General features: G+C 44.9%; 71 protein-coding genes and 1 pseudogene (2 of these 72 running past the window's edge). 67 read left to right on the plus strand and 5 right to left on the minus strand.

Annotation, left to right across the window (positions count from 1 at the left end):
- The 47 genes and pseudogenes from tilS to C7R56_RS02025 form a co-directional block, all read left to right on the plus strand.
- Positions 1 to 553, plus strand: the 3' portion of a protein-coding gene (gene tilS, locus C7R56_RS01800; RefSeq protein ID WP_107994913.1) for a tRNA lysidine(34) synthetase TilS. It extends 845 nt beyond the left edge of the window; 553 of the gene's 1,398 nt are visible here — the last part of the coding sequence; its start codon lies off the left edge, out of view; the stop codon is at positions 551 to 553.
- Positions 554 to 571: 18 nt separating this feature from the next.
- Complete coding sequence (hpt, locus tag C7R56_RS01805) at positions 572 to 1,111, plus strand: hypoxanthine phosphoribosyltransferase (RefSeq protein WP_107994914.1); 540 nt, start codon at positions 572 to 574, stop codon at positions 1,109 to 1,111.
- Between the two features lie 122 nt (positions 1,112 to 1,233).
- A complete protein-coding gene (gene ftsH, locus C7R56_RS01810) occupies positions 1,234 to 3,369 on the plus strand; it encodes an ATP-dependent zinc metalloprotease FtsH (RefSeq protein WP_107994915.1) in 2,136 nt (711 codons plus the stop codon).
- Between the two features lie 160 nt (positions 3,370 to 3,529).
- Positions 3,530 to 4,432: an Hsp33 family molecular chaperone HslO gene (gene hslO, locus C7R56_RS01815; RefSeq protein WP_107994916.1), complete on the plus strand. Its 903-nt coding sequence runs from the start codon at positions 3,530 to 3,532 to the stop codon at positions 4,430 to 4,432.
- Positions 4,433 to 4,541: 109 nt separating this feature from the next.
- Complete coding sequence (cysK, locus tag C7R56_RS01820; RefSeq protein ID WP_107994917.1) at positions 4,542 to 5,468, plus strand: cysteine synthase A; 927 nt, start codon at positions 4,542 to 4,544, stop codon at positions 5,466 to 5,468.
- A gap of 188 nt (positions 5,469 to 5,656) precedes the next feature.
- Positions 5,657 to 6,685 (plus strand): tRNA dihydrouridine synthase DusB, encoded by a 1,029-nt coding sequence (gene dusB, locus C7R56_RS01825; protein WP_107994918.1) that lies wholly within the window; start codon positions 5,657 to 5,659, stop codon positions 6,683 to 6,685.
- A gap of 107 nt (positions 6,686 to 6,792) precedes the next feature.
- Positions 6,793 to 8,271: a lysine--tRNA ligase gene (lysS, locus tag C7R56_RS01830; RefSeq protein ID WP_107995077.1), complete on the plus strand. Its 1,479-nt coding sequence runs from the start codon at positions 6,793 to 6,795 to the stop codon at positions 8,269 to 8,271.
- A 345-nt stretch (positions 8,272 to 8,616) separates the two neighbouring features.
- Entirely contained in the window at positions 8,617 to 9,033 is a 417-nt protein-coding gene (gene rpsL / locus C7R56_RS01835) for a 30S ribosomal protein S12 (protein ID WP_107994919.1), read from the plus strand.
- A gap of 46 nt (positions 9,034 to 9,079) precedes the next feature.
- Positions 9,080 to 9,550 carry a 30S ribosomal protein S7 gene (gene rpsG / locus C7R56_RS01840; RefSeq protein ID WP_086626904.1) on the plus strand — a complete coding sequence of 157 codons (471 nt, stop codon included), beginning with the start codon at positions 9,080 to 9,082 and terminating at the stop codon, positions 9,548 to 9,550.
- 117 nt (positions 9,551 to 9,667) lie between these two features.
- Positions 9,668 to 11,758 (plus strand): elongation factor G, encoded by a 2,091-nt coding sequence (gene fusA, locus C7R56_RS01845; protein WP_086987667.1) that lies wholly within the window; start codon positions 9,668 to 9,670, stop codon positions 11,756 to 11,758.
- Positions 11,759 to 11,878: 120 nt separating this feature from the next.
- Positions 11,879 to 13,066 carry an elongation factor Tu gene (tuf, locus tag C7R56_RS01850; protein ID WP_086987318.1) on the plus strand — a complete coding sequence of 396 codons (1,188 nt, stop codon included), beginning with the start codon at positions 11,879 to 11,881 and terminating at the stop codon, positions 13,064 to 13,066.
- A 569-nt stretch (positions 13,067 to 13,635) separates the two neighbouring features.
- Positions 13,636 to 14,838 (plus strand): annotated as a pseudogene (locus C7R56_RS01855) (ammonium transporter); the annotation flags it as partial.
- 168 nt (positions 14,839 to 15,006) lie between these two features.
- Entirely contained in the window at positions 15,007 to 15,420 is a 414-nt protein-coding gene (locus tag C7R56_RS09065; RefSeq protein ID WP_268811284.1) for a P-II family nitrogen regulator, read from the plus strand.
- A 405-nt stretch (positions 15,421 to 15,825) separates the two neighbouring features.
- Positions 15,826 to 16,134: a 30S ribosomal protein S10 gene (rpsJ, locus tag C7R56_RS01860; RefSeq protein WP_068558995.1), complete on the plus strand. Its 309-nt coding sequence runs from the start codon at positions 15,826 to 15,828 to the stop codon at positions 16,132 to 16,134.
- 38 nt (positions 16,135 to 16,172) lie between these two features.
- Positions 16,173 to 16,811 carry a 50S ribosomal protein L3 gene (gene rplC, locus C7R56_RS01865; RefSeq protein ID WP_068558993.1) on the plus strand — a complete coding sequence of 213 codons (639 nt, stop codon included), beginning with the start codon at positions 16,173 to 16,175 and terminating at the stop codon, positions 16,809 to 16,811.
- 26 nt (positions 16,812 to 16,837) lie between these two features.
- Positions 16,838 to 17,461 (plus strand): 50S ribosomal protein L4, encoded by a 624-nt coding sequence (gene rplD, locus C7R56_RS01870; RefSeq protein ID WP_068558991.1) that lies wholly within the window; start codon positions 16,838 to 16,840, stop codon positions 17,459 to 17,461.
- Complete coding sequence (gene rplW / locus C7R56_RS01875) at positions 17,461 to 17,745, plus strand: 50S ribosomal protein L23 (protein ID WP_068558989.1); 285 nt, start codon at positions 17,461 to 17,463, stop codon at positions 17,743 to 17,745. Before rplD ends, rplW begins: the two co-directional genes overlap by 1 nt.
- Before the next feature lie 34 nt (positions 17,746 to 17,779).
- Entirely contained in the window at positions 17,780 to 18,610 is an 831-nt protein-coding gene (gene rplB, locus C7R56_RS01880) for a 50S ribosomal protein L2 (RefSeq protein ID WP_106448940.1), read from the plus strand.
- 53 nt (positions 18,611 to 18,663) lie between these two features.
- Entirely contained in the window at positions 18,664 to 18,945 is a 282-nt protein-coding gene (rpsS, locus tag C7R56_RS01885; protein WP_068558985.1) for a 30S ribosomal protein S19, read from the plus strand.
- A 20-nt stretch (positions 18,946 to 18,965) separates the two neighbouring features.
- Entirely contained in the window at positions 18,966 to 19,322 is a 357-nt protein-coding gene (rplV, locus tag C7R56_RS01890) for a 50S ribosomal protein L22 (RefSeq protein WP_107994920.1), read from the plus strand.
- Positions 19,323 to 19,325: 3 nt separating this feature from the next.
- Positions 19,326 to 19,982: a 30S ribosomal protein S3 gene (gene rpsC, locus C7R56_RS01895; protein WP_086987320.1), complete on the plus strand. Its 657-nt coding sequence runs from the start codon at positions 19,326 to 19,328 to the stop codon at positions 19,980 to 19,982.
- Between the two features lie 3 nt (positions 19,983 to 19,985).
- Positions 19,986 to 20,420 carry a 50S ribosomal protein L16 gene (rplP, locus tag C7R56_RS01900; RefSeq protein ID WP_068558979.1) on the plus strand — a complete coding sequence of 145 codons (435 nt, stop codon included), beginning with the start codon at positions 19,986 to 19,988 and terminating at the stop codon, positions 20,418 to 20,420.
- Complete coding sequence (rpmC, locus tag C7R56_RS01905; RefSeq protein WP_068558977.1) at positions 20,410 to 20,604, plus strand: 50S ribosomal protein L29; 195 nt, start codon at positions 20,410 to 20,412, stop codon at positions 20,602 to 20,604. Before rplP ends, rpmC begins: the two co-directional genes overlap by 11 nt.
- A 27-nt stretch (positions 20,605 to 20,631) precedes the next feature.
- Positions 20,632 to 20,898, plus strand: a complete 267-nt coding sequence (gene rpsQ / locus C7R56_RS01910; protein WP_086987321.1) for a 30S ribosomal protein S17 — start codon at positions 20,632 to 20,634, stop codon at positions 20,896 to 20,898.
- A 42-nt stretch (positions 20,899 to 20,940) separates the two neighbouring features.
- Positions 20,941 to 21,309, plus strand: a complete 369-nt coding sequence (gene rplN, locus C7R56_RS01915) for a 50S ribosomal protein L14 (RefSeq protein ID WP_068558973.1) — start codon at positions 20,941 to 20,943, stop codon at positions 21,307 to 21,309.
- Positions 21,310 to 21,343: 34 nt separating this feature from the next.
- Entirely contained in the window at positions 21,344 to 21,652 is a 309-nt protein-coding gene (gene rplX, locus C7R56_RS01920) for a 50S ribosomal protein L24 (protein WP_068558971.1), read from the plus strand.
- Between the two features lie 26 nt (positions 21,653 to 21,678).
- Positions 21,679 to 22,218, plus strand: a complete 540-nt coding sequence (gene rplE / locus C7R56_RS01925; protein WP_107994921.1) for a 50S ribosomal protein L5 — start codon at positions 21,679 to 21,681, stop codon at positions 22,216 to 22,218.
- A gap of 20 nt (positions 22,219 to 22,238) precedes the next feature.
- Complete coding sequence (locus C7R56_RS01930) at positions 22,239 to 22,424, plus strand: type Z 30S ribosomal protein S14 (protein WP_072763659.1); 186 nt, start codon at positions 22,239 to 22,241, stop codon at positions 22,422 to 22,424.
- Positions 22,425 to 22,458: 34 nt separating this feature from the next.
- The gene (rpsH, locus tag C7R56_RS01935) at positions 22,459 to 22,857 is read left to right on the plus strand and encodes a 30S ribosomal protein S8 (protein ID WP_086626913.1); all 399 of its coding nucleotides are present in this window, start codon (positions 22,459 to 22,461) and stop codon (positions 22,855 to 22,857) included.
- Positions 22,858 to 22,897: 40 nt separating this feature from the next.
- Positions 22,898 to 23,434, plus strand: a complete 537-nt coding sequence (gene rplF, locus C7R56_RS01940; RefSeq protein ID WP_086987323.1) for a 50S ribosomal protein L6 — start codon at positions 22,898 to 22,900, stop codon at positions 23,432 to 23,434.
- A gap of 64 nt (positions 23,435 to 23,498) precedes the next feature.
- Complete coding sequence (rplR, locus tag C7R56_RS01945; RefSeq protein WP_107994922.1) at positions 23,499 to 23,855, plus strand: 50S ribosomal protein L18; 357 nt, start codon at positions 23,499 to 23,501, stop codon at positions 23,853 to 23,855.
- Positions 23,856 to 23,875: 20 nt separating this feature from the next.
- Positions 23,876 to 24,376, plus strand: a complete 501-nt coding sequence (rpsE, locus tag C7R56_RS01950) for a 30S ribosomal protein S5 (RefSeq protein ID WP_086987325.1) — start codon at positions 23,876 to 23,878, stop codon at positions 24,374 to 24,376.
- 13 nt (positions 24,377 to 24,389) lie between these two features.
- Complete coding sequence (rpmD, locus tag C7R56_RS01955; protein WP_086987326.1) at positions 24,390 to 24,572, plus strand: 50S ribosomal protein L30; 183 nt, start codon at positions 24,390 to 24,392, stop codon at positions 24,570 to 24,572.
- Between the two features lie 33 nt (positions 24,573 to 24,605).
- Complete coding sequence (gene rplO / locus C7R56_RS01960) at positions 24,606 to 25,046, plus strand: 50S ribosomal protein L15 (RefSeq protein WP_086626918.1); 441 nt, start codon at positions 24,606 to 24,608, stop codon at positions 25,044 to 25,046.
- The gene (secY, locus tag C7R56_RS01965) at positions 25,046 to 26,338 is read left to right on the plus strand and encodes a preprotein translocase subunit SecY (RefSeq protein WP_107994923.1); all 1,293 of its coding nucleotides are present in this window, start codon (positions 25,046 to 25,048) and stop codon (positions 26,336 to 26,338) included. The genes rplO and secY overlap by 1 nt, the downstream gene beginning before the upstream one ends.
- Positions 26,339 to 26,405: 67 nt before the next feature.
- Entirely contained in the window at positions 26,406 to 27,050 is a 645-nt protein-coding gene (locus tag C7R56_RS01970) for an adenylate kinase (protein ID WP_107995078.1), read from the plus strand.
- Positions 27,051 to 27,185: 135 nt separating this feature from the next.
- Positions 27,186 to 27,404, plus strand: coding sequence for a translation initiation factor IF-1 (gene infA / locus C7R56_RS01975; RefSeq protein WP_068558953.1), 219 nt, complete (start codon positions 27,186 to 27,188; stop codon positions 27,402 to 27,404).
- 33 nt (positions 27,405 to 27,437) lie between these two features.
- A complete protein-coding gene (rpmJ, locus tag C7R56_RS01980; protein ID WP_062470716.1) occupies positions 27,438 to 27,551 on the plus strand; it encodes a 50S ribosomal protein L36 in 114 nt (37 codons plus the stop codon).
- Positions 27,552 to 27,571: 20 nt separating this feature from the next.
- Positions 27,572 to 27,937: a 30S ribosomal protein S13 gene (gene rpsM, locus C7R56_RS01985; RefSeq protein ID WP_086626920.1), complete on the plus strand. Its 366-nt coding sequence runs from the start codon at positions 27,572 to 27,574 to the stop codon at positions 27,935 to 27,937.
- A gap of 27 nt (positions 27,938 to 27,964) precedes the next feature.
- Positions 27,965 to 28,351: a 30S ribosomal protein S11 gene (gene rpsK, locus C7R56_RS01990; RefSeq protein WP_068623076.1), complete on the plus strand. Its 387-nt coding sequence runs from the start codon at positions 27,965 to 27,967 to the stop codon at positions 28,349 to 28,351.
- Positions 28,352 to 28,432: 81 nt separating this feature from the next.
- Positions 28,433 to 29,377 (plus strand): DNA-directed RNA polymerase subunit alpha, encoded by a 945-nt coding sequence (locus C7R56_RS01995; protein ID WP_068558946.1) that lies wholly within the window; start codon positions 28,433 to 28,435, stop codon positions 29,375 to 29,377.
- A 26-nt stretch (positions 29,378 to 29,403) separates the two neighbouring features.
- Entirely contained in the window at positions 29,404 to 29,784 is a 381-nt protein-coding gene (gene rplQ, locus C7R56_RS02000; RefSeq protein ID WP_086626921.1) for a 50S ribosomal protein L17, read from the plus strand.
- Between the two features lie 396 nt (positions 29,785 to 30,180).
- Positions 30,181 to 31,020: an energy-coupling factor ABC transporter ATP-binding protein gene (locus tag C7R56_RS02005; RefSeq protein WP_107994924.1), complete on the plus strand. Its 840-nt coding sequence runs from the start codon at positions 30,181 to 30,183 to the stop codon at positions 31,018 to 31,020.
- Positions 30,996 to 31,907, plus strand: coding sequence for an energy-coupling factor ABC transporter ATP-binding protein (locus C7R56_RS02010; protein ID WP_107994925.1), 912 nt, complete (start codon positions 30,996 to 30,998; stop codon positions 31,905 to 31,907). The genes C7R56_RS02005 and C7R56_RS02010 overlap by 25 nt, the downstream gene beginning before the upstream one ends.
- Positions 31,897 to 32,694, plus strand: a complete 798-nt coding sequence (locus C7R56_RS02015) for an energy-coupling factor transporter transmembrane component T family protein (RefSeq protein WP_107994926.1) — start codon at positions 31,897 to 31,899, stop codon at positions 32,692 to 32,694. The genes C7R56_RS02010 and C7R56_RS02015 overlap by 11 nt, the downstream gene beginning before the upstream one ends.
- 155 nt (positions 32,695 to 32,849) lie before the next feature.
- Positions 32,850 to 33,623: a tRNA pseudouridine(38-40) synthase TruA gene (gene truA, locus C7R56_RS02020; RefSeq protein WP_107994927.1), complete on the plus strand. Its 774-nt coding sequence runs from the start codon at positions 32,850 to 32,852 to the stop codon at positions 33,621 to 33,623.
- Positions 33,624 to 33,634: 11 nt separating this feature from the next.
- Positions 33,635 to 33,901, plus strand: coding sequence for a chorismate mutase (locus C7R56_RS02025; protein WP_107994928.1), 267 nt, complete (start codon positions 33,635 to 33,637; stop codon positions 33,899 to 33,901).
- A gap of 315 nt (positions 33,902 to 34,216) precedes the next feature.
- On the opposite strand, the gene C7R56_RS02030 is transcribed toward C7R56_RS02025, so the two are convergent.
- The gene (locus tag C7R56_RS02030; RefSeq protein ID WP_199902960.1) at positions 34,217 to 35,332 is read right to left on the minus strand and encodes a PLP-dependent transferase; all 1,116 of its coding nucleotides are present in this window, start codon (positions 35,330 to 35,332) and stop codon (positions 34,217 to 34,219) included.
- 242 nt (positions 35,333 to 35,574) lie between these two features.
- On the opposite strand from C7R56_RS02030, the gene C7R56_RS02035 reads away from it, so the two are divergent.
- The 9 genes from C7R56_RS02035 (at position 35,575) to C7R56_RS02075 (ending at position 41,156) form a co-directional block, all read left to right on the plus strand.
- A complete protein-coding gene (locus C7R56_RS02035; RefSeq protein ID WP_107994930.1) occupies positions 35,575 to 35,928 on the plus strand; it encodes a hypothetical protein in 354 nt (117 codons plus the stop codon).
- Positions 35,929 to 36,125: 197 nt separating this feature from the next.
- Positions 36,126 to 36,569, plus strand: a complete 444-nt coding sequence (rplM, locus tag C7R56_RS02040; protein WP_086627527.1) for a 50S ribosomal protein L13 — start codon at positions 36,126 to 36,128, stop codon at positions 36,567 to 36,569.
- Positions 36,570 to 36,582: 13 nt separating this feature from the next.
- Positions 36,583 to 36,975, plus strand: coding sequence for a 30S ribosomal protein S9 (gene rpsI, locus C7R56_RS02045; protein ID WP_086626929.1), 393 nt, complete (start codon positions 36,583 to 36,585; stop codon positions 36,973 to 36,975).
- A gap of 573 nt (positions 36,976 to 37,548) precedes the next feature.
- Positions 37,549 to 37,905 carry a Lin0368 family putative glycerol transporter subunit gene (locus C7R56_RS02050; protein ID WP_107994931.1) on the plus strand — a complete coding sequence of 119 codons (357 nt, stop codon included), beginning with the start codon at positions 37,549 to 37,551 and terminating at the stop codon, positions 37,903 to 37,905.
- Positions 37,898 to 38,236, plus strand: coding sequence for a Lin0368 family putative glycerol transporter subunit (locus C7R56_RS02055; RefSeq protein WP_234402544.1), 339 nt, complete (start codon positions 37,898 to 37,900; stop codon positions 38,234 to 38,236). Before C7R56_RS02050 ends, C7R56_RS02055 begins: the two co-directional genes overlap by 8 nt.
- A 358-nt stretch (positions 38,237 to 38,594) precedes the next feature.
- The gene (locus tag C7R56_RS02060) at positions 38,595 to 39,008 is read left to right on the plus strand and encodes a MarR family winged helix-turn-helix transcriptional regulator (protein WP_107994932.1); all 414 of its coding nucleotides are present in this window, start codon (positions 38,595 to 38,597) and stop codon (positions 39,006 to 39,008) included.
- 19 nt (positions 39,009 to 39,027) lie between these two features.
- Positions 39,028 to 39,666: a nitroreductase family protein gene (locus tag C7R56_RS02065; protein ID WP_107994933.1), complete on the plus strand. Its 639-nt coding sequence runs from the start codon at positions 39,028 to 39,030 to the stop codon at positions 39,664 to 39,666.
- An 8-nt stretch (positions 39,667 to 39,674) separates the two neighbouring features.
- Positions 39,675 to 39,962: a putative quinol monooxygenase gene (locus C7R56_RS02070; RefSeq protein ID WP_107994934.1), complete on the plus strand. Its 288-nt coding sequence runs from the start codon at positions 39,675 to 39,677 to the stop codon at positions 39,960 to 39,962.
- 300 nt (positions 39,963 to 40,262) lie between these two features.
- Positions 40,263 to 41,156 (plus strand): SDR family oxidoreductase, encoded by an 894-nt coding sequence (locus C7R56_RS02075; RefSeq protein WP_107994935.1) that lies wholly within the window; start codon positions 40,263 to 40,265, stop codon positions 41,154 to 41,156.
- A gap of 99 nt (positions 41,157 to 41,255) precedes the next feature.
- Here the strand turns inward: C7R56_RS02075 and C7R56_RS09000 are convergent, their stop codons facing one another.
- Complete coding sequence (locus C7R56_RS09000) at positions 41,256 to 41,447, minus strand: hypothetical protein (protein WP_159072125.1); 192 nt, start codon at positions 41,445 to 41,447, stop codon at positions 41,256 to 41,258.
- Between the two features lie 312 nt (positions 41,448 to 41,759).
- Here C7R56_RS09000 and C7R56_RS02080 point away from each other — a divergent pair, with 312 nt between their 5' ends.
- The 3 genes from C7R56_RS02080 to C7R56_RS02090 all read left to right on the plus strand — a co-directional run bounded on the left by C7R56_RS02080 (position 41,760) and on the right by C7R56_RS02090 (position 45,040).
- Positions 41,760 to 43,211: an MFS transporter gene (locus C7R56_RS02080; protein WP_199902961.1), complete on the plus strand. Its 1,452-nt coding sequence runs from the start codon at positions 41,760 to 41,762 to the stop codon at positions 43,209 to 43,211.
- 403 nt (positions 43,212 to 43,614) lie between these two features.
- Complete coding sequence (locus C7R56_RS02085; RefSeq protein WP_107994936.1) at positions 43,615 to 44,283, plus strand: PI-PLC domain-containing protein; 669 nt, start codon at positions 43,615 to 43,617, stop codon at positions 44,281 to 44,283.
- Positions 44,284 to 44,629: 346 nt separating this feature from the next.
- Positions 44,630 to 45,040 (plus strand): zinc finger domain-containing protein, encoded by a 411-nt coding sequence (locus C7R56_RS02090; RefSeq protein WP_107994937.1) that lies wholly within the window; start codon positions 44,630 to 44,632, stop codon positions 45,038 to 45,040.
- Between the two features lie 211 nt (positions 45,041 to 45,251).
- On the opposite strand, the gene C7R56_RS02095 is transcribed toward C7R56_RS02090, so the two are convergent.
- Entirely contained in the window at positions 45,252 to 46,469 is a 1,218-nt protein-coding gene (locus C7R56_RS02095) for an HAD family hydrolase (protein ID WP_107994938.1), read from the minus strand.
- Positions 46,470 to 46,939: 470 nt separating this feature from the next.
- Between C7R56_RS02095 and C7R56_RS02100 the strand changes: the two genes are divergently transcribed.
- Genes C7R56_RS02100 through C7R56_RS02115 form a run of 4 tightly spaced genes read left to right on the plus strand, consistent with a single transcriptional unit; the run spans position 46,940 to position 49,914 of the window.
- The gene (locus C7R56_RS02100) at positions 46,940 to 47,662 is read left to right on the plus strand and encodes an amino acid ABC transporter ATP-binding protein (protein ID WP_107995081.1); all 723 of its coding nucleotides are present in this window, start codon (positions 46,940 to 46,942) and stop codon (positions 47,660 to 47,662) included.
- A 40-nt stretch (positions 47,663 to 47,702) separates the two neighbouring features.
- Complete coding sequence (locus C7R56_RS02105) at positions 47,703 to 48,536, plus strand: transporter substrate-binding domain-containing protein (protein ID WP_107994939.1); 834 nt, start codon at positions 47,703 to 47,705, stop codon at positions 48,534 to 48,536.
- Positions 48,536 to 49,258, plus strand: coding sequence for an amino acid ABC transporter permease (locus C7R56_RS02110; RefSeq protein ID WP_107994940.1), 723 nt, complete (start codon positions 48,536 to 48,538; stop codon positions 49,256 to 49,258). The genes C7R56_RS02105 and C7R56_RS02110 overlap by 1 nt, the downstream gene beginning before the upstream one ends.
- The gene (locus C7R56_RS02115; RefSeq protein ID WP_107994941.1) at positions 49,255 to 49,914 is read left to right on the plus strand and encodes an amino acid ABC transporter permease; all 660 of its coding nucleotides are present in this window, start codon (positions 49,255 to 49,257) and stop codon (positions 49,912 to 49,914) included. Before C7R56_RS02110 ends, C7R56_RS02115 begins: the two co-directional genes overlap by 4 nt.
- A gap of 68 nt (positions 49,915 to 49,982) precedes the next feature.
- Here the strand turns inward: C7R56_RS02115 and C7R56_RS02120 are convergent, their stop codons facing one another.
- Positions 49,983 to 50,870, minus strand: a complete 888-nt coding sequence (locus C7R56_RS02120; protein WP_107994942.1) for a fructose bisphosphate aldolase — start codon at positions 50,868 to 50,870, stop codon at positions 49,983 to 49,985.
- Between the two features lie 271 nt (positions 50,871 to 51,141).
- Here C7R56_RS02120 and C7R56_RS02125 point away from each other — a divergent pair, with 271 nt between their 5' ends.
- Positions 51,142 to 51,354, plus strand: a complete 213-nt coding sequence (locus tag C7R56_RS02125; protein ID WP_086626957.1) for a hypothetical protein — start codon at positions 51,142 to 51,144, stop codon at positions 51,352 to 51,354.
- 332 nt (positions 51,355 to 51,686) lie between these two features.
- Here C7R56_RS02125 and C7R56_RS02130 read toward each other — a convergent pair whose 3' ends face one another.
- Complete coding sequence (locus C7R56_RS02130; protein ID WP_107994943.1) at positions 51,687 to 52,706, minus strand: NAD(P)/FAD-dependent oxidoreductase; 1,020 nt, start codon at positions 52,704 to 52,706, stop codon at positions 51,687 to 51,689.
- Between the two features lie 167 nt (positions 52,707 to 52,873).
- On the opposite strand from C7R56_RS02130, the gene C7R56_RS02135 reads away from it, so the two are divergent.
- The 3 genes in view from C7R56_RS02135 to C7R56_RS02145 are tightly spaced (at most 15 nt apart) and all read left to right on the plus strand, a layout consistent with a single transcriptional unit that may run on beyond the window.
- Positions 52,874 to 53,668, plus strand: a complete 795-nt coding sequence (locus C7R56_RS02135) for an ABC transporter ATP-binding protein (RefSeq protein WP_107994944.1) — start codon at positions 52,874 to 52,876, stop codon at positions 53,666 to 53,668.
- A gap of 2 nt (positions 53,669 to 53,670) precedes the next feature.
- Entirely contained in the window at positions 53,671 to 54,600 is a 930-nt protein-coding gene (locus tag C7R56_RS02140; RefSeq protein WP_107994945.1) for an ABC transporter substrate-binding protein, read from the plus strand.
- A 15-nt stretch (positions 54,601 to 54,615) separates the two neighbouring features.
- Positions 54,616 to 55,595, plus strand: partial view of a FecCD family ABC transporter permease gene (locus tag C7R56_RS02145; protein WP_107994946.1) — the 5' portion only. Its footprint extends 22 nt past the window's final position; 980 of the gene's 1,002 nt are visible here — the first part of the coding sequence; it begins with the start codon at positions 54,616 to 54,618; its stop codon lies off the right edge, out of view.

Raw genomic sequence — 55,595 nt, forward strand, 5'->3', positions numbered from 1 at the left:
GGCAGGATATGACTTCCGGAGGAGCCAACTGACTGCCATCATGGATCTTATCGAAAACCAATCTCCCCAAAAGCAAATATCTTTGGCAGGAGGGTGGCAGGCCAGAAAAAGGTATGATAAACTTACTTTCTTATCCCCTGATTCCGTCAGGATCGCTTTTTCCGATTTTTCTGAAGTATTGGAGCTAAATAAATGGGTAACCTTGCCTTCTCATGGTAGAATAGGATTATTTCATGGCGATAATGCGTTTTCAAAAGAAATGCCGAAGGATGCTCAGGTCGTTGGAATCAAGGACGATTTGGCACGGATGCCTTTTACGGTGCGTTCCCGGCATACGGGCGACAAGATAGTTTTGAACAAAAATCAGCCATTCACAAAAAAAGTGAGCCGGCTTTTTGTGGATAAGAAAATTCCGGATGAAGAAAGACGAAAAGCCTGTATCGTCACTGATGGCGAGGGACGTATTCTATGGGTGCCGGGCTATGCCCAGTCCGTCTGGTTGTCCGAGAATGACAAGGAACAAACGTGTTATAGATTGATTTACATTAAATAAAATTTTGAGGTGAAAGAAATGTTACATCCTGATATCAAGGAAGTATTATATAGTGAAGAAGAAATCAGCGCAGTAGTCAAAGACTTGGGCGCGCAATTGACGAAAGAATATGAAGGGAAAAATCCGTTGGTGATTGGCGTTCTGAAAGGTGCCGTCATGTTCATGACCGACTTATCTCGTGCGATGGCATGCGATCTGGAGTTGGATTTCATGGACGTTTCCAGTTACGGAGCCGGAATGGAATCAAGCGGAGACGTGAAGATTCTGAAAGATTTAGATACGACAGTGGACGGACGCGACCTGTTGATCGTGGAAGATATCATCGACACCGGACGAACGTTAAGTTACCTGATCGAAATCTTCAAATACCGTAAAGCGAAATCCATCAAAGTGGTCACTTTGATGGACAAAAAAGAACGCCGCGTCGTGGACTTGGAAGCGGATTACATTGGGATCAATGTCCCGAACGAGTTCGTAGTCGGATACGGATTGGACTTCAATGAAAAGTACCGGAACCTCCCTTATATCGGGATTTTAAAAACCGAAGTTTATGAGTAAAATCATTCGTTAAAATTGGTCAGATATGATATGATTAGTGAGATACCAGTATATTGAACAAACAAAAAAGATGAGACGTAAGATAAAGTCTGCGAAGAACGATATCTGACGAGGAGGTTCTAATGAAAAAAAATAATTTTCTTAAAAGCAGCGGCTTTTATGTGTTGATCTTCCTTGCGATCATTGCCGTGGTTTCAATGATTACAGGCGGTATGGAGACAGAAACGAGCCAAGAAATTTCAGCAAGCGAATTTATGGATGCCTTGAACTCGGAAGAGGTGGATAGTTTTACGATCCAACCGGGTGCAGGCGTTTATGAAATCAGCGGTGAATACCGCACCGAACAAGAACTGGAAGTTGCTGATTCATCCAGCGATCTACTGTTGTTTGATGATACGACCAGTACAACAACGAAGAATTTCACAACCAGGGTCTTACCGAATGATGAAACTCTGAAACAGATTACAGACATCGCCGAAACGACGGATACACAGATGGTGCCGTTGGAGGAAGATCAGTCCGGCGCATGGATCAGCATCCTGTTCAGTGTATTGCCGATCGTCATCTTCATCTTCTTCATGTACATGATGATGGGACAAGCTGGAGGAGGACAGGGCGGTAACCGCAATGTCATGAACTTCGGCAAAACGAAGTCAGAGGATGCCACCAAAAAACCCATGAAAGTGCGTTTTTCTGACGTCGCTGGTGCAGAGGAAGAAAAACAAGAGCTTGTTGAAGTTGTGGAATTCCTGAAGGATCCACGTCGTTTCACTGCACTTGGCGCAAGAATTCCGGCCGGTGTTTTGCTGGAAGGACCTCCAGGTACAGGTAAGACCTTATTGGCTAAAGCTGTTGCTGGTGAGGCCGGTGTGCCTTTCTTCTCGATTTCCGGTTCGGAATTCGTGGAAATGTTCGTCGGTGTCGGTGCCAGCCGTGTGCGTGATTTGTTCGAGCAAGCCAAAAAAGCCGCTCCTGCAATCATCTTCATTGATGAAATCGATGCTGTCGGACGTCAACGTGGCGCCGGTATGGGTGGCGGGCATGATGAACGCGAACAGACACTGAACCAATTGTTGGTTGAGATGGATGGTTTTTCCGGTAATGAAGGCATCATCGTAATTGCTGCTACCAACCGTTCGGACGTACTCGATCCGGCGTTGCTTCGTCCAGGCCGTTTTGACCGTCAAATTTTGGTGGGTAGACCGGATGTAAAAGGTCGTGAAGCCATACTGAAAGTACATTCCCGCAATAAACCGTTGGCAAGCAATGTCGATCTGAAAGTTGTCGCGCAACAGACACCTGGCTTCTCTGGAGCAGATCTGGAAAACCTGTTGAACGAAGCAGCCTTGGTCGCGGCAAGACGGAATAAAACAAAAATCGATGCACTTGATGTTGACGAAGCCCATGACCGTGTCATTGCCGGTCCAGCCAAGAGAGATCGTGTCATCAGCAAGCGTGAACGTGAAATGGTTGCTTTCCATGAAGCCGGTCATACAATAGTCGGTATGGTCCTGAGCGATGCGCGCATTGTCCACAAAGTTACGATCGTTCCACGCGGTCGCGCTGGAGGATACGCAATCATGCTTCCGAAAGAGGATCGATTCCTTATGACGAAGGATGAATTGTTGGAACAAGTGGTTGGCTTGCTTGGTGGACGTGTTGCGGAGGAAGTTGTCTTCAACGTCCAAACTACAGGCGCCAGCAACGACTTCGAACAAGCGACTGGCTTGATCAGAAGCATGGTTACCGAGTACGGTATGAGTGAGAAGTTGGGCACTGTGCAGTATGAAGGGAATCATCAAGTATTCGTCGGACGTGACTATGGCCAAACCAAAGCTTACTCTGAAGATATTGCTTACCAAATCGACTCGGAAGTCCGTCGTATGATGAGCGAAGCGCATGTCAGAGCGCGTCAGATCATCGAAGAACACCGTGAACAACTGAATTTGATCGCTGCAAAATTGTTGGAATTGGAAACATTAGACGAGAAAACAATCCGAAGCTTGTTCGAAACCGGCCAAATGCCTGCGGACTCGAGTTCAGAAGAATATCCAAGCGAAAAAGCGCAGTCTTTTGAAGAAGCCAAACGGGCCCTCGAAAAGAAAGAGGCTGAAAAAGTTCGTGAAGAAGAGCAGGCCCTTGCTGCTGACGAACCCGAAGATTCATCTGAAGTTTCATTGCCGTCTGCAGATACTGAAGCGGACAAAAATTCAGAAAAAGAATCGGAAAATGAAGCCACCGATACAGAAGAAAAATAAAAAAAATAGCGTTTAACAAAAAGTCTGGGATGAAAATCCCGGACTTTTTGTCATCAATCAACAACTTTGTAAAAGTAAGTAAGCAAAGTATGGTTGCTTTCGTTCCGACCTATAGTAGAATGATAGAGAAACAATTTAAGAATGTGATGGAGGATTATACATGAGTGACTATTTAATTAAAGCATTAGCTTATGAAGGACAATTCCGTGCGTATGCAATCGACGCAACAGCAGCGGTTGCGGAGGCCCAAAGAAGGCATGATACATGGAGCGCTTCTTCTGCAGCATTAGGCCGCACGATGGTAGGAACGTTATTGCTGGCTGCTGCTGGCTTGAAGAATGAGGAAAAAATGACTGTCATCGTGAATGGTGATGGCTTGGGAGGCCGCATACTCGCAGATGCGAACGGCAAGGGTGATATCAAAGCCTATATTGCAAACCCGAACGTCAATCTTGCATTGAACGACGCTGGGAAACTGGATGTGCGTGCAGTTGTGGGGACGGAAGGCAGCTTAACCGTCATAAAAGATTTAGGGATGAAAGAACCGTTTACAGGCCAAGTTTCTCTTGTCAGCGGTGAATTGGGCGAGGATTTCACCTACTACATGGCAAATTCTGAGCAAATACCTTCAGCCATCGGTTTGAGCGTGCTGGTGGACACCGATGATTCGATCAAAGCTGCTGGTGGCTTCATGATCCAAGTAATGCCTGACGCCAGCGATGAAGCCATCACAAAAGTGGAAAAGAACATCGCAGCCATTCCGTTGGTTTCCAGATTGATGGAAAACGGTGAAACGCCTGAACAGATTTTGACGCGCATATTGGGCGAAGAAAATGTGGAAGTGTTGGAGAAGATGCCTGTGCGTTTCCACTGCGATTGTTCCAGAGATCGGTTCAGCGAAGGGTTGAGTTCGATCGGCAAGACCGAGTTGCAGGAAATGATCGAAGAGGATCATGGCGCTGAGGTTGTCTGCCATTTCTGTGGCGAAAAATACCACTATTCGGAAGCGGATCTTCAGGAACTGGTAATGGCCATTGATGAAAAGCGCGCTGCCAACATCTGATGTCGCCGGCGTTTCGCTTGTAATGCGGTTTCACGTAACCTACAATGAAAGTAATCTATCCGTTTGACGGAACTGATCAGTAAAATTTATCTGAGCTGGAGGAATCGACATGGTAAAAGTAGTCTCTTCAATTGCGAGTTTGATCGGGGAAACTCCGATAATCAAACTGAATAAAGTGGTACCCGCGGGTGTAGCTGATGTTTACGTTAAGCTGGAAGCGTTCAACGCGGGCGGAAGTGTGAAAGACCGCATCGCGCTGAATATGATCGAAGTGGCGGAGGAAGAAGGCCTACTGAAACCCGGGTACACAATCGTTGAACCGACCAGTGGGAATACAGGCGTCGGCTTAGCTATGCTGGCTGCCGCAAAAGGCTACAAATCAATTTTTGTCATGCCCGATACGATGAGCATGGAAAGACGCTTATTGTTGGCAGCTTATGGCGCTGAACTGGTTTTGACTCCGGGAGCTGAAGGCATGAACGGTTCGATTGCGAAAGCAAGGGAAATCGCAGCGCAACCGGATCATTTTATGCCGATGCAATTCGATAATCCAGCCAATCCGGCTGTGCATGAAGCCATCACCGGTCCGGAAATCATTGAAGCGTTTGAAGGCAAGACGCCGGACGCCTTTATTGCCGGAGTCGGAACGGGCGGAACCGTGACGGGAGTCGGCAAAGCTTTGCGCAAAGTCAATCCCAATGTTGAAATATATGCACTGGAGCCGACCGATTCGGCTGTATTGAGCGGAAAACCGAAAGGACCGCACAAAATCCAGGGTATCGGGGCGGGCTTTATCCCGTCAGTCTTGGACACGACACTTTACAACGGTATCGTCCAAGTCTCCAATGAACAAGCCTTCGAAATGGCTCGCCGTGTCGCACAGGAAGAAGGCATTCTGGTGGGGATTTCAGGCGGGGCTGCCATCGCCGGTGCGATCGAAGTGGCCATCCGTTTAGGCAAAGGCAAGTCCGTCTTGACTGTGGCGCCGGATAACGGAGAACGCTACCTGTCCACGCCTCTGTTCAGCGTACAATAATAAATGGATAAGAAGGACAGGCCGATTGGATGGCTTGTCCTTTTTCTTATTTGTGATGCGTCATCTGCAATCAGGCAAGATATTTTTCTTTTCTTACTGATTGTAAGATGATAGAATGGTCCAAGAGTTTTTCGAGCATCCAGAAAATGGATGAGATCACCATAAATAAATAAAAAAGGAAGTAAAAAATGTATAAAATTGGCAATATTGAAATCAATAATCCGGTCGCAGTCGCACCTATGGCCGGAATCAGCAACGCTGCCTTCCGTGTCACCGTCAAAGAGATGGGTGCAGGCTTGGTCGTCTGCGAGATGATCAGCGATAAGGGCATCCAATTCCGCAATGAGAAGACTTTGCGGATGCTGCACATCGAGCCGAATGAGTATCCGTTGAGCGTGCAGATCATGGGCGGCAACAAGGATACGCTGGTTGAAGCAGCAAAATATGTGGCGGAAAACACGGAAGCAGCCATCATCGACATCAACATGGGTTGCCCCGTCAGCAAAGTCATCAAGGCGGAAGCGGGAGCCAAGTGGTTGTTGGATCCGGGCAAAGTCTATGAAATGGTATCCGCTGTCGTGGATGCCGTTGATAAGCCTGTAACCGTGAAAATGCGGACCGGTTGGGATTCCGATCATCTGTTTGCCGTGGAGAATGCCTTGGCTGCAGAACGCGCTGGTGCAGCCGCTGTTGCGATGCACGGCCGCACACGCGTACAGATGTATGAAGGCAAAGCCGACTGGAACATTTTCAAGGAAGTCAAGCAAGCTTTGACGCGCATCCCATTGTTGGGGAACGGGGATGTGAAGACGCCTGAAGATGCGAAGCGGATGATGGACGAAACAGGCGTGGATGGTGTCATGATCGGGCGGGCTGCCTTGAGCAACCCTTGGATGATAAAACAAACAGTCCACTATCTGGAAACGGGAGAGATGTTGCCGCATTCCACCCCGCGTGAGAAGTTGGAAATCGCAAAACTGCACTTGGACCGATTGACCGATCTTAAGGGCGAAACAGTTGCTGTCAAAGAGTTCCGCAGCATCGCGGGTTATTACCTGAAAGGCATTCCGCGGGCTTCAAAAACAAAAGCTGCAGTCACATCTGCATCCAGACAACAAGAAGTTGTCGACTTGTTGGATCGGTTCATTTTTGAAATAGAAGAACGCGAAGCCACAAAAGAAGCGCCTACATCCGAAAAAATCGAAATAAATAGCTAAGACGGCTTGATTTTTCACTCTTTTATTGGCAATATTAAGAAGATTATGAAACAAGTAGATTTAAGAACGGAGTGACCTCATTGAGTCAAGAAAAACATTCAGAAGAAATGAATGACCAATTACTGATTCGCCGTGAAAAAATGCAGACTTTACGCGAAGAAGGAATTGAACCCTTTCAAAATGGTTTTGTAAGAACACATTTATCCGCAACTATCCATCAAGATTTCGATGCTTTTACGAAAGAGGAAATCGAAGCAAAAGATGAGACCATCGTTTCCGTAGCTGGCAGAATCATGACAAAACGCGGCAAAGGCAAGGTTGGCTTTGCGCATTTACAGGACAGCAAAGGCCAAATCCAGATTTACGTGCGCAAAGATGCTGTCGGGGAAGAGAATTATGCGATCTTTAAACAGGCCGATCTAGGGGACATCATTGGCGTTACTGGACCGATCATGAAAACCGATGCCGGTGAAGTTACCATAAAACCGACGCAGCTTGTGCATTTGACGAAAGCGTTGCGTCCGTTGCCTGACAAATATCATGGGTTGACGAACGTTGAACAAAAATATCGTCAACGCTATCTTGACTTGATCAGCAACAAAGAGAGCTTCAATAAGTTCGTGCAACGCAGCCAGATCATCAGCGAAATCAGAACGTACCTGAACGGCCTCGGCTACCTGGAAGTAGAAACGCCGACTTTGCACAACATGGCAGGCGGGGCTACCGCAAGACCTTTCATCACGCACCACAATGCATTGGATATGGAATTGTACATGCGCATCGCCTTGGAGTTGCACCTGAAACGCCTTGTGATCGGCGGTATGGAAAAGGTTTATGAAATCGGTCGCGTATTCCGTAATGAAGGAATCGATACCACCCACAATCCAGAATTCACGATGTTGGAAATGTATACAGCTTATACCGACTTCCACGATGTGATGGAAGTGGTCGAAGGCATCTTCGAAACGGTTACAACGAAGGTCAAAGGCTCCTCAACAGTGGTCTATGACGGTACCGAAATCAATTTGGCCGGACCATACCCGCGCATCCACATGGTTGACGCAGTCAAAGCCGTTACGGATGTCGATTTCTGGGCACCGATGACGGACGCAGAAGCACAAGCTTTGGCGGAAAAACATAATGTGCCGTTCACGAAGAACATGACGGTAGGACACATCATCAATGAATTTTTCGAGGCATTTGTGGAAGACACGCTGGTTCAGCCGACATTCATCTACGGTCATCCGCTGGCGATTTCGCCATTGGCACGTAAAAATGAAGAAGATCCGCGCTTTACGGACCGTTTTGAAATCTTTATCATGGGTAAGGAATACGGTAACGCCTTTACCGAGCTAACGGATCCAATCGATCAAAGAGAACGTTTCGAAGCGCAAGCTACGGAAAAAGAGCAAGGCAATGACGAAGCGCATGGCGTTGATGAAGACTTCATCGAAGCTTTGGAATACGGTATGCCTCCGACAGGCGGATTGGGCATCGGCATCGACAGATTCGTGATGATGTTGACCGACAGTCAATCCATCAGGGACGTCCTGCTGTTCCCGACGATGAGAAATCTAGAGATTTAACTTAAATGTGAGGGGTTGCCGCGATTTCGCGGTAACCTTTTTATATATTTAGGAAATAGTGTGCTCCAGGCGCTTCCGGAATCGGATGAATGAAATGAAAAAAAATAAAAAAACTTCCAAATAAAACAAGACAAACGGTTGACGGTCAGAAATATACATGTTATGATTCATAAGGTGATTTTATACACAGATTCCTGAACAATATCTTTCAGTCGTGCTGACTGGTGTATGATTGTCACAGAAAGAATAGTAAGTCGAAATATTCGATTTATTTATTTTTTTAACTAAAAAGGAACCACCTGGATGTGTGGACCTAGTTATCCCATCGAGGAAGGAGGAAAATCAATGCCTACAATCAATCAATTAGTGCGTAAACCTCGCAAATCTGCTATTGAAAAATCAACTGCTCCTGCTTTAGGAAAAGGTTACAATAGCTTCAAGAAATCTCAAACAAATACAAACTCACCTCAAAAACGTGGTGTTTGTACTCGTGTGGGTACAATGACTCCGAAAAAACCTAACTCAGCGTTACGTAAGTACGCTCGTGTACGTTTGTCTAACTTATTAGAAGTTACAGCTTACATTCCTGGTATCGGACATAACCTACAAGAACATAGCGTGGTGCTAATCCGTGGCGGACGAGTAAAAGACTTGCCAGGGGTACGTTATCATGTCATTCGTGGCGCTCTTGATACAGCTGGTGTAACCAACCGTATGCAAAGCCGTTCTAAATACGGAGCTAAGAGACCTAAGAAAAAATAATTAAACAATAAACGAAAAAACAAAAGTTAAGGAAGGAGGAATTTGAATGCCTCGTAAAGGTCCAGTAACAAAACGTGAAGTAATGCCAGATCCGATTTACAATTCAAAATTGGTGACTCGTTTAATCAACCGTATCATGGTTGATGGAAAACGTGGTAAAGCTGCTACAATTTTATATAACGCATTTGAAATGATCAAAGAATCTACAGGAAACGACCCGTTGGAAGTTTTCGAACAAGCTATGAAAAACATCATGCCTGTTTTAGAAGTAAAAGCACGTCGTGTAGGGGGTTCTAACTACCAAGTTCCTATCGAAGTACGTCCAGATCGTCGTATGGCTTTAGGATTACGTTGGTTGGTAAGCTACTCTCGTCTACGCGGTGAAGATACTATGGAAGAGCGTCTAGCTAAAGAAATTATGGATGCTGCTAACAACTCTGGTGCTTCAGTTAAGAAACGTGAAGATACACATAAAATGGCAGAAGCTAACAAAGCTTTCGCTCATTACCGTTGGTAAAATTTTCTTGCAAGAATTTTTTCTTGCAAGAAATTTGCTTTATGGTTGTATAAGTCACCATTTTTCCAATAAAATGGACTTGCAATTACTTTTACAAGAGAGAGGTGTTTGAAGAAGATGGCACAAAGAGAATTTTCTCTACATAATACGAGAAATATCGGTATCATGGCTCATATTGACGCTGGTAAAACAACGGCAACTGAACGTATTTTGTACTATACCGGTAAAATCCATAAGATCGGTGAAACCCATGAGGGTGCTTCACAAATGGACTGGATGGAACAAGAACAAGAACGTGGTATTACCATCACTTCAGCTGCTACTACTGCACAATGGAAAGGGTATCGCGTAAACATCATCGATACTCCTGGACACGTGGACTTCACTATTGAAGTTGAACGTTCCCTACGTGTATTGGATGGCGCTGTCGCTTTACTTGATGCACAATCAGGCGTAGAACCTCAAACTGAAACAGTTTGGCGTCAAGCTACAACTTATGGTGTTCCTCGTATTATATTCGCTAACAAAATGGATAAAATGGGTGCAGATTTCCTGTACTCTTTAGACACTCTCCATGACCGTCTGAATGCTAATGCGCATCCGATTCAATTGCCGATTGGTTCTGAAGATACATTCAAAGGTATCATCGATTTAGTCGAAATGAAGGCTGAAATCTATGACAACGACGAAGGTACTGAATACCATGAAGAAGATATCCCTGCGGAATATCTTGAAGCAGCTGAAGAATGGCATACTAAATTAGTTGAAGCTGTTGCTGAAACTGATGAAGCTTTGATGGAAAAATATCTTGATGGTGAAGAAATTACGAAAGAAGAATTGAAACAAGGTATCCGTACTGCTACATGTAATGTAGAATTTTTCCCGATGCTTTGCGGTTCTGCTTTCAAAAATAAAGGCGTTCAATTGTTGCTTGATGCAGTTATTGACTACCTTCCATCACCATTGGATGTCGCTGCCATCACAGGTACTGACGTAGATACTGAAGAACAAGTTGCTGTTCCTGCAAGCGACGAAGCGCCATTTGCAGCCTTAGCATTTAAAGTTATGACTGACCCGTTTGTAGGTCGTCTGACATTCTTCCGCGTATATGCTGGTACTCTTCAAAGCGGTTCTTACGTTCAGAATGCCACTAAAGGCAAACGTGAACGTGTAGGCCGTATCCTACAGATGCATGCTAACCACCGTAACGAAATCCCAGAAGTATTTGCTGGAGATATCGCTGCTGCAGTTGGTTTGAAAGATACGACTACAGGAGACACTTTGTGTGATGAAAAGAAACAAGTAATCCTTGAATCTATGAATTTCCCGGAACCAGTTATCGAAGTTGCTATTGAACCTAAATCAAAAGCTGACCAAGATAAAATGGGTATCGCGCTGCAGAAACTTTCTGAAGAAGATCCTACTTTCCGTGCTTCCACTAACCCAGAGACTGGTCAAACGATCATTGCTGGTATGGGTGAGTTGCATTTGGACATCATCGTTGACCGTATGAGACGTGAGTTCAAAGTTGAAGCTACAGTAGGTGCTCCTCAAGTATCTTACCGTGAAACATTCCGTCAATCAGTTCAATCTGAAGGTAAATTCGTTCGTCAATCAGGTGGTAAAGGTCAATTCGGTCACGTATGGGTTGAGTTTACTCCTAATGAAGAAGGAAAAGGCTTTGAGTTCGAAAATGCTATCGTCGGTGGGGTTGTTCCTCGTGAATATATCCCTGCAGTTGAAGCAGGTTTGAGAGACGCTATGGAAAACGGTGTGTTGGCTGGTTATCCTTTAGTTGACGTTAAAGCTAAATTGTATGATGGTTCTTACCATGATGTCGATTCATCTGAAACAGCATTTAAAGTTGCTGCTTCACTTGCTTTGCGTAACGCAGCTAAAAAAGCTGACCCTGCAATCCTTGAACCAATGATGGCTGTAGAAATTACAGTTCCTGATGACTATTTGGGAGATGTAATGGGTCATGTAAGTTCTCGTCGTGGACGTATCGAAGGTACTGAAGCACGCGGTAACGCACAAATCGTTAAGAGCAGCATTCCATTATCAGAAATGTTTGGATATGCTACAACTTTACGTTCTTCTACACAAGGCCGCGGAACTTTCTCAATGACATTCGATCATTACGAAGCTGTTCCTAAATCTGTTCAAGAAGAAATCATCAAGAAGAGCGGAAAAAACAGCGAAGAGTAATCTCGCTGTTGCTTAGCTTGTATATTGCTTTTTCGAGCACAAATCGGTATACTTTATACGATAGACGATTAAAGTCTAGACAAATTATAAGCACTCAATATGAGGAGGAAATGATTTAAAATGGCAAAAGTAAAATTCGACCGTTCAAAGCCCCATGTAAACGTTGGTACAATCGGACACGTTGACCATGGTAAAACAACATTAACTGCAGCTATCACAACAGTTTTAGCTAAAAAAGGGTTCGCTGAGGCATCTAACTATGCTGCAATCGACAACGCTCCAGAAGAAAGAGAACGTGGTATCACAATCAACACTTCTCACGTTGAATACTCAACTGAAACTCGTCACTACGCTCACGTAGACTGCCCAGGCCATGCTGACTATGTTAAAAACATGATCACTGGTGCTGCACAAATGGACGGAGCTATCTTAGTAGTTTCTGCTGCTGATGGCCCAATGCCACAAACTCGCGAGCACATCTTGTTGTCTCGTCAAGTTGGTGTTCCTTACATCGTAGTATTCTTGAACAAAGTCGACATGGTTGACGATGAAGAATTATTGGAATTAGTTGAAATGGAAGTTCGTGACCTGTTAACAGACTACGATTTCCCTGGCGACGATGTTCCTGTAATCGCTGGTTCAGCTTTGAGAGCTCTTGAAGGCGACCCTGCTTACGAAGAAAAAATCTTGGAATTGATGGCTGCTGTTGACGAATATATCCCAACTCCAGTTCGTCAAACTGACAAGCCATTCATGATGCCTATCGAGGACGTATTCTCAATCACTGGACGTGGTACTGTTGCTACAGGCCGTGTTGAACGTGGACAAGTCCGCGTTGGTGACGAAGTTGAAATCGTCGGTATTGCTGAAGAAACTAAGAAAACAGTTGTTACCGGTGTTGAAATGTTCCGTAAATTATTGGATTACGCTGAAGCTGGCGATAACGTAGGAGCTTTGTTACGTGGTGTTACACGTGAGCAAATCCAACGTGGTCAAGTATTGGCTAAACCAGGTTCAATCACTCCACATACAACTTTCACTGCTGAAGTTTATGTACTTTCAAAAGAAGAAGGCGGACGTCACACTCCATTCTTCACAAACTACCGTCCACAATTCTATTTCCGTACAACTGACGTTACAGGCGTATGTAACTTACCAGAAGGCGTTGAAATGGTAATGCCTGGCGACAACGTTACTATGACTATCGAATTGATCCACCCAATCGCTATCGAAGACGGAACTAAGTTCTCTATTCGTGAAGGTGGACGTACAGTAGGCGCTGGCGTTGTAGCTTCAATCACTAAATAATTTTATTTCAAAATAAAATTCGAAAAACGGGAGCCTCGGCTTCCGTTTTTTTTTTCGGAAAATTTCAATCCAGGAAGGCGTTCTTCAATAGAGCGTCTTTTTGTGTGGGGTGAGAGCAGTGGGGGCCCGGAGAGGAAAGCCCGGAATTTTTACCATTTCAGTTCTGTCTTTGTTGGAGTTCACATTATATAGAAGAAACAGGAATTTCGACTGGGCTTGCTGGGGTGACCCATTCATTGAACGCAGCTATTTTACAGATATATTGCCCCATTTTTTATTTTTTTTATTGCGACCTCAGTTCATGTCAGGTTATATAACGCATTTTTAGTGATTGAACCGTTTTCATGACACAGTTACAGCACTTATCGAGGGCGGGATAGCCTTTTATTTCTTACTAGGGCAAGTTGCGCAGCCTTGAGCCTCCGTAACGACTTGTTCATGTCACTTTATATTACACAAGTCGTCATCATTTTGATGCTTTTATATTTTATGGGGTGTAAAGTAAGAAACATCACAAAGCAGTAATACACCAAAAAATTATCAGCAGAAGGAGAATCTATATGGAGAACATTAATTATGCAGACACAACTTTCGTCTTCCTCGCAACGATCTTAGTCATGATGATGACGCCCGCTTTATCCCTATTCTACGGAGGGATGGTCCGGAAGAAAAATGTCCTTAGCACGACAATGCACAGTTACGCTGCCATCGCAGTCGTCTCTATCCAATGGCTATTATTCGGCTACTCTTTTGTATTCGGAGGCGACTCGAAATTTTTCGGCGATTTGTCTTTCACATTACTCAACGGTGTGGGCTTCGCGCCAATCGATTATGCACCGACCATTCCGCATCAACTATTCATGATGTTTCAGATGGCTTTCGCAATCATCACCCCAGCTTTGATTTCAGGAAGCATCGCGGAACGCATGAAGTTTCCAGCATTCCTTGCCTTCATCCTTTTATGGACGACTTTCGTCTATGATCCGATTGCCCATTGGATTTGGGGGAATGGCGGTTGGATCCGCGAACTGGGTGCACTCGACTTCGCAGGCGGGAGCGTCATCCATATCAGTTCCGGTATATCGGCTCTGGTAGCAGCCATTTATCTCGGCAAAAGGAAAAACCACGATTCCGTCAAACCGCATAATATTCCGATGACAATGATCGGTGCCGGCCTTCTGTTGTTCGGCTGGTTCGGTTTCAACGCCGGAAGCGCTCTGGCGATCAATGATATTGCGCTGGATGCCTTCATCACGACAAACACTGCCGCTGCAACTGCCGGCATAAGTTGGATGATCTGCGAATGGATCATCCACAAGAAACCGACTGCTCTTGGATTCGTCAGCGGTATCGTTGCCGGTCTGGTTTCGATCACTCCTGGTGCCGGATTTGTCAGCCCGATTTCAGCTTTAGCCATCGGTTTCATCGGCGGGATCGTCTGCTTCTATGGCGTATCCGTCCTTAAGAAGAAATTTGATTATGATGATGCGCTTGATGCATTCGGATGCCATGGCATCGGCGGTATCTGGGGCGGCATCGCAACAGGTATCTTTGCAACAAGCAGCATCAATCCTGCCATCGAAGGCGGTTTGGTTGACGGCAGTGCCTCACTTTTGATTGCAGAAATTGTCAGCATTTTGGCTGTGCTTGCATACGCTGGTATCATGTCCTATCTACTGTTGAAATTGATCAGTAAATTTATGCCAGTGCGAGTCTCTGAAGAAGAAGAAGAAATTGGATTGGATTATGCTCTCCATGGCGAAACGGCATACGGCAGTCTGGCTGTAGCTTTTAGTGAAGCCAATTATTCAAATACAGCTGCATCGGTTGTACCGGGTGAATTAAGAACGGCTTTCCAAAAATTCCAGGAGCGCACTTTCGGAGGCAACGATCAGGAATTGGCCTTCGCGAATGCGTCTCTGGAAGACCTAGATAAATCAGTGGTTGTTGAATACCAAGCCTCCGGAGGTACAACAGGCGGTCAAGATGCACAAACTAAAATCACTAAAATTGAAATCATCACGAACGAAAGTAAATTTGAAGGCCTGAAAAAAGCACTGAACAGCATCGGCATCACAGGCATGACCGTTTTCGATGTATTCGGCTACGGCATGCAAAAAGGGCATAGCACCTATTACCGCGGCGTAGAGACTGAAGCGGATCTGCTGCCGAAGATCCGTGTCGAAGTTGTCGTAAGCACGGTTCCTGTCCAAGAAGTCGTGGACGCTGCCAGAAAAGCTTTGTACTCAGGCAATATCGGTGACGGAAAGATATTCATCTATAATGTAGAAAATGTCATCCGTGTCAGCACAGGGGATGAAGGTAAGAAAGCTTTGGAATATCCGAACGAATAAGCAATAAGGGGTTGTCTCATACGAGATGGCCCCTTATTTAATTTTGTTGCATTTCTTGAGTCTGATTATTCGACAGTATCATTGGACTTGCTTTCTTCTTGCAGATCAGTATAATAGTGAAGGGACAAAAGGCTTCACAGTGCTCAGGCAATAACAAGTCATTTGGACAATAGCAGAAACTGAATATTATTTTCAGAAAAGACTTGCTTTAACTAATGCGATTATGTATAATATATTGGTACGGCATTCATGGTTATGAATAATGTATTGGGGACCGTTCATTCGGGAACTGCAGCTAAGAGACGAGAGGTTGCGACACACCCGGTCGCTTTGTCACGGCGGGTGTGCCGGGGAATTTTCGTGGAGCTAGTCTTATGAATTACATCTGACGAAGGAGGGAACAACATGGCAAAACAAAAAATACGTATTCGTTTAAAAGCATATGAACACCGTGCTCTTGATCAATCAGCGGATAAAATCGTGGAAACAGCAAAAAGAACGGGAGCTACCGTTTCTGGTCCGATTCCATTGCCGACTGAAAGATCACTATACACAGTGATCCGTGCTACTCACAAGTACAAAGATTCTCGTGAGCAGTTCGAAATGCTTACACACAAACGTCTAATCGACATCATCAACCCAACAACAAAAACTGTTGACGCTTTGATGAAGCTTGACTTACCAAGCGGCGTAGACATCGAAATCAAATTATAATCAAACCTATCATATAAAAAACAAACGGAGGTGTTACCATGACCAAAGGAATCTTAGGCAAAAAAGTAGGAATGACTCAATTCTTTACTGCAAACGGTGAGTTAGTACCAGTTACAGTTATCGAAGCTACTCCAAACGTTGTTTTACAAGTTAAAACCAACGAAACAGACGGCTACGAAGCGGTACAACTAGGCTACCAAGAAATGCGTGAAGTATTGTCAAACAAACCTGCTAAGGGTCATGCAGCAAAAGCAAAAACTGCTCCTAAGCGCTTCATTCGTGAATTTAACAATGTTGAGCTAGGAGAATACGAAGTAGGAAAAGAAATCAAAGTTGATATCTTTGCAGCCGGCGACATTGTTGATGTTACTGGTACCACTAAAGGACATGGCTTCCAAGGCGTAATCAAACGTCACGGACAAAGCCGCGGACCAATGGCCCACGGATCTCGTTACCATCGTCGTCCGGGTTCAATGGGTGCTGCTTCATTCCCATCCCGCGTATTCAAAGGTAAAAAATTAGCAGGACGTATGGGTAACGATCGCGTTACTATCCAAAACCTTGAAGTCGTTATGGTTGACGTTGAGAAAAACGTAATCCTGATCAAAGGTAACGTACCTGGTTCTAAAAAATCATTAATCGAAATCAAAGTAGCCCGCAAAGCTGCAAACAAATAATATAAAAGAGAGGAGGAACGAGAAAAATGCCAAACGTAGCCTTATTTAAACAAGATGGAACACAAAACGGTGAAGTGACTTTGAATGAAGAAATCTTTGGGATCGAGCCTAACGAAAACGTTGTTTACGATGCAATCATCATGCAACGCGCTTCTTTAAGACAAGGAACTCACGCAGTAAAAAACCGCAGCGCTGTCAGCGGTGGTGGTCGTAAACCATGGAAACAAAAAGGAACAGGCCGTGCACGCCAAGGTTCAATCCGTTCACCACAATGGGTTGGCGGTGGAGTTGTCTTTGGACCAACACCTCGTTCTTACAGCTATAAATTAAACAAAAAAGTTCGTCGCTTAGCTATCAAATCAGTTCTTTCAACGAAAGTTGCTGAAGGAGACTTGATCGTAGTTGAAACATTGAACTTCGATGCACCAAAAACAAAAGAATTTGCAAATGTGTTGAAAAACCTTAACGTTGATACGAAAGTATTGGTTGTTGTAGAAAACGACAACGATTTTGCAGCATTATCTGCACGTAACCTTCCTGGTGTAACAGTCGTTAACGAAACAGGAATCAACGTATTGGATGTTGTTTCAAACAACAAATTAGTCTTGACACAAGCTGCTCTTTCTAAGGTAGAGGAGGCTCTTATATAATGGAAGCAACAGACGTTATCAAACGCCCAATCATCACGGAAGCTTCTATGCTTGCAATGGATGAAAAGAAATATACCTTTGAAGTGGATGTACGTGCTAACAAAACATTGGTTAAACAATCTATCGAATCATTGTTCGGTGTAGATGTTAAAAACGTAAACATCATGAATGTACGCGGCAAACTTAAACGTATGGGTAAATACAAAGGCTATACAAAAAAACGCCGTAAAGCAATCATCACTTTGACTGAAAATTCTAAAACAATCGAATTATTCGAAAATTAATTTACTGAAATAATCAAATAGGAGGGGAAAAAACGTGGCGATTAAGAAATACAAACCTACCACAAACGGCCGTCGTAATATGACTGGTTCTGATTTCGCAGAAATTACAAAAACAACACCTGAGAAATCTTTGGTCGAACCAATCAAAAGAAAAGCCGGTCGCAACAACCAAGGTAAAATTACCGTTCGTCATCAAGCTGGTGGACACAAACGTGCTTACCGTGTGATCGACTTCAAACGTAATAAAGATGGAGTCATTGGTATCGTCAAAGCTGTCGAGTACGATCCAAACCGCACTGCAAACATCGCGTTGATCCAATATGTTGATGGAATCAAAACTTACATTATTGCCCCTAAAGGCATCGAAGTAGGCCAACAAATCGAATCTGGAGTAGGATCTGATATCAAAATCGGAAACGCAATGCCATTGGCAAACATCCCAGTCGGTACTGTTATCCACAACATCGAAACAAAACCAGGCAAAGGCGGTCAATTGATCCGTTCAGCTGGTACAAGTGCTCAAGTACTTGGACAAGAAGGTAAATATACACTAGTTCGTTTGAACTCAAGCGAAGTACGTTTAATCCTTTCAACTTGCCGTGCAACAATCGGTTCAGTAGGTAACGAACAACACGAATTGATCAACATCGGTAAAGCTGGACGTAACCGTTGGTTGGGTAAACGCCCTACTGTCCGCGGATCTGTAATGAACCCGAACGATCACCCACACGGTGGTGGTGAAGGTAAATCTCCAATCGGACGCAAAGCGCCAGTTACTCCTTGGGGTAAACCTGCTCTTGGTTACAAAACTCGTAGCAAGAAAGCTAAATCTAGCAAGCTAATCGTTCGTGGACGTAAAAAATAATTATCACAACAATAAGTAACTGAAGCAACACATAATCGAAAGGAGGCTTCACCATGGGTCGTAGTTTGAAAAAAGGACCTTTTGTCGATGAACATTTAATTAAGAAAGTTGAAGCTGCTCTAGCTAGCGAAAAGAAACAAGTAATTAAAACTTGGTCTCGCCGCTCAACAATTTTCCCACAATTCATCGGACAAACGATTGCAGTTTATGATGGAAGAAAACACGTTCCAGTTTACATTCAAGAAGACATGGTAGGACACAAATTAGGAGAATTCGCTCCAACAAGAACATACCGTGGCCATGCCGCAGACGACAAGAAAACAGGTCGCCGTTAATTACGAGGGGAGGAAATAACATGCCAGAACAAATCACAGCTGCAAAAGCATCTGCACAAACTGTTCGCATTGCCGCTCGTAAGGTTCGTTTAGTAGTGGATCTTATCAGAGGCAAGAGCATCGGAGACGCAATCTCCATTCTGAAATTCACACCACGTGGCGCTTCGCCCGTTGTAGAAAAAGTGTTGATGTCAGCAATTGCTAATGCAGAACATAATTATGACTTAGATATCGAAAGTTTGGTAGTAAGCGAGGCTTATGTTAACGAAGGACCAACGATGAAACGTTTCCGTCCACGTGCAAAAGGATCAGCTTCACCAATCATGAAACGTACTAGCCACATCACAATCGTGGTATCAGAAAAGAAGGAGGGATAATCTGTGGGTCAAAAAATTCATCCATTAGGATTACGTGTCGGCATCATTCGTGACTGGGATGCTAAATGGTACGCTGAAAAAGATTACGCAGCTTTCTTACATGAAGATTTACGTATCCGTAAATACATCGCAAAGAACTTAAGCGAAGCTTCTGTTTCTAAAATTGAAATTGAACGTGCAGCTAACCGCGTGAACGTTTCTATTCATACTGCCAAACCTGGAATGGTAATCGGTAAAGGCGGTTCTGAAGTTGAAAAAACTCGTAAAGAGTTAAATGAACTTACTGGTAAAAAAGTACACATCAACATCGTGGAAATCAAAAGACCAGACTTGGATGCTAAATTAGTTGCTGAAGGTATCGCTAAACAGTTGGAAAACCGTGTAGCTTTCCGTCGTGCGCAAAAACAAGCAATCCAACGTACAATGAGATCTGGCGCTAAAGGGATCAAAACGCAAGTTTCTGGTCGTTTGAATGGTGCAGATATCGCTCGTGCTGAAACTCATGCTGAAGGAACTGTTCCATTGCATACATTGCGTGCGGACATCGACTACGCTTGGGAAGAAGCAGACACAACTTATGGTAAATTAGGCGTTAAAGTTTGGATTTACCGTGGTGAAGTTTTACCAGCAAAAAAAACAACTGAGAAAGGAGGGAAATAACCAATGTTAGTACCTAAACGTGTAAAACACCGTCGTGAGTTCCGTGGAAAAATGCGCGGAGAAGCTAAAGGCGGAAAAGAAGTAGTTTTCGGTGAATACGGTTTGCAAGCTGTTGACTCTCATTGGATCACAAACCGTCAGATCGAAGCTGCTCGTATCGCTATGACTCGTTACATGAAACGTGGCGGGAAAGTTTGGATCAAAATATTCCCTCACAAATCATATACATCCAAAGCTATCGGAGTCCGTATGGGTTCTGGTAAAGGGGCACCTGAAGGTTGGGTATCTCCAGTTAAACGCGGCAAGATCATGTTCGAAGTAGCAGGCGTCCCTGAAGAAGTGGCACGCGAAGCTCTACGTCTTGCATCTCACAAATTGCCAGTTAAAACAAAAATTGTAAAACGTAAAGAAATTGGTGGTGAATCGAATGAAGGCTAATGAACTTAAAGAGTTATCCACTGCTGAAATGATTGAAAAAGAAAAACAATTCAAAGATGAATTATTCAATCTACGATTCCAACTTGCAACCGGACAGTTAGAAAATACTGCCCGCTTGAAAGAAGTACGCAAATCAATTGCACGTATTAAAACTGTATTGCGACAACAAGAATTGCAAAAATAGTAGATCAGCAAAGGAGGTCACAACGAAATGACTGAAGAACGTAACCAACGTAAAGTCTACCAAGGTGTAGTTGTTTCCGACAAGATGGATAAAACAATCGTTGTAGAAGTATCTACAACAAAAACACATCCAACTTACGGTAAACGCGTTAAGTACTCTAAAAAGTACAAGGCACATGATGAAAACAACCAAGCTAAAATGGGAGATGTAGTTAGAATTATGGAGACTCGTCCTCTATCTGCTACTAAAAACTTCCGCTTGCTTGAAGTTGTTGAAGAATCAGTAATCATCTAATCAGACAAATAAATATTTTATATCCGGAAGGAGGATACTGACGTGATACAAACAGAATCCCGCTTAAGAGTTGCTGATAATTCAGGAGCTAAAGAAGTGTTAACTATCAAAGTTTTAGGTGGTTCAAACCGCAAATTTGCAGGAATTGGTGATACAATCGTCTGCACAGTAAAACAAGCTACACCCGGTGGTGTTGTCAAAAAGGGTGATGTAGTTAAAGCTGTTATCGTTCGTACGAAACACGGCGCACACCGTAAAGATGGTTCTTACATCAAATTTGACGAAAATGCTTGTGTAATCATTCGTGACGACAAGAGCCCTCGTGGAACACGTATCTTTGGCCCAGTTGCACGTGAATTGCGTGACAACAACTACATGAAGATCGTTTCCCTTGCTCCAGAAGTATTGTAATCAACTGTCATAAATGAAGGAGGTGCAACAAAGCATGCACGTAAAAACTGGTGATAAAGTTAAAGTCATTACTGGAAAAGATAAAGGTAAAGAAGGAGTCATCCTTAAAACTTTCCCTAAAAAAGATCGTGTTATTGTCGAAGGCATTAATATTGTCAAGAAACATCGCAAAGCTTCTCAAACAAACCCAACAGGTGGAATTCTTGAAGAAGCAGCACCTATCCATGTTTCTAACATTATGTTAATTGATGCTAAAACTGGCGAACCTACTCGCGTAGGATCTAAAGTCGTAGATGGCAAAAAAGTCCGCGTTTCCAAAAAAACCGGCGAAATCATTGATTAATTATTAGAGGAAGGAGGATATTCTAAATGAACCGTTTAAAAGAAAGATACACAAAAGAAATCGTTCCATCATTGATGGAAAAATTTGAATACAGCTCAATCATGCAAGCACCTAAAATTGACAAAATTGTCATCAACATGGGTGTGGGTGATGCAGTTTCAAACACAAAAAACCTAGATAAAGCAGTTGAAGAACTAACTTTGATCTCTGGTCAAAAACCAGTCATCACTTTAGCTAAAAAATCAATCGCTGCATTCCGTTTACGTGAAGGTATGCCTATCGGCACTAAAGTTACTTTACGTGGCGAAAGAATGTACGACTTCTTAGATAAACTAGTAACAGTTTCATTACCACGTGTACGTGACTTCCGTGGGATCAGCAAAAAATCTTTTGATGGTCGTGGAAACTATACTTTAGGTATCAAAGAACAATTGATTTTCCCAGAAGTTGACTATGATAGAGTCGACAAAGTACGTGGTATGGATATCGTTATCGTAACTACTGCTAACACTGACGAAGAATCAAGAGAATTATTGACACAACTTGGAATGCCATTCCAAAAATAAGCTAAGGAGGCGAATAATAATTGGCTAAAAAATCCATGATTGCTAAAAACAAACGTCCCGCAAAACATTCTACTCAAGCTTACTCTCGTTGTGAACGTTGCGGACGTCCACATTCAGTTTATCGCAAATTCAAACTTTGCCGTATTTGCTTCCGTGAACTTGCCTATAAAGGACAAATTCCCGGCGTGAAAAAGGCTAGCTGGTAATTTAACCATACTCGCAAAAGGAGGTATAATGTAAATGGTCATGACAGATCCAATCGCAGATTTCTTAACTCGTATTCGTAATGCCAACATGGTACGTCACGAATCTTTAGAAGTGCCTGCATCAAAGACAAAATTAGAGATCGCTAACATTCTTAAGGCTGAAGGTTTCATCAAAAACTTTGATTACACTTCAGACGACAAACAAGGTGTTATCCGTGTATTCTTAAAATATGGTCCAAACAACGAACGCGTCATCACTGGTTTGAAACGTATTTCAAAACCAGGTTTGCGTGTATACGCTAAAACTGGCGACATCCCTAAAGTATTGAATGGTTTAGGAATCGCAATCGTGTCTACTTCTGAAGGTGTTATCACCGACAAAGAAGCAAGAGCGAAAAACATCGGCGGCGAAGTATTAGCTTACATTTGGTAATTTTCAAAAAAATAAGAGAAAATAAAGGAGGTGCAGCCCTGTGAGTCGTATTGGAAATAAAGCAATCGAAATCCCAGCTGGCGTAACCGTTACTCAACAAGGTAACACTGTTACAGTTAAAGGCCCGAAAGGCGAATTAACTAGCACATTTAATGAAATGATCGGCATCAAGATCGATGGAAACACTGTTACTTTCACTCGTCCTAACGAAGAGAAATTCACTAAATCCATTCATGGTACTACACGCGCGTTGGTAAACAACATGGTTGTAGGTGTATCTGAAGGATTTATGAAAGAATTGGACTTAGTAGGGGTTGGGTACCGTGCTCAATTGCAAGGCAAAAAACTTGTATTGAACGTCGGTTATTCTCATCCAGTTGAATTCACACCTGAAGACGGTATCGAAGTGGAAGTACCAACTAACACTAAAATCATCGTTAAAGGTTACGATAAAGCTAAAGTTGGCGCTTTGGCAGCCAACATCCGCGGCGTACGCCCACCAGAGCCTTACAAAGGTAAAGGTATCAAATACGTTAACGAAATCATCCGTCGTAAAGAAGGTAAAACAGGTAAATAATAGTCCGCTATTATTACTTGCTTCCTGAACGACCCAACAAAATAAATTTAAAGAGGTGACAATTGTGATTACTAAACCAGATAAAAACAAAGTGCGCCAAGCTAGACACGCACGCGTAAGAAGAAAAATCTCTGGTACTGCAGAGTGCCCACGCTTGAACGTTTTCCGTTCCAACAAAAACATCTACGCTCAATTAATTGATGACGTAGCGGGTGTGACGCTAGCAAGTGCCTCTACAAAAGAAACAGAAATCGCAACCGGTACTAAAACTGATGCTGCTACTGCAGTTGGAAAACTGATTGCTGAACGTTCTGTTGCTAAAGGTATCAAAAAAGTAGTCTTTGACCGTGGTGGCTATCTGTACCATGGCCGTGTACAGGCTTTAGCTGAAGCTGCTCGCGAAAATGGACTAGATTTCTAAGAAAAGGAGGATAACCACACATGGTTTATGTTGACCCAAATCATATTGAATTAGAAGACCGCGTTGTTGCGATCAATCGTGTAACAAAAGTTGTTAAAGGTGGACGTCGTCTGCGTTTTGCTGCTTTAGTTGTTGTAGGAGACAGAAACGGACATGTAGGATTCGGTACTGGTAAAGCAGCTGAGGTTCCTGAAGCTATTCGTAAAGCTATCGAATCTGCTAAAAAGAGCCTTATTGAAGTTCCAATGTCTGAATCAACAATCCCTCACAAAGTTATCGGAACTTTCTGTGGCGGTAACGTAATGTTGAAACCTGCTAAATCCGGTTCCGGAGTTTCTGCAGGCGGAGCAGTCCGTGCCGTTGTCGAATTAGCTGGTATCGCTGATATCACAAGCAAATCCCTTGGTTCTAACACACCTATCAACATGGTACGTGCTACAATCGATGGCTTGAAACAGTTGAAAAATGCTGAAGATGTTGCGAAATTACGCGGCAAAACAGTTGAAGAATTACTAGGATAAGGAGGACTACATAATGGCAGAAGTAAAGATCACTTTAAAACGCAGCTTGATTGGACGTCCTCAAAACCAAAAAGATACTTGCAAAGCTTTGGGATTGTCCAAAATCGGCAAATCTGTTGTTAAACCAGCTAACCCAGCTATCTTGGGCATGGTCAACACAGTAAGCCACTTAGTTATATCAGAAGAAGTTAAATAATAAACATCAGATTAAAGGAGGTGCCAAGTTACTATGAAACTTCATGAATTAAAACCTGCTGTAGGATCACGTAAAGAACGTAACCGTGTCGGTCGCGGATCTTCATCCGGTAATGGTAAAACATCCGGTCGTGGACATAAAGGCCAAAAAGCCCGTTCAGGCGGCGGTGTGAGACTTGGATTCGAGGGTGGACAAACTCCATTGTTCCGTCGTCTTCCAAAACGTGGATTCACGAACATCAACCGTAAGGAATATGCTGTCATCAACTTAGAAATCTTAAACCGTTTCGAAGATGGTACAGAAGTTACTCCAGCTTTATTAGTTGAAACTGGTATTGTCAAAGATGAAAAATCAGGCATCAAAGTTTTAGGCAACGGAAGCGTTGAGAAAAAACTGACAGTTAAAGCTAATAAATTCTCCGAAGCAGCACAAAAAGCTATCGAAGCTGCAGGTGGGACTGTTGAGGTGATCTAATGTTTGCTCTTCTGAAAAATGCATTTCAGGCGAAGGACATTAGAAATAGAATCTTTTTTACTCTAGGTATGTTGATTGTGTTCCGTCTCGGAACACATATTACTGTACCGGGTGTTGATGCGGGTGCCATCACAAACTTGGCATCGACAGGCTTGTTCAGTCTGTTGAACACATTCGGAGGTGGAGCGCTTAGTCAGTATTCCATTTTCGCTATGGGTGTTTCGCCATACATCACTTCTTCTATTGTCGTTCAATTGTTACAAATGGACATTGTTCCGAAATTTGTGGAATGGTCCAAACAGGGTGAAGTAGGTAGAAGAAAGTTAAATCAAGTTACAAGATATTTGACAGTCATTTTAGCATTTGTACAATCTGTCGGTGTTTCGATCGGTTTCAACCAACTCTCAAACTTGGGTTTGGTCAACGATCCGGGTATGACAACTTATATGATCATCGCGTTAGTGATGACGGCAGGTTCGATGCTTGTTGTTTTTCTCGGAGAATCGATTTCAATGCACGGTATCGGAAACGGAACGTCATTGATCATCTTCTCGGGTATCATCGCAAGAATCCCTACAGATCTTTACACTTATTACAATGATCGTTTTGTGGATGCAGGATCCGATTTAATGAACAACATATTGTTCTCGGTTGCGCTTTTGACAGCAATATTATTGGTGGTCATACTCGTTGTGTACGTTCAACAAGCTGAACGTAAAATCCCCATTCAATATTCCAAGCGTGCTTCCGGCTCAAATCAATCCGCGCATTTGCCTTTAAAAATCAATTCCGCTGGAGTCATTCCAGTAATCTTTGCCAGTTCTTTCATGATGACCCCGCAAACGATCCTCGGATTTTTCGCGGCAACTCAAAGTGAAGCTAGCTGGTATCAAATTTTGTCAACCATCTTTAATTACCGTGAACCCATCGGCGCAACAATCTATACGGTACTGATCGTTGTCTTCACTTACTTCTATGCCTTCATTCAGATCAATCCTGAGAAGATGGCAGAGAACTTGCAAAAGCAAGGCGGCTATATTCCAAGTGTACGTCCGGGTAAAGGGACAGAAGATTACATTTCCGGCATGATTATGCGATTAAGTACGGTCGGCGCGCTATTTCTTGGACTGATTGCGTTATTGCCAATCATTGCCTCAGGTTTGTGGGATTTGCCGGACTCGCTCGCCCTTGGCGGCACAAGTCTTCTGATTGTAGTAGGTACTGCATTGGAAACGGCAAGACAAATTGAAGGTCGAATGGTTAAACGTAATTACCAAGGATTTATTCAATAGTAAGTTTGTGGGGGGGAAAGTGATTTCCTCGTCACATATTCTTACATATTTAGGAGGCAGTAAAATGATGAACCTAATTATTATGGGTCTTCCCGGTGCTGGAAAAGGAACACAGGCTGAAAAGATCATCGCGAAATACAACATTCCGCATATCTCTACAGGAGACATGTTCCGAGCTGCCATGAAAAATGAGACAGCGTTGGGCCTGGAAGCAAAATCATATATGGATAAAGGCGAACTTGTTCCAGATGAAGTTACAAACGGGATCGTTAAAGAGAGATTAGCAGAATCTGATACTGAAAAAGGCTTTTTATTGGATGGTTTTCCAAGAACCCTCGTACAAGCAAAAGCACTTGAAGCTATCATGGATGAACTCGACAAAAAAATCGATGCTGTTATTAACATTGATGTGAACCCTGAAGTTTTGATGCAACGTCTAACGGGTAGAATCATTTGCCGCTCTTGCGGAGCGACTTACCACAAAGAAAACAATCCTCCTAAAACAGAAGGAACATGCGATCGCTGTGGCGGACACGAATTCTATCAACGTGAAGATGACAAGCCTGAAACTGTAGAAAATCGCATTCAGATTAATCTAGAACAGTCTAAACCAATCATTGCATTTTACAGCGAAAAAGGATTGGTACATAATGTGGATGGCGAAATCGGCATCGACAACTTGTTTACTGAAATCCAAAAGATTATAGAGTAGTTGCAAATGTCATTTGAAATTAATCGAAAATTTCTTTTCAATCGATACTTGCTATGATATAATCTAGCAGTTAGAGTAAAAATTGCCAAGACATAAGATTAATCAGCTCAACAGAATGTTAGGAGGTTAGCAGGCGTGGCGAAAGACGATGTAATTGAGATCGAAGGAGTTGTCGTTGAAACTTTGCCCAATGCAATGTTTAAAGTCGAACTTGAAAATGGTCACATAGTATTAGCTCACGTATCTGGTAAAATTAGAATGCATTACATCCGCATTTTGCCAGGCGATAAAGTTACGGTAGAATTATCACCGTACGATCTTACTCGTGGACGCATTACTTACCGCTTTAAATAATTGCACTCCATCACTAAATAGGAGGGAATTTAAATGAAAGTTAGAGCATCAGTAAAACCCATTTGCGAAAAATGCAAAGTCATTCGCCGCAATGGTCGTGTTATGGTGATTTGCGAAAATCCCAAACACAAACAACGCCAAGGATAATAACAAGGAGGTGCCTATAAATGGCTCGTATCGCAGGAGTAGATGTTCCGCGTGACAAACGTGTAGTTATTTCATTAACTTATATTTTTGGTATCGGATTGAACACAGCTCAAAAAGTTTTAGCAGCAGCTGAGGTTTCAGAAGATACTCGCGTTCGTGATTTAACGAATGATGAATTAGACCGTATCCGTATTGAAGTGGATAAATTAAAGGTTGAAGGCGATCTTCGTCGTGAAGTTAACCTAAATATTAAACGATTGATTGAAATTGGTTCTTACAGAGGAATGCGTCACCGTCGTGGTTTGCCTGTTCGCGGACAAAACACTAAGAACAACGCACGCACTCGTAAAGGCCCATCTAAAGCAGTCACTGGTAAGAAAAAATAATAATTAAGTGAAGGAGGTCAAAACTTCATGGCTAAAAAAGTAGCTCGCAAACGCCGCGTAAAAAAGAATGTTGAAGCTGGTGTAGCACATATCCGCTCAACTTTTAATAATACTATTGTTATGATTACAGATGTTCATGGAAATGCTATTTCATGGTCATCAGCAGGTTCATTAGGATTCAGAGGTTCTCGTAAATCTACTCCTTATGCTGCACAAATGGCTGCAGAAGCAGCAGCTAAAGTTTCTATGGAACATGGCATGAAAACAGTTGAAGTAGCTGTTAAAGGTCCTGGTTCTGGACGTGAAGCTGCCATTCGTTCATTGCAAGCAGCAGGTTTGGAAGTTACCGCAATCCGCGACGTAACGCCTATTCCTCATAATGGATGCCGTCCACCAAAACGTCGTCGTGTTTAATTGAGAATTGTACTTGTATGTAACGAAACGCAATGGACTCACTAACATGAACTTCACGTTTTGAAAGGGGTAAATTGATAAATGATCGAAATTGAAAAACCAAGAATTGAAACGATTGAGATCAGCGAAGATGCCAAATTTGGCAAATTCGTTGTAGAACCACTAGAACGCGGTTATGGAACAACACTTGGGAACTCATTACGTCGAATTCTATTATCTTCACTTCCTGGTACAGCTGTAACAACTATCCAAATCGATGGTGTTCTGCACGAATTTTCAACGATTGATGGTGTTGTCGAGGATGTTACCCAAATCATTCTGAACATCAAAAAATTAGCTTTGAAATTGTATACGGACGAAGACAAAACAATCGAGATTGACGTAAAAGGTCCAGCAGTAGTAACTGCAGCGGATATTACCCATGACAGCGATGTGGAAATCTTAAACCCTGATTTATATATATGTACAGTTTCAGAGGGAGCACATTTTCATGTTCGCTTGGATGTAAAAAATGGCCGTGGTTATGTTCGTTCCGAATATAACAAAACGGAAGATATGCCGATCGGTGTTTTGCCAGTCGACTCCATCTATACTCCAATCAGCAAAGTGAATTATCAGGTTGAAAACACTCGTATCGGACAAAAGAATATTTATGATAAATTAACGTTGGATGTCTGGACAGATGGTTCCATCAGCCCGGAAGAAGCAGTCAGCTTGGCTGCCAAAATTTTAACGGAACATTTGAATATTTTTGTTAATCTGACCGATGAAGCCCGTAAGGCTGAGATAATGGTTGAAAAAGAAGAAACACATAAAGAAAAAATGCTGGAAATGACTATCGAAGAATTGGATTTATCCGTACGTTCTTATAACTGTTTGAAACGCGCAGGCATCAACACAGTCCAAGAATTGACAGACAAATCTGAAGCAGAGATGATCAAAGTACGTAATCTGGGACGCAAATCACTTGAAGAAGTGAAAAACAAGCTTAATGACCTTAATCTAGGCTTGCGTCAAGACGACTAGTACTGTACAAAGGAGGAAAACCTAGGATGGCTTACCGTAAATTAGGACGCACAAGCGCTCAAAGAAAAGCAATGCTTCGCGATTTGACTACTGACTTACTTATCAACGAACGCATCGTTACAACTGAAGCTCGTGCTAAAGAAATTCGTTCAACTACTGAAAAGATGATTACTTTAGGCAAACGTGGAGATTTATCTGCTCGTCGTTTAGCTGCAGCATACGTTCGTAACGAAGTTGCAGATGTACGTGAGGAAGATGACAAAATCGTTGTTCAATCAGCTTTACAAAAATTGTTCAGTGATATCGCACCTCGCTATGCAGAACGTCAAGGCGGATACACACGTATCTTGAAGACAGAACCTCGTCGTGGCGATGCTGCACCAATGGTTATCATTGAATTAGTATAATTCAATCGCATAAAGATGAAACGTTCACTTTTAGATGAAATAGAGTGTTATGATGATGGGCTTGCTTCTGGCTTCCCTAGTCTAGCTCAAGGTTCTTCCGAAGATCGCATGATCTTCGGAAGGGCATTTTTTCATCAAAAAAAGTGCTTTTTTTATCAAAAGAAACTAGAAAATGCTAATATATTTTCTAGTTTCTTTTGATATATAAAATAAAAGCGTTTTATTTCCGCGCTGTGTCAAGACAGTGGATGAAAAATATGGAGGAGTAGTTTATACTTACAAAGTAGACATTCCTTTTCCGTATTTTTCATCTTTTTTTTATACCCGCTTGGCTGTGGGGGGGATGAACGGTCACGGGCAGTAAGATTCAACTATAGAGAAAGTAGGACTGCAATCATGAATGAAATTATCGAGTTGCGCAATGTGACTTTTTCCTATTCAGAGGAAGATGCAAGACCGGCATTGAACAACGTTTCCTTAACGATCCGGCAGGGTGAATGGATCGCCATCATCGGGCCCAATGGTTCAGGCAAGTCGACCTTGGCCAAAACGATCAACGGCTTGATAGAAGCGAACTCCGGAGAAGTGATCATTGAAGGGATTCCTTTGAATGCAGAAACGGTTTGGGACGTCCGCAAAAAAATCGGGATGGTTTTCCAGAATCCGGACAATCAGTTCGTCGGTTCGACCGTTCAGGACGATGTTGCGTTCGGTTTGGAGAATGTCGGCATTCCCCGCGAAGAAATGGTGAAGCGCGTTGCTGATGCAGTAGCGGCTGTGAACATGGCCGACTTCATGGACAAAGAACCGGCACGTCTTTCGGGAGGGCAGAAGCAACGGGTGGCGATCGCTGGGATCGTGGCTTTGTCCCCTGACATCATCATCCTAGATGAGGCGACGACCATGTTGGATCCGGAAGGCCGTCACGAAGTCATCGAGACCATCCAAGAAATCAAGGAAAAAGAAAATTTGACGGTGATTTCGATCACCCATGACATCGACGAGGCCGCGAAGGCGAACCGCATCTTTGTGATGGAAGCCGGGCAATTGAAACGGATTGGCACACCGGAAGAGATATTCAGCTTGGGCAAGGAAATCATCGATATCGGTTTGGATATCCCATTCCCAGAAAAGCTGAAATACCAATTGAAGAGACAGGGACTGGAAGTTCCTGAAGAATATTTGACTGAGGAAGGGATGGTGAGTTGGTTATGGACATTACTTTCGAAAAAGTAGGCTATTCCTACTCTGCCGGAACGCCTTTCGAAAACCGGGCCCTCTATGATGTGAACCTGAACATACCGGACGGCAGCTATACAGCGTTGATCGGACATACCGGCAGCGGGAAATCGACGGTCACGCAGCATCTGAATGCTTTATTGAAACCAACACAAGGCAGCGTAACGATCGGTGACCGCATCATAACGAACAAATCCAACAACAAAAACCTGAAGGGCCTGCGCAAAAAAGTCGGGATCGTGTTCCAGTTTCCGGAGTCGCAGCTGTTCGAGGAGACGATCGCGAAGGATATCGCCTTCGGTCCGATGAACTTCGGCGTCAGCGAAGCGGACGCAATGGCGATCGTGAGGCGCGTCTTGCCTTTGGTCGGCTTGGATGAGTCCTTCATGGAACGCTCGCCCTTCGACCTTTCAGGGGGGCAAATGAGACGCGTAGCGATTGCCGGAGTTTTGGCGATGGAACCGGAAGTGCTGGTCCTGGATGAACCGACGGCCGGATTGGATCCTGCGGGCAGACGGGAAATCATGAATATGTTCAATCAACTGCATATCGACAACGGACTGACCATCGTATTGGTTACGCATCAGATGAATGATGTCGCAACCTATGCGGATCATGTGGTCATTCTTGAGAAGGGGACAGTTGTCCGGATGGGCCCGCCTGCAGAAATTTTCAAGGATGCCGCTTGGCTCCAGGAGAAACAATTGGGCTTGCCTTCCGCACTGGCTTTCCTCGATACGTTGAGCAAAAAGACAGGCATCGATTTCGGAAGCGAAAGGCCGCTGCGCACGGAACAACTGGCGGCTGTGCTGATCGCCAAAATCAAAGAGAACCAAGGAACCAAAAATGTCGCTAAGGAAGAGGGTGGCATAGATGTTGGATAAATTACTTTTTGGGCGCTACATCCAAGGCAACTCGCTGGTCCATAGACTGGATCCGCGCGCGAAGCTGATCGGTGCTTTCTATTTCATCATTGTCATCTTCCTGGCCAACAACTGGCAGACTTATTTGATCATGACGTTGTTCACTTTCCTGTGCGTCATCCTTTCCGACATCAAACTGTCGGTCTTCTTGAACGGTGTGAAGCCGCTGATTTGGTTGATCATGTTCACGGTATTGCTGCAGATCCTCTTCACACGGGGCGGTGAAACATATTTTGAACTGGGACCGATCAGCGTCACTTCGTTCGGGGTGATCAACGGCGCCTTTATCTTCATGCGCTTCGTCCTGATCATCTTCATTTCGACGCTGCTGACGCTCACGACGATGCCGTTGTCGTTGACCGATGCGATCGAAAAACTGTTGGGGCCGCTGAAACGCTTCAAGGTTCCTGTCCACGAAATCGCACTGATGCTTTCCATTGCGTTGCGTTTCGTGCCGACGTTGATGGATGAAGCTTCGAAAATCATGAATGCGCAACGGGCTCGCGGCGTCGAGTTCGGTGAAGGCAATATCGTGAAGCAGATGAAGGCAGTCACACCGATCTTGGTGCCGCTGTTCGTCAGCTCGTTCAATCGTGCCGATGAATTGGCGAACGCCATGGAAGCGCGTGGGTATCAGGGCGGTGAAGGCCGAACGAAATACCGCGTCCTCGATTGGCAGAGGCTGGATACGCTGAGTATGCTGGCGTTTGTCGTGCTGACAGGGCTGTTGCTGTTCTTCCGATCTTGAGCGCATACAGAGGCAATCTGCCGTTATAGAACGAGTCTGGGGACCGGGTAGTACTTCCGGTCCCTTTTAAAATAGAAAAAAACATAACCATACATATAGGAAAGATAAGAAAGATAAGAAAGACAAGAAAGACAAGAAAGGGGCATACGCCACCAATGAGTGCACAACGATTCAAATGCATCGTGCAATATGACGGAACGGGTTATGTGGGTTATCAGGTCCAACCCAACGGCAACAGTGTCCAAACGGAAATCGAAAAGGCTTTGAAGAAAATGTCGAATGGGCAGATCATTCCGATCCATGCATCCGGCCGGACCGATTCGGGTGTCCATGCACTCGGGCAAGTCATCCACTTCGATTACCCGGCTGCGATCAAGCCGGATCATCTGCTGCGGGCGTTGAACAGCTTGCTGCCTGATGACATTTTGGTCACATCCGTGGAGTTCGCTCCAGAGGAATTCCATTCGCGTTACCATGCGATGGGTAAAAAATACATTTACCGGGTCGATCTCGATCGCTTCCCGAACCCCTTCAAACGACTCTATACAACGCACCATCCTTACCGCTTCAATATGGCGAATCTGGAGCAGGCCATCAAAAAACTGGAAGGCGAGCATGACTTCACCAGCTTCTGTTCGACAAAAACCGACAAGACCGATCTGGTCCGGACCGTTTATGAAGCGAGTGTCAGGAAGGACGAGGAAAACAATGAACTGGTCTTCACCTTCAGGGGCAATGGTTTCCTCTACAATATGATCCGCATTTTCGTGGGGACGCTGCTGCAGATTGCTGACGGCCTGAAAAAGGTCGAGGAAATCGACCGCCTTTTGGAAGTGAAGGACAGGCGCCAAGCCGGACCGACAGCCCCATCGCAAGGGTTGTATCTCGTGGAAGTGTATTATGACGAAGAAAAATTAAGGAACGGATAGGGGGAAGAGGCATGTTTAAAAAGGAAAGAGCGGAAATCGATGCCATCGACCAGGAGTTGGTGAAGCTATTCGAACGCCGGATGGATGCAGTTACGGAGATTGCGCGGATCAAGAAAGAGAACGAGCTGCCGATCCTGGACCAATCAAGGGAAGACAAGGTGTTGGATAAAGTGCGCGGGCTGACCGATAACAAAGCCTACGAAGACAGCGTGGAAGACCTCTTCCGTTGCCTGATGACGATCACGAAAGCATTCGAAACCAAACAGAACGAAGAATAAATCAAGAATGCTGAAAAAGCGGCTGTGGAAAAGACGAGATCTTTTCCACAGCTGCTTTTTTGCGTGCTTGAGCAATGGCGAGCGGCGCCAGCTCCGGTGAAGCAGCCGTCGCCGGAGGACAGCTCCTGCAATCTCCGTCAGCTCCGGCGAAGCACCCCCCACAGGAGCTGACGCTCCCGCAAAAAGTCTGAACTCCGGCGAGGCCTCCGTTCACCGGAGGAAACCACCGGACAGCGCTGAAAAACAAAAACCCCCGCAAGCGCCACAAGCCCTTCGGAGGTTTTCAACATACTATGTCTTTTGCGGTCTACCTTATCAGACTTTGGCAACAACCGCAGCCTTCGCGAAGGCCTGACGCAGATCGACGATCAGATCATCCGCATCCTCGATTCCTGTCGAGATGCGCAGCAGATCGTCCGTCAAACCGTATGATTCGCGGATTTCAACCGGAATATCGGCATGTGTCTGGGTAGTGGGGTAAGTGATCAGACTCTCCACGCCGCCCAAGCTTTCAGCGAAAGTGAAGATATTCAGGGCATCCAACATGGCAGGGATACAGGCTTTATCATGCAGCGTGAAGCTCAGCATGCCGCCTTTACCCGGGTAATAGACCGATTTGATAAGATTTTCCGTTTCCAGATAAGCAACGACTGCCTGTGCATTCGTCTGGTGCTGTTTCATGCGCAGCGGCAACGTCTTCAGTCCGCGGACCAAGAGCCAACAGTCGAAGGCGTCCAAAGTGCCGCCTGCCGTATTCAGTTGGAAAGCCAGCTGTTCGCCGAGCGCCTTGTCGTTCGTCACGACCGCACCCGCCAACAGATCGTTATGGCCACCAAGGTATTTGGTGGCGCTGTGGACGACGATATCGGCGCCCAGATCCAAAGGACGCTGCAACAGAGGTGTGTAGAAGGTATTGTCCACAATCACCAGTAAACCGTGTTTTTTTGCGATCTCAGCCACCGCCGAGATATCTGTTTCCTTCATGAGCGGATTCGTCGGCGTTTCGATGTAGACAGCGGCGGTATTATCCTGGATGGCCGATGCGATATCGATCGGATCATCGACATAAGTGAAGGAATAGAAGCCTTTTTTCTCCATATCCTGGAAATAACGGAAGCTGCCGCCGTAAAGGTCCCTGGATGCGACGAAATGGCTGTTGACCGGGAAAATGCTGAAGGCGAGCTGGATGGCACTCATACCTGAGCTGGTAGCGAAGCCTTGGACGCCATTTTCAAGAACAGCCAAACCTTCCTGAAGGATATCCCTAGTCGGATTGGCGGTGCGAGTGTAGTCATAGCCGGTCGATTGGCCCAAGCCAGGATGTCCATAAGCTGTGGACAAATAAATCGGGGCACTGACGGCGCCTGTTTTCGGATCTTTTCTGTTTCCCAATTGCGCAAGATAACTTTGAATGCTGATATTGTCCATCATCGATTCTCCTTTATGCGAAATGACATACATAAGTGCATTATCATCTTTTTATCATTTAAAATTAATGTTAGTGCAATGGTAGCACGAGTGCTTAAAGTGGTCAATATTTTTATGTATTTAAAGTCAGTGAAGTTGCGAGAAATAACCGATCACGCTTGAACGGTTATTTCTCTGGAATGATGTTAAAATTCCGAAACTCGCGTATAATGGAAATATAAGAATGAATGAAGGAGAGTGGAATAATGGTAACGTTCATCAAAGAACTCAAACGCATCCCACGCGGCGATGTGCCGGATTTTGTGGCTGCTGCAATGCCTCAGTTTTATGAAGCGATCGGTCTGCCGAATGATGTGGTCCTTTCCGTGCAAGCCAGCATGGCGCATTACTCGACCCCGAAAAAGAACGTGGCAGTTGAAGAATATGAAGCTTTTGAACTAACAATCACGAAAAAAGGGGAGTTCGTCTCGGTGGAAGACATCGTGAAGGACAACAGCATCATCGAAGCATTCAAGCCGCACAAGACATCCGGCAAAGGTGCCTATCCATTTGTACCAGCCGAGGTCATCGAGCAATTATATTTATATTTGAAAAAATAAATAAAAGGTTCCACAAACGCTGTTTCTGCGGGCGGGTGGGGCCTTTTTTGCGCTGCAAAGGATAAAATATTTCTTGTGAACCGATTGACAACTCTCTAGGAATGTCGTATCATATAAGACGGTATTGTTTGCCCCACGATGAGCCCCGGAAACTCAATTGGATCAAACAGACAGAGAAGAATATGGAGGAAACAAACGTGCGTACAACATACATGGCTAAAGCAAACGAAATCGACCGCAAATGGTTCGTAATCGACGCGACTGACATCCCATTGGGACGTTTATCAACACAAGTTGCAACTATTTTACGCGGTAAAAACAAACCAACTTTCACACCACACGTAGACACTGGTGATTATGTGATTGTTATCAATGCAGACAAAGTTACATTAACAGGTAAAAAAGCATCTGACAAAATTTATTCCCGTCATTCAGGTTATCCAGGTGGGCTAAAACAAATTTCAGCTGGTGAATTACGTGCTAAGAATTCAAGAAAATTAGTTGAATTGTCTGTTAAAGGCATGCTACCTAAGAACTCTTTAGGTGCTAAACAATTCACTAAGTTACACGTATACGGTGAAGCAGTTCACCCACACGAAGCTCAATTACCAGAAGTTTTAGATATCACTAACCTAATTTAAGGAGGGAATTTCATTGGCACAAGCACAATATATCGCAACTGGTCGTCGTAAGAATTCGACTGCACGCGTACGTTTATTACCTGGCACAGGTAAAATCATCTTCAACAAAAAAGACATGGAAGAATACATCCCATTCGCTTACTTATATGAAGTAATCAAACAACCTTTAAACCTTACAGGTACTTTAGGTAGCTACGATATCTTCGTTAACGTAAACGGCGGCGGATTCACTGGACAAGCTGGAGCAGCTCGTCACGGTATCTCTCGTGCATTATTAGAAGTAGATCCTGACTTCCGCGGACCATTGAAAGCAGCTGGTCTGTTAACACGTGACCCACGTATGGTTGAACGTAAGAAACCAGGTTTGAAAAAAGCGCGTAAAGCATCACAATTCTCAAAACGTTAATATTTATTGTATCAACGTTTTCAAAAAAGTTTTTTGCTTCAATTTGGTTCAAAAGACCGATTTGACAAATCAATTAACAGCCCTAAAGCATCGGCATTTTGCTGATGCTTTTTTTATGGCATCAATTCAATAGAATGAAAGTATGGAGTGTTCCATCAAAAAAGGCGGTGTAAACAGTGAATCCAAAAGAAAAAATGTTAGAAATAATCAAGAATAAACAAGGCGGCGGAAGGTCCAAACAAATCGACACGCCGAAAAATGATATTAAGAACATGCGCAAAGGCCCGAAGATTTATAATAAGTAAGCCGATTTGCTATACTGTGAAGATCCCATTCGAAAGAGCGGGGTCTTTTTTTTATTGAAATGAAGGGCTGTCCTAAATTCAAGGGGGAAAATGGACAGTTCTCAGCGTCAATCGTTAACTCAATAGCGGAATATCTCCGTTCTTAGAACACTGTTTACAATAATTATTAACTTTCGTGAGCAAATTGTAAACGGTGTTATTAAATTAACAATTTGACGGATTAACAAGAGGACTCATGTTATATTTGTTGCATTAGGGGGTGTTATCTTTGAACTATATCAGAACATTGTTGGCCTATTGTTTAGCTGGTTTTTTGGTCCCTTACTTGTGGAGTTATGTTTCCATTTTGGGAATTTATGCTGGTTTTGCAGCGGCAATATTAATAATTGGACCCGTTTGGTATATTGTTCACTACAATGGTCTGATCCATCAAGACAGTGAGGCAGCGACAGTCGATATGGGAGCTAGCATCGCGATTGCAGTTTTTACCAGTGATGTTTTATCTAAAGGGGTTATTAATAGCTTTTCATCATTACCAACAATTATTCTTTTATCAATTGGTGCAGTGTTTGCAGCATTAGTTTCACACTACTTTGAAAGAAGGAAGGGGAATCCCGATGTATAGAGAAATGTTAACAATTCTAGGAGGATTTATCTTGCCTTTCGCTATCATACAAGTATGGGGAAGGTTGGTAAACCGCTGGAAAGTAGCTGGAGGTTTTTTGTCAGCTTTTCTAATTGTTGGTCCAATATGGTTAATGAACCATGGAATGACTTTTTCTCTGATACACCAAACTGGAGGAGCTTTTGTTGATATGGGATTAGCAACTGGCGTAGGTATATTTGTGTATGGATTGTTAGGAGGAAAAAGTTTTCAAAAATCACTATACTTATTATCGGCTGCACTCCGTGGTGGGCTAATTGCAGGTATTTTACTCTATTTAGTCAGTAAGTAACGATCCTTATATGAGTTTTATGACTTCCAAAAAATATTTTATGGGCGGTGCACTTGCTGCGCATCAATTTGAAAATAGTTGATTGTAAACCAAAGAATAAGAAAAATAAGGTCTCAAGAAAGCTTGCAAAGCTTCCCGATTCTCAAACCGCAAATAGCGCGCATATTACAAATTGGGTGATCCTATTCGGAAGAGTGGGATCTTTTTTTATAGGTTCAAAAAAAAGCAGCATGTCCGATTGCTTTCCAGGCAAATAGCTTTACAAAAGTTAGTTGCTGGTTTATGATTGACTAATCAACAGTTGACTAGTCAATTGTTCGGTCGTTCAGGAAAATCCGCATAATCGAGGTGAAATTTTATGAACTTGAGAGATGTAAGCAGGTTGCTTTATCAGATCAAACTCACAAATCAGGAAATCAACACGCTGTTCGAAAAAGAAACAGGCTTCAGTTTGACGCGGTATGAGATGCTGATGTTCCTGAAAGAAAAAGGGACATGTTCCCAAAATCAGATCCAGACTGAAATGAAGATAGACAGTGCCGCAATCACGCGCCATCTGAAAATATTGGAACAAAAGGGCTACGTCATCCGTAATAGGAACGCAGACAACAACAGAGAGATCTTTGTCCAATTATCCGAGCAGGCGATCCAAGATTTGGCAGCTTGCGGAAAAGAACATGATGAGGGGAAATCTTCCTTGTCGCTGTCATTAAGCGATGAGGAAGCAGAGCAATTATCCAAGTTGCTCAACAAACTATACTTGAAAAGATAAAAAGAAAGAGGCTGCAAACATGACAAACAAACTTATCAACAACGATTTTTCGGATATCGCATTCGGAAGAAAATCGATCCGTCTTTATGATGAAAATTTTAAAATCAGTCAAGAAGAAATGCTGGAAATGATCCAGAAAGCCACGACGACGCCTTCATCCGTAAACATGCAACCTTGGCGTTTTGTGGTAGTCGAGAGCGAGGAAGCAAAAGCCAATCTGAAACCGCTGATCCGTTTCAACACAAGACAAAATGACACTTCATCAGCGATGGTCCTGATATTTGGGGATATGCAATGCTACGAGCATGGGGAAGAAATCTACGATGCAGCTGTCGAACAAGGCAAAATGTCCGCCGAAGTCCGGGACCAACAATTAGCCGCCATCATTCCTTACTACAAGAACTTTTCAAAAGAACAGATGAATGATGTTGTCAAAATCGATTCCAGTTTGGCAGCGATGCAATTCATGCTGGTTGCCCGTGCCCATGGCTATGACACGAACCCTATCGGAGGATTTGAGGCGGATCAATTAGCAGAGGCAGTCGATTTGGACAAAGAAAGATACGTGCCGGTAATGATCCTGTCCATCGGCAAGGCAATGGAAGAAGGCTACGAATCCGTACGGTTTGCGCCAGAAAAAATAACTAATTTTAAGTAGGTGGAGAAATGATAGTAATCAATGCAGAATTTTATATTAAACCCGAGCAAAAACAAAAATTCTTAAATGAAATTGCAGAACTAATTAAGGAATCTAGGAAAGAAGAAGGCTGCGTGTCTTATCAACTTTACCAAGCTGTTACAGATGAAAATAGTTTTGTAATGGTTGAAAAATGGGAAAACCGACAAGCGATTGAGTTACATAATAAAATGTCTCACTTACAAAATTTCGCTGAGAAAGTTCCTAATTATAGCCGTAACGCGCCTCAAATTACGGTTAGTCTTGTAAAAGACTAATTGAAATCTTCTCAATACCCAAATTCCAAAAGATGCTTGATAAAATTGCGTTCCTTTAAAATATATATACTCAGCTTTGGCCCAAAAGACCTCATTTTCTGAAAGAGTGAGGTCTTTTGATATATAGATATCCATCTCTTAAAGAACTCATACAACGCGGATGAAGAGAAGGTTGCGAGGCTACATTTTTCTATTCTATTCAAGTCTAAACGAATCTGTTCAGATTTTCTAAGGCTTATCATTTCAAAATTGTAAGTAAGTGTATTAGACTATTCTTACAAAGACAAAGGAGTGAATTAGATGGCTGAACCTATTTTGAAGGATCCAAGAGAGTTGTATCACACTGGAAAATTTGCAGATCAGGATCAAGACACACCTGCTTTGCAAGATAAGATGCTTCCGAAACCCGATTGCGGGGAGGAAAGCTACGTAGGCAACCACTTGCTGGAGAATCGCCGTGTATTGATCACTGGTGGGGATTCCGGAATCGGACGGGCTGCAGCGATAGCTTATGCCAGAGAAGGCGCCGATGTAGCGATCCAATTTTTCCCTGGCGAAGAACGCGATGCAAAAGAAGTCGCTGATTATATAGAGAAGGCCGGCAGGAAGGCTGTCTTGCTTCCATACGACCTTCGCGATGAAAGTAAATACCAAGAAATAATCGATAAAACAGTCGAAGCATTAGGCGGTTTGGACACACTTGTATTGAATGCCGCACAGCAGATTGCGCGGGAGTCCATTTCGGAGTTGCCGTTGGAACAAGTCAAAGATACCTTCACGGTCAACATCATTTCGATGTTTGGTTTGGTGAAAGCTGCTGAGCCGCATCTGCCGGCGGGAGGCGCGATCATCACGACAACATCGATTCAGGCATACGATCCAAGTGCCCATTTGATGGATTATGCCGCAACCAAATCCGCAATCGTCAGTTTCACGATCAGTTTGGCGAAACAGTTCGCCAAAAAAGGCATCCGCGTGAACGGGGTGGCGCCGGGGCCAATCTGGACGCCGTTGCAATTGGATCATGGGCAACCGAGAGGTGCTTTGCCGGAATTCGGACAGAAAACCTTGTTGGGAAGAGCAGGGCAGCCAATCGAACTTGCGCATGTCTACGTTTTCTTGGCATCCAACAACGCCAGCTATGTTACCGCCCAAATCTATGGCGTTACCGGCGGCGACGTTATTGACCTTTAAGAAAAATTGCAGAAAGAAAAGGGAATGGGAGCATCAGATGATTGCTTTCGTTCCTCTTTTTTGGAACTTACAGAATAAAAATAAAAATTCCCAAGAGAGTTAAATGTTCCTGCACTTGCCGCTAGGAATCATTGAACCGGCGTTGCTCGGGGTCATGATGCGTACAGGTATGAAAGCAATCGGTGTGATGTTGGCGAGTTCCGCTTTTTGAGGAAACCCAACCTTCATCTCGGCGTTTGTTTTGACGAACGTGCTGGTGATGAGGAATGAAACAATTGTGATGAAGGTCAAAATACAGCATTAATTTTCAGACCGACTATCCATGTTAACATGCGGATAGCCGGTCTTTTTGGCATCGTTTTCATCATTGACAGAACAAGAACATGACATATATCATGAAAAACGTTCACAAATTGTTAATAATAAATCCGTTGTATGCGCTAAAAATGCGTGGTATATTCTGTGTGTAAATGTTACGTCGTTTCATTTGAAAACGTTTATTATTTTTTAAACGCAACCAAGTATCGCATGGTGATATTGTTTCTATCCGTCTTATCAACTGGGTCGGCGTCGATTTATCAATATAAGAAAAGGGGTCATGAAATGCAACACGCAAGCGCAAATAAAGTACAAAATGTAACCGATGACAAGAAGAATGTAAGGGAATTCGGTCTGATTGATAAATTAGCCTATATGGCGGGGGACATCGCAAATGACTTGTTCTTCATCTTTTCAAGTTCTTTCTTGATGTTGTTCTATACCAAAGTATTGGGGATCAGCGGAGCAGTTGTAGGTACGTTATTCTTGTCAGCTAGGATTGTCGATGCTTTTACGGATATGGGGATGGGACGTCTGGTTGATACGCTGAAACCTTCAAAAGACGGCCGCTTCCGAGTTTGGATTAAACGCGTAGCGCCATTCGCTGTTATCGCCGGCTTCCTGATGTTCTTGTCAGTCGTTCAAAACTGGTCCATGACTGCAAAAATCGTCTATATCTTCGTGACATACCTGTTCTGGGGTAGCATCTGCTACACAGCAATCAACATCCCTTATGGATCGATGGCATCCGTAATCAGCGAGAAACCTGAAGATCGCGCTTCCCTATCTGTATTCCGCAGCATGGGAGCCAGCCTTGCCAGCATCTTCATCTCATTCTTTGTTCCATTGTTCGTCTACACGACTGATGCAAACGGTGCACAGATTGTTATTCCTGAACGCTTCACGCTCCTGGCCGGTGTTTTTGCTGTTCTTGCTTTCGCCCTGTATCAATTCTGCTATCACTTCACGATCGAACGTGTACAGATTCCGCAAAAACCGGAAACTGAAAAACAATCTTTCGGTAAAGAAATGGCCGTTCTAGTTAAAGGCTTATCAACAAACCGCGCACTGGGCGGTATCATTGCTGCTGCAATCTTCCTATTGTTGTCCATGTTATTGGTGAACACAATGAACGCCTATCTGTATGCTGATTATTTCAAGAGCTCCAAAACATTGGCTGTAGCCGGTATCCTAGGAACTGTCGGAACATTGATGCTTGCACCTTTCGCACAAAAAATCGCTTCCCGTTTTGGTAAAAAAGAATCAGCGACAGTAGCGTTGTTCTTCTCGGCAATTGTATACGCTGTCCTTTACTTTATGCATACGGATAATGTTATGGTATTCCTTCCGATGGCATTCCTTGCAAGTCTGGGAATGAACTACTTCAACGTAGTTATCTGGGCTTTCATCACGGACATCATTGACTACCAAGAAGTGAAAACTGGAACTGCGGACAGCGGTACAGTATACGCCGTCTACTCCTTCTCAAGAAAACTTGGACAAGCCTTGGCGGGCGGTTTGGGCGGATTCGCTCTGGCTGCTATCGGTTACGCATCAGCGGCAGCAACACAAGAAGCAGCCGTCCTTGACAGCATCTACGATGTGGCTACGCTTGTACCAGCTATCGGGTACACAGGCGTTGCGTTATGTCTATGGTTCATCTATCCGTTGACTAAAGAAAAAGTTGCAGAAAACGTGGCGATCTTGTCAGAACGCCGTAAACAAGCAGCAAAATAAAAAAATAAATTAGCTCGTAAAAAGGGGCACTATCCTATTGATTAGGCTGGTGCCTCTTTTTGTGTGCTGTTTTTTCTGAATGTCTGAACGTCATCTCCGGCCGAGAGAACCTTCGCCGGAGATGCAATCCGATTTCATCACCAACTTCGGCGGACATCCACTGACCGGAGCTGAGGTCCTGAACATATCCGCTTCTCCGGTCAGGCAACCTTCGCCGGAGAAGGCGATCCACTATAGCAACATCCAAGTCCGTTTGATGGCACTAAACTACAATCGTACAAAAAAATATTTTGTTTACAAAGACGCTACAAACTTTGTGTATATTTCATTTTATTTTGACGGGATTTTTACATTGTCTTGCTATAGTAGATTAATAAGTAAATAAAGGGAGGAGTCCTGAAAATTGTCCTATCTAACAGCGCAATCCGGCAGTGATGGATTGGCGGACAACAGCATGGAGTTTGTTATGTTCTTCTGCGACAAACAGGAAGTTTCCGCCATCAAAGTCGATGTTCGGATGAACAAGGAACACCAACTTGTTCTGCATCACGATACATTGGAAGATGGAAAGTGTTATGTAGCCTTGGGAGATGTTTTTGCATATATCGCCGGGGGGAAAAGTCCAATCCGCATCAATTGCGACCTGAAGGAAACCGGTCTCGAAGAGGCGGTGTACGGATTGGCCGACAAATATGATCTTTGGCCGCAAGTGGAACTGAGCGGAACGGTGGCCTGTAGATATCTATCAAAGTGGCGCGATCAGATTTTGATGAACATCGAGAATGGCATGGATGATTCGTTTCATGGCGAGCATATCGGACGATGGGGAGAAAATGTGTTACTCGAAGCGTTGGCCAAATTGTCCCGCAGCCAAGCGAAAGTCATCAACATCAATCATCAGTTGTTCACCGATGCCGTTCGGGAAAAAGGTAAGCAGTTGGCGTTGGAGTTTTCCTTGTGGGCTGTGAACGACTTGAACGCAATCGGAAATTACGAAAAGGAAAATATCTACAACATCACGACCAGAAAAGCCTGGACCTACATCCAACAGAAAAAGGTGCAGACAGAATGATTGTACTGCGAAGGTATTTTTTGCCTGATCTCCGGCCAGGCGGGGCTGGCCGGAGCAGGGGAACAGAATATGGACTCAGCTCCGGTTGGCTGGTGCTCACCGGAGGACAAGTCCGGATTGAACCCTATTCTCCGGTGAGGCTTGATTCACCGGAGCTCACGGTCAGCTTGCGGTCTGCAACGTCGGCGGCCTGTCCGCCGCACATTATATGGCCTCATCATTTTCAATTATTCTTAAGCTTTCTCCGTTCCGCACTGTGATATAATAAAGGAACAGTGCATGGAATTCCTGTCGCCGATGCTTCAGCATCAGGAACATTCCAGCGAAGCGATAAGGGGATAGTTAATTGGAAAAGTTGAAAAGAAAAATGATACAATTTATGCGCGGGAGATACGGCGCGGATCAGCTATACAACGCGTTGATCATTTCGGGCATGGTGCTTTATTTCTTGGGGGCAATCACAGACTTTGGTGTGTTAGTTTTCGCCGCGCAAATATTGATTTTCTGGGCCCTGTTCCGGGTCTACTCGAAAAAAATCAATAAACGCGCCGAGGAAAACCGCAAATTCCTCAAGTGGTGGCAGCCGAACCAGAAAAAGCTGAAGTTGCTTTTCAGAAGGTTCAAGGAGATCAGAGTGGCCCGTTTCCGCAAGTGTCCTAACTGCAGGACGACTTTGCGTTTGCCCGTCAAACGCGGCAAAAAGACAGTGAAATGTCCGACCTGTCATCAAAAATTCGAATCACGCATCATTTTATAAACAAAAAAGAAGCCTCCGCTCAAATTAAACTGAGCGGAGGCTTTTTTTGTTTAGCATATATAAAGTGTTTCATGCATTCCAAAACATTGGCTAGCTTCACGGGTTAGCCCTTTGGAAATTAGATAAATCCTACCCCATTGCGCTCTACGATGATCAGGCGGCACGATTTCCTAAATTTCTTTCAGGGCTGAACGAACCCGTTCCGCTTTTCCTAGGCTTCGTGGATGAGTACTTCTTCTTGTGTTCCCAAAAGGATCGTCTTTTCGGAAGGGCGCAGGCTGCCTTTGTTTTCGTCGCGTCCCTGCAGAACGATGCGCGGGCTCGCGTCCTCGATTGTGCAGAAAGCTTCGCGCGCCAATTTTTGGGTGTCATCGTTCATGTAGCGGTTGAAGAGGACGCAGAGTTTGGCGTCCTGCAGTTCCACCATCATATCGTAGTCGCCGGTGCTGTCCCCGAAGAGCATCAGCGGCTGTTTTTCGTTGTGCTTCGGCATCAGCTGCTCAGTGATGACTGCAGTTTTACCGGGACCTTTGGTGATGTTCTTGCCGGGTTGCATGCACGGTTGGATCAGGCCGTTTTCATCCTTATTGTAATACATGCCGATGACGTGCTCATTGTCCAACCCGTAACCGAAGTCCGGATGCGTTGCGGCGACCTGGACGACATCCGCCGGTGAAGCCGAAATGACATAGACGACGATGCCGTTCGCCTTCAGGACGTGGTAGAGTTCCTTCAATTCGCTAGGGAACGCCAAGCCTGTATCGTAATGGGAAACGATGACGCCGGCTTTGCTAGGCAATTCACCGGGGCTTGTCAAAGTCACGCGTTCAAATTTGCCGTACTGCAACCAATAAGAAATTGATTGGTAAGCCAGTTGGCGCAAATCTTCGCTGGTGCGTTGCGCGAAAAGATAAGTCATCCAAGGATACCCGGCTTTTCTTTTGAAGTCGCCGTTGATGACCGTGTAGAACAGACGGATTTTTGCGGCGAACTCTTCATAATAAGAAGTTTTTTTTGCTTCTTCCAATGAAAGTGTACCGCCTTGCATAAAACCTTCATATTGTTTGTACAACCAAGCATAGGCTGTGCGGATATCGTCAGCGATATTGCCGATTGTAGCAAGCGGATTGGTCTTATCAAGGAGCGTCGTCTCTGATGCGCCGACATTCTCGAGGCCATCCGTCAGAATCGCATGGAACTGATCGGGCGTCAAACGGTAATCCAGATGCAGCAACATGTAAAGCATCAAGGTATCTTCGATATCCATGATGGCGGAAGTATTGTCGAAGTCAAATACAACGTAAGGAGGATCAGCTGGATCGAAGGAGCTGCTTTGGTTCCCGTGGGCTGCGATGACAGCATTCAGCGCTTGGTGCGTATGTGGTGCCCAGTTTTTGGAAGAAAGGATTTTATTATGTTTTTCTGGCAAAGTAAGTACCCCTTTATCATGGAATTTTCATATGAAGTCATTCTATCAAAAAACGATTGAAAGATATACTGAAATGTGCCCGTTTCGGCTAATCCGAGTAATAACCCTGAAATGAAATGAGAAATGTAAATAAATTGTCCGTCAGACAATTTATTGCAAATGGCACTGTTTTTCTCGATAAGCTTCATTTAAGCGGATTTGTCTTAACGAAAAGTAATTTTCGTGGAAGGGTTTCTCATATAACGGGCGTAAAATAGGCTGTTTTTTACGATTGAGTAGGAAACCTGGAAATACGTGTTAGAAAGTCTGACATTTCCGCGGAACAATTTAATTGATTTTTAATCATGCTTTCATTATAATTTTGCTTTATGGTATAATAATAAGAAGCGGTCCTTTCTTGATAAGGATCCAATCCATGCTCTTGAAAAAATAGTAGTATGATGACGAGCACAAAAGGGGTTGAGGCAAAATTGATTAAGTTAGAGCACGTAAATAAGTATTTCGGGGCCAACCATGTGTTGAAGGATATCAACCTGGAAGTTGCCGAAGGAGAAAAAGTGGTCATTATCGGGCCTTCCGGTTCCGGTAAGAGTACAACGGTCCGTTGTATGAATTTCCTAGAAGAACCTACAGACGGAAAAGTTTTTATAGACGGAACAGAAGTCACAACTAAAAACAAGTTGGACATTGTGCGCCATTCATCTGCAATGGTTTTTCAACAATTTAATCTGTATCCGCATATGACAGTGTTAGGGAACCTGATAATCGGCCCTATGAAGCTGCAAGGCAAATCCAAAAAAGAAGCGGAGGAAATGGCTTACGAATATTTAGATATCGTTGGCTTGCGCGAAAAGGCGAATGTTTATCCTTCAACGCTTTCAGGCGGTCAACAGCAAAGGGTGGCAATCGCAAGAGCGCTTTGCTCACAGCGGAAAATCATTCTTTTTGATGAACCTACTTCGGCGTTGGACCCTGAGACGGTTCAGGAAGTATTGGATGTCATGATCAAGCTTTCCAGCATGAACATCACGATGGTTGTCGTGACGCATGAAATGGGCTTTGCGAGACAAGTTGCCGATCGGGTCATCTTTATGGCTGATGGCATGATTGTAGAAGAAGGCACTCCGGAGCACTTCTTCGATAATCCGACACATGAGCGAACTAAGGCATTCCTGGGTAAAATTTTAAGATAACCGAACTTTTCGGAATACAACATTATAGGAGGAATTTGGTATGAAAAAGAAAAATCTATGGGTTTCATTATGTTTATCAGCTGTATTGTTCTTGGGTGCATGCGGCAGTGACGCTACGGATACAGCAGATTCTGCAGCTGGATCTGAAACAGATGCTTCCGGTCAAGTGACTGTAGAGTCAATCAAAGAAGCTGGCGTTTTGAAAGTCGGCGTTAAAGAAGATGTACCGAATTTTGGATTAAGAAACACTGAAACAAACGAGATTGAAGGTTTTGAAATCGACATCGCTAAGAAACTCGCTGAAGAAATTTTAGGCGACGCGGAAGCAATCGAATTGGTGCCCGTAACGGCCAAAACGCGTGGTCCATTATTGGATAACGGAGAAGTGGATATGATCATCGCAACTTTCACTGTAACAGAAGAACGTAAAGAAACATACAACTTCTCTGATGCTTACTACGTGGATGCAGTCGGCCTTTTGGTTAAGAAAGACAAAGGCTACACAGGATTGGCTGACATGGACGGCGCTACAGTCGGGGTTGCCCAAAGCTCGACAACAGCCGATGCAATTGCTGCTGAAGCTGAACAATACGGCATCACTTTGAGCTATTCAGAATTCGCGACTTACCCAGAAATCAAAGCTGCTTTGGATTCCGGCCGTGTGGACGCATTCAGCGTGGACAGATCCATCTTGGCTGGCTACTTGGATGATTCTACTGAAATTCTTAAAGATCGTTTCGCTACACAAGATTACGGTGTTGCGACCAAAAAATCAAACACAGAGTTGGCAACGTCTGTTAATGACTTAATCACTGCATGGGGAGAAGACGGCACTCTTGATGCATTGACTACAGAGTGGGGATTGGGCGAATAATGAGAAGTACTAATCCATTCGCTCTCTGGCGTTGGGAAAGCCTTCTTGAAAACAGCAGCGACTTTGGAGCCGGATTTATCCGGACGCTCCTAGTCGCTGTGTTGGCGTTGTTGCTGGCTTTGGTCATCGGGATTGTCGTGGGAACCATGTCCACGGCAAAAGGCCGATTGCCTCGTGCTGTTGCCAGAATATACGTAGAAATGTTTCAGAATATCCCGTTGCTCATCCAAATCTTCTTCATGTATAACGGGCTTGCCATGGCAGGCTTAGTGTTGAGTGAATTTACAATCGGGGTAGTCGGTGTAGGAATATATCACGGTGCCTACATCGCTGAAGTCGTTCGTGCAGGTATCCTTGCTGTTCCGAAAGGCCAAGAAGAGGCAGCTTACTCAGAGGGCTTCAACTACATCCAAACAATGCGTTACGTCATCTTGCCGCAGATGGTCAAAATCATTTTGCCGCCATTGACCAATCAAGCCGTCAACTTAATCAAGAATACTTCCGTATTGGCGATCATTGCCGGAGCGGACCTGATGTATGTAGCCGATTCTTATGCTTCCTCAAGTCTGAACTACGGTCCTGCTTATGCAGTAGCCGGTTTGCTTTACTTCCTGCTTTGCTTCCCGCTTGCAACATTTGCGCGGAAATACGAGCAAAAACTCAAAGACAATGATTCGGTTGTCGTCAACATTGGCGTAGATATTCCGGAGGTGATGGAATGATAGAATCGATCAGAACAGTCTTCACACCATCGAATGTGTCGTTCATGATGGAAGGATTGAAACTGGCATTGCTGATTTCGGTCGGTGTCGTCATCCTTTCGATCATCTTCGGTACGGTATTGGGCTTGTTGCGTAATTATGATAAAAAAGTCTTCGGAAAGTTGGCCGGTGCCTACATCGAGCTCTTCCGAAATACACCGTTATTATTGTGGATGCTTTCGTGTTCATTCTTGATACCGGGCAGCACAATCACCTTGAAAGGTTCTTTCGCCCTGTTCCTGTACACCTCGGCCGTTGTTGCCGAAATCGTGCGCGGAGGCTTGAATTCCATTCCAAAAGGGCAGTTTGAAGCTGGTCATTCGCAAGGATTCTCATTCATGCAGTCTTTGTGGTACATCATTTTGCCGCAAGCCTTCAAGAAAATTATCCCTTCGCTATTGTCGCAAGTGATTACTACGATCAAGGATACTTCTTTCTTGGCCGGTCTGGGAATCATGGAATTCACAAGAAGTGGACAAGTCATCCTCGGAAAAGTGACGAAAACATCAGAAGTGTTTATGGTCTATGCCTTCCTGGCTTTGGTATACTTCATCATCTGTTTCACGCTTTCGGCAGTCGTCAGAAGCTGGCACAAGCGCAATGCGCAGAATGCTTAATAATAATATGAAAAGCCCCCGACTTACAGCGTTACAACGCTGCAGGTCGGGGGCTTTTTGCGCGTGCATCAAACGATGGAGGCGTCATAGATGGATTGGATCGATTCGGCCAATGTGGTCTGGAATTCATTATCGGTCAGGCCAGCACTCAGACCTTCGGACAATGCCCGCGAGAAGCTTGCGATCAATCCGGGATTGTGGGTCAATTTTTCGTTGGCTTCTTCCCGCGAATAACCGCCCGATAATGCCACGACCCGCACGACTTGCGGATGAGCAATAAGTTCCCTGTAGAAATCATCAATAGTCGGAATCGAAAGTTTCAGCATCACAAACTGATCCGGACGCAACGCATCCAGCGCCAACAACAATTCTTCCTTGAGGATCGCTTCCGATTCAGCTTTGTCCGCGCTGTGGATGTCGACTTCCGGTTCGATGATTGGGATCAATCCAGCCGCAATGATCTGCTTGCCGACTTCGAACTGCTGGGCGACGACTTTTTTGATGCCTTCACGGTTGGCGGATTTGATGACGGAACGCATTTTGGTGCCGAAGATGTGGCGCTCGTTTGCGCGCGCAAGGAGGGCGTCCAGATCCGGATTCGGTTTCATCAACTGTACGCCTTCCGCTTCTGCTTCGAGCCCTTTATCGACTTTCAGGAAAGGCAAGACGCCTTTTTTCTCCCACAGATAGTCTGCGGTATAGAGGCCTTCGACTTTGCGGTCCATCGTCTGCTCGAACAGGATGGCCCCCAAAATGTGTTCCGAGCTGAAAGCAGGCGAGGTGATGATGCGTGAGCGCATCTCATGGACGAGTGTGAACATCTCTTCTTCTCCATGGTAGCTGCCTTCCGAAATGCCGTACAACGCCAGTGCCTTGGGCGTACTGCCGCCGCTTTGGTCCAACGCCGCAATGAAACCTTTGCGATTTTTCATGATATCGAATTGCTCTTTGTTCATGATTCAAACCCCTTCGATTTTCAGATTTTTGAAATCCGGATTCGGTCTTGCTTTTTCGTGGAATTAGGATCTCTAAAGTCAGTATAGCACTAATGTAATACATTTCTGAGCGAAATGCCCTGTCCATTATGGTGGCACCTAGCTTCAAAGCTGAGATGGGGAATTTTTTTGTTGAAACCTTTTTGAATTAGGAGTAGAGTTGCGGTATGGGAATTTTTCAAGCAATCATTCATACGGATAGCAATAAAATCGAACGAGAGAAGGCGTGCAGATGATTTTTTGGCTGAAATCGGACAAAACAAATGCGGAATATACGGAACTAAATGTCTACAAACGGGGCATCCTGATGGGCGGAATTTCTCATCACAAGGACGACGATTTCTGGCAATGGTGGGTGGAAGGCGTCGGCAAGAAGAAAACCCGCAAAATGTACAAAGAAGCAACTGAGGACGAAGCCAGACGGGCTGTCGAGTACGAAATCTGATATCGAAATAGTTGCGCAGGGCAGGGATCATTCTTGGGATGAGACTTGGCCTGCGTTTTTATTTTGGGGTGTCGACTGTTGTTGGATGAATAAATGCGTAACAGCCGACAAATTGTTCAGGAGTTGACTGTTGCCGGAAAAACGAATGCGGAACAGTCAACACAAGCTTCAGCCGTCAACAGTTGTGGGAAGAATGAATGTCAAACAGTCAACAGGTACTCACTTCGTCGGCTGATCTTTAAGGAACGAATGACGAACAGTCGACAAGAGGCGCCAAAAAAACAGAAGCAGTCGGGCATCGCGTCGGCTGCTTCTCCTTTTCAACATAAGGTCTATAGACTGTACTGTTTGTTTTTCTCAACGAAGGCCTCGTTGTGCGAGGACACCATCGCGTGCTTATCAGCGGTGGGGTTCAGGTATTGTTTGACGCTGTTCACTGCGTTCACGGCGTCCTGGAAGGTGCCGACCAGCAGGTTGACTTTACCGGTGTAGACGATCGCATCACCTGCCGCGAAGATGCCGGGGTGACCGATTGTGCTGTCAGGGCTGCCTTCGATGAAATGATTGCCGTTGAATCGGAGCCCCAACGCATCGCCAAAAGCGATCGCCTGTTTGCTGGCGAAGCCGTGGTTGACGATGACCGCATCGGCAGCGACAGTCCGGTCCTCACCGCTGACCGAGAGGGAAACGGCTTCGATCTCGCCTTGCCGGTTGGAACGGAACGAGCGGATCTGCGTTTCCAGAAGCAGCGTGCCGCCGTTGTTGCGGAACGTCTCGACGCTGTGTTCATGGGCGCGCAGTTCATTGCTGCGGCAAGCCAGCGTCACGCCGGTTGCGATGGCCAGCAACTCGTTTGCCTGCTCGATCGCTGTGTTTCCGCCTCCCGAAAGGAAAACGTACTTGTTGCGGAACGCGTGCAGGCTGCTCGGGATGTAATGCAGATTGGTCCTTTCGAACTGCTCCGCTCCGTCGACCGACAGCTTGTTCGGCGTGATGATGCCGCTGCCGTATGCAAGGATCACCGCTTTCGTGTAATGATGTTCGCCGTTGCTGGCCCTGATATCGAAAATGCCGGCGACTTTGGTGATCTGGCTGACTTCCGTATTCAGACAGACGGTCGGGTGGAACGTCAGCCCTTGCGTGATGCAATTGGAAAGCAACTGTTTGCCGGTGATTGGCGTCAGACCGCCTACATCCCACAAGATTTTGTCCGGGTACAGGTTGACTTTGCCGCCGAGGACGGACTGGGATTCGATCAGTTTCGTCCTGAGATTGCGCAAACCGCTGTAGAAAGCACTGTACAGACCCGAAGGCCCGCCACCGATTATCGTAACGTCAAATACTTCGTTCAAAAGACCACCTCATTTTCTGTTGACTAATTGTATGTTATGAATGATAATAGAATAAATTATAAATGAGAATGATTCTCATTATCAATTAAATAATTTTTACTCGGAAATGTCAAGAAGGATCCGGAAATGGATCGCTTCTGCAAGGATAAAGAAAGGGGAATGAAGGCATGTGCAGCCTGAAAGTTGAGGAGGTGCAAATTAAATACGACAAGCAGATTATTGTGAAAAATATCTCAGTCACCATCGCGCCGCAGAAAATCACGACTATCATCGGGCCGAACGGTTGCGGCAAGTCGACCTTGTTGAAGGCGATGTCGCGCATCCTGACCTGCTCGAGCGGTGACATTCTGCTGGACGGTGTTTCGATCTTTACGATGGATACGAAACGCTTGGCGAAACGGATCGCCATCCTGCTGCAGCGTCAGGAAAATCTCTCCGGCATCACGGCCGAGGAGATTGTCTCGTATGGACGGTTCCCGCACCGGAAAGGCTTGAGGGGACTCGGCAGCGAGGACAAGGAAATCATCGACTGGGCCATCAAGAAGACGCAAATCGACGAGCTGCGCTACCGCTACATCGATGAACTATCGGGCGGGCAGCGGCAACGGGTCTGGCTGGCGATGGCATTGGCGCAAAAGACCGACATCATCTTTTTGGATGAACCGACGACCTATCTGGACATCAGCTACCAGTTGGAGATTTTGGAACTGCTGAAGAAACTGAATGAAGAGGAAGGCTATACTATCGTGATGGTGCTGCATGACATCAATCAGGCATCGCTCTATTCCGACCACATCGTTGCGCTTGCGGATGGGGAAGTCGTTTGCCAGGGCTCGGCGGAGAAAGTGGTCACCGCAGCACACATCGCGTCCATCTTCAACATCCGCCCGACCATCCAGCCGGACGAAAAGACAAATAAACCCGTCATCATCGGGTATGAATTGATAAAAAAAGGAGAATAAACATGAAAAAAATGAATATACGATCACTGACAATGCTAATGGGTGCGGGATTGATCCTGGGAGCCTGCTCCGCAACGGATACAGCCGATAAGACAAGCGAAAGCGCAGCGGCCGAAACGGTGACGTACACAACGGGCGACGGCGAAGAAATTGCGGTTCCCGCAAGCCCGGAACGGGTAGTGGTGCTGTCATCCTATGCTGGGGACCTCATCAACTTTGACGTCAACATCGTCGGCGTGGACGCTTGGTCAGCCGGCAATCCAAACTTCACTGAAGCGCTTAGCGGCGTTGCAGTCGTTTCGAATGCCGACGTGGAAAAAATCCTCGAATTGGATCCGGATCTGATCATCGGCTTGGACAACATCGAAAATGCCGACCAATTGTCGGAAATCGCTCCTACGGTATTGTTCACATACGGCGAACTGACTTACCTTGAGCAAATCGTGGAAATCGGTAAAGTAGTCAACAAGGAAGAGGAAGCTGTCGCTTGGGTGGAGGAATTCCAGACAGAGGCGCAGGCTGTCGGTGAGGAAATCAAGGCAGCAATCGGAGAGGAAGCGACGGTCACGGTTGCCGAGAACTTCGAGAAACAGATGTACATTTTCGGCGACAACTGGGCACGCGGCACGGAAATCCTTTACCAGGAAATGGGTCTGAATATGCCTGGAACGGTCAAAGAAAACGCACTGGATGCAGGCTATTACGCCATTTCGGAAGAGGTGCTCGGTGATTACATCGGCGATTACTTGATCCTGAGTTTGGCCGCAACCGATCCGGAAGCGAGCTTTTTGGATGCCGAGTGGTTCCAGAACATTCCGGCTGTGCAGAACAACCAAGTGTTTGTGGCGGATGCCGAGACATTTTATTTCAATGATTCGCTATCGTTGGATTACCAACTGGACTTCTTTGAGGAATCCTTTTTAGCGGAATAAGAGGGGACGATTGCAGTGACTAAACGGAAACGAAATGCCTTCGGAATCCATCTGGCGGTCACGGTCTTGTTGCTGATTGCGGCAGCGGTGCTGGCGCTTTACACAGGAGCGGCCGATACGGATTGGTCTGACCTGATTGAGGCGCTCATCGGGGAAGGCGGCGGAGAGTATTATCTTGTTCTGCGGGGCATCCGTTTCCCGCGCATTCTGGGTGCCTTCTTCGTGGGCAGTTCCTTGGCTGTAGCCGGAGCGATCATGCAGGCGCTGACGCGGAATCCGTTGGCCGATCCTGGACTTTTGGGACTGACTTCCGGAGCGAACATCGCGGTGGCCTTGGTCTATGCATTGGCTCCGCAGAGTTCTTACCTGCTCGTTTCCATCGCCTGTTTCGTGGGGGCGGGTTTGGCGATGCTGTTCGTTTACGGCCTCAGCACTGCGACCAGGAGCGGACAGTCGCCCTTGAACCTGATCCTGATCGGGGCGGCTGTCTCGTTCTTTTTCCAGGCCATCGCGGACGGGATCGCGATTTGGTTCCGCATCTCCAAGGACGTTTCGATGTGGACATCCGGTGGCCTGATGGGTGTCGATTGGAATATTTTGAGCATCACCCCGGTCATCGGACTGGCTTTGGTTTTGAGTCTAGTGTTCAGCGGGCAGTTGACTGTGCTGAGTTTGGGCGAGGAAACCGCGATCAGCATGGGGCAACGGACCAATCTGATCCGGACCATCCTGATTCTGTTGATCACCTTGCTTGCAGGCAGCGCGGTCGCCATCGCAGGCAATCTGGCCCTGATTGGCCTGATGATTCCGCATGTCGTGCGCAAACTGGTCGGGCAGGATTACCGCAAGATCATCCCGTTGTGCATCACGGTCGGCGGGACTTTCATGATCCTGGCTGACTACATCGGCCGCACGGTCGTCAGTCCTTTCGAAATCCCCGTGGTGGCGATCGTTTCCGTGATCGGCGTGCCTTTCTACGTGACCATCGCCAGAAA

This window comes from Trichococcus paludicola, assembly GCF_003052295.1.
GTDB lineage: Bacteria > Bacillota > Bacilli > Lactobacillales > Aerococcaceae > Trichococcus > Trichococcus paludicola.

Excerpts from the sequence above, each read along its gene's own strand:
- hpt (WP_107994914.1), top strand. The coding sequence starts at position 572 with ATGTTACATCCTGATATCAAGGAAGTATTATATAGTGAAGAAGAAATC.
- ftsH (WP_107994915.1), top strand. The coding sequence starts at position 1,234 with ATGAAAAAAAATAATTTTCTTAAAAGCAGCGGCTTTTATGTGTTGATC.
- hslO (WP_107994916.1), top strand. The coding sequence starts at position 3,530 with ATGAGTGACTATTTAATTAAAGCATTAGCTTATGAAGGACAATTCCGT.
- cysK (WP_107994917.1), top strand. The coding sequence starts at position 4,542 with ATGGTAAAAGTAGTCTCTTCAATTGCGAGTTTGATCGGGGAAACTCCG.
- dusB (WP_107994918.1), top strand. The coding sequence starts at position 5,657 with ATGTATAAAATTGGCAATATTGAAATCAATAATCCGGTCGCAGTCGCA.
- lysS (WP_107995077.1), top strand. The coding sequence starts at position 6,793 with ATGAATGACCAATTACTGATTCGCCGTGAAAAAATGCAGACTTTACGC.
- rpsL (WP_107994919.1), top strand. The coding sequence starts at position 8,617 with ATGCCTACAATCAATCAATTAGTGCGTAAACCTCGCAAATCTGCTATT.
- rpsG (WP_086626904.1), top strand. The coding sequence starts at position 9,080 with ATGCCTCGTAAAGGTCCAGTAACAAAACGTGAAGTAATGCCAGATCCG.
- fusA (WP_086987667.1), top strand. The coding sequence starts at position 9,668 with ATGGCACAAAGAGAATTTTCTCTACATAATACGAGAAATATCGGTATC.
- tuf (WP_086987318.1), top strand. The coding sequence starts at position 11,879 with ATGGCAAAAGTAAAATTCGACCGTTCAAAGCCCCATGTAAACGTTGGT.
- rpsJ (WP_068558995.1), top strand. The coding sequence starts at position 15,826 with ATGGCAAAACAAAAAATACGTATTCGTTTAAAAGCATATGAACACCGT.
- rplC (WP_068558993.1), top strand. The coding sequence starts at position 16,173 with ATGACCAAAGGAATCTTAGGCAAAAAAGTAGGAATGACTCAATTCTTT.
- rplD (WP_068558991.1), top strand. The coding sequence starts at position 16,838 with ATGCCAAACGTAGCCTTATTTAAACAAGATGGAACACAAAACGGTGAA.
- rplW (WP_068558989.1), top strand. The coding sequence starts at position 17,461 with ATGGAAGCAACAGACGTTATCAAACGCCCAATCATCACGGAAGCTTCT.
- rpsS (WP_068558985.1), top strand. The coding sequence starts at position 18,664 with ATGGGTCGTAGTTTGAAAAAAGGACCTTTTGTCGATGAACATTTAATT.
- rplV (WP_107994920.1), top strand. The coding sequence starts at position 18,966 with ATGCCAGAACAAATCACAGCTGCAAAAGCATCTGCACAAACTGTTCGC.
- rplP (WP_068558979.1), top strand. The coding sequence starts at position 19,986 with ATGTTAGTACCTAAACGTGTAAAACACCGTCGTGAGTTCCGTGGAAAA.
- rpmC (WP_068558977.1), top strand. The coding sequence starts at position 20,410 with ATGAAGGCTAATGAACTTAAAGAGTTATCCACTGCTGAAATGATTGAA.
- rpsQ (WP_086987321.1), top strand. The coding sequence starts at position 20,632 with ATGACTGAAGAACGTAACCAACGTAAAGTCTACCAAGGTGTAGTTGTT.
- rplX (WP_068558971.1), top strand. The coding sequence starts at position 21,344 with ATGCACGTAAAAACTGGTGATAAAGTTAAAGTCATTACTGGAAAAGAT.
- rplE (WP_107994921.1), top strand. The coding sequence starts at position 21,679 with ATGAACCGTTTAAAAGAAAGATACACAAAAGAAATCGTTCCATCATTG.
- rpsH (WP_086626913.1), top strand. The coding sequence starts at position 22,459 with ATGGTCATGACAGATCCAATCGCAGATTTCTTAACTCGTATTCGTAAT.
- rpsE (WP_086987325.1), top strand. The coding sequence starts at position 23,876 with ATGGTTTATGTTGACCCAAATCATATTGAATTAGAAGACCGCGTTGTT.
- rpmD (WP_086987326.1), top strand. The coding sequence starts at position 24,390 with ATGGCAGAAGTAAAGATCACTTTAAAACGCAGCTTGATTGGACGTCCT.
- rplO (WP_086626918.1), top strand. The coding sequence starts at position 24,606 with ATGAAACTTCATGAATTAAAACCTGCTGTAGGATCACGTAAAGAACGT.
- secY (WP_107994923.1), top strand. The coding sequence starts at position 25,046 with ATGTTTGCTCTTCTGAAAAATGCATTTCAGGCGAAGGACATTAGAAAT.
- C7R56_RS01970 (WP_107995078.1), top strand. The coding sequence starts at position 26,406 with ATGAACCTAATTATTATGGGTCTTCCCGGTGCTGGAAAAGGAACACAG.
- rpmJ (WP_062470716.1), top strand. The coding sequence starts at position 27,438 with ATGAAAGTTAGAGCATCAGTAAAACCCATTTGCGAAAAATGCAAAGTC.
- rpsM (WP_086626920.1), top strand. The coding sequence starts at position 27,572 with ATGGCTCGTATCGCAGGAGTAGATGTTCCGCGTGACAAACGTGTAGTT.
- rpsK (WP_068623076.1), top strand. The coding sequence starts at position 27,965 with ATGGCTAAAAAAGTAGCTCGCAAACGCCGCGTAAAAAAGAATGTTGAA.
- C7R56_RS01995 (WP_068558946.1), top strand. The coding sequence starts at position 28,433 with ATGATCGAAATTGAAAAACCAAGAATTGAAACGATTGAGATCAGCGAA.
- rplQ (WP_086626921.1), top strand. The coding sequence starts at position 29,404 with ATGGCTTACCGTAAATTAGGACGCACAAGCGCTCAAAGAAAAGCAATG.
- C7R56_RS02005 (WP_107994924.1), top strand. The coding sequence starts at position 30,181 with ATGAATGAAATTATCGAGTTGCGCAATGTGACTTTTTCCTATTCAGAG.
- C7R56_RS02010 (WP_107994925.1), top strand. The coding sequence starts at position 30,996 with ATGGACATTACTTTCGAAAAAGTAGGCTATTCCTACTCTGCCGGAACG.
- C7R56_RS02015 (WP_107994926.1), top strand. The coding sequence starts at position 31,897 with ATGTTGGATAAATTACTTTTTGGGCGCTACATCCAAGGCAACTCGCTG.
- truA (WP_107994927.1), top strand. The coding sequence starts at position 32,850 with ATGAGTGCACAACGATTCAAATGCATCGTGCAATATGACGGAACGGGT.
- C7R56_RS02025 (WP_107994928.1), top strand. The coding sequence starts at position 33,635 with ATGTTTAAAAAGGAAAGAGCGGAAATCGATGCCATCGACCAGGAGTTG.
- C7R56_RS02030 (WP_199902960.1), bottom strand. The coding sequence starts at position 35,332 with ATGATGGACAATATCAGCATTCAAAGTTATCTTGCGCAATTGGGAAAC.
- C7R56_RS02035 (WP_107994930.1), top strand. The coding sequence starts at position 35,575 with ATGGTAACGTTCATCAAAGAACTCAAACGCATCCCACGCGGCGATGTG.
- C7R56_RS02055 (WP_234402544.1), top strand. The coding sequence starts at position 37,898 with ATGTATAGAGAAATGTTAACAATTCTAGGAGGATTTATCTTGCCTTTC.
- C7R56_RS02060 (WP_107994932.1), top strand. The coding sequence starts at position 38,595 with ATGAACTTGAGAGATGTAAGCAGGTTGCTTTATCAGATCAAACTCACA.
- C7R56_RS02065 (WP_107994933.1), top strand. The coding sequence starts at position 39,028 with ATGACAAACAAACTTATCAACAACGATTTTTCGGATATCGCATTCGGA.
- C7R56_RS02070 (WP_107994934.1), top strand. The coding sequence starts at position 39,675 with ATGATAGTAATCAATGCAGAATTTTATATTAAACCCGAGCAAAAACAA.
- C7R56_RS02075 (WP_107994935.1), top strand. The coding sequence starts at position 40,263 with ATGGCTGAACCTATTTTGAAGGATCCAAGAGAGTTGTATCACACTGGA.
- C7R56_RS02080 (WP_199902961.1), top strand. The coding sequence starts at position 41,760 with ATGCAACACGCAAGCGCAAATAAAGTACAAAATGTAACCGATGACAAG.
- C7R56_RS02105 (WP_107994939.1), top strand. The coding sequence starts at position 47,703 with ATGAAAAAGAAAAATCTATGGGTTTCATTATGTTTATCAGCTGTATTG.
- C7R56_RS02110 (WP_107994940.1), top strand. The coding sequence starts at position 48,536 with ATGAGAAGTACTAATCCATTCGCTCTCTGGCGTTGGGAAAGCCTTCTT.
- C7R56_RS02115 (WP_107994941.1), top strand. The coding sequence starts at position 49,255 with ATGATAGAATCGATCAGAACAGTCTTCACACCATCGAATGTGTCGTTC.
- C7R56_RS02120 (WP_107994942.1), bottom strand. The coding sequence starts at position 50,870 with ATGAACAAAGAGCAATTCGATATCATGAAAAATCGCAAAGGTTTCATT.
- C7R56_RS02125 (WP_086626957.1), top strand. The coding sequence starts at position 51,142 with ATGATTTTTTGGCTGAAATCGGACAAAACAAATGCGGAATATACGGAA.
- C7R56_RS02135 (WP_107994944.1), top strand. The coding sequence starts at position 52,874 with ATGTGCAGCCTGAAAGTTGAGGAGGTGCAAATTAAATACGACAAGCAG.
- C7R56_RS02140 (WP_107994945.1), top strand. The coding sequence starts at position 53,671 with ATGAAAAAAATGAATATACGATCACTGACAATGCTAATGGGTGCGGGA.